At 47.3% G+C, this 57,061-nt stretch carries 57 protein-coding genes, 1 tRNA gene and 1 pseudogene (1 of these 59 running past the window's edge); 9 read left to right on the top strand and 50 right to left on the bottom strand.

Going from position 1 to position 57,061, the window contains the following annotated elements:
* Positions 1–190: 190 nt before the first annotated feature.
* Positions 191–337, bottom strand: a complete 147-nt coding sequence (locus Q0380_RS04840; RefSeq protein ID WP_297941722.1) for a hypothetical protein — start codon at positions 335–337, stop codon at positions 191–193.
* A 68-nt stretch (positions 338–405) separates the two neighbouring features.
* On the opposite strand from Q0380_RS04840, the gene Q0380_RS04835 reads away from it, so the two are divergent.
* Positions 406–807 carry a hypothetical protein gene (locus Q0380_RS04835; RefSeq protein WP_298960789.1) on the top strand — a complete coding sequence of 134 codons (402 nt, stop codon included), beginning with the start codon at positions 406–408 and terminating at the stop codon, positions 805–807.
* A 45-nt stretch (positions 808–852) separates the two neighbouring features.
* Here the strand turns inward: Q0380_RS04835 and Q0380_RS04830 are convergent, their stop codons facing one another.
* The 4 genes from Q0380_RS04830 to rplU all read right to left on the bottom strand — a co-directional run bounded on the left by Q0380_RS04830 (position 853) and on the right by rplU (position 2,171).
* The gene (locus Q0380_RS04830; RefSeq protein ID WP_298960786.1) at positions 853–1,161 is read right to left on the bottom strand and encodes a hypothetical protein; all 309 of its coding nucleotides are present in this window, start codon (positions 1,159–1,161) and stop codon (positions 853–855) included.
* Positions 1,162–1,199: 38 nt separating this feature from the next.
* Positions 1,200–1,322: a hypothetical protein gene (locus Q0380_RS04825; RefSeq protein WP_298960783.1), complete on the bottom strand. Its 123-nt coding sequence runs from the start codon at positions 1,320–1,322 to the stop codon at positions 1,200–1,202.
* Positions 1,323–1,594: 272 nt separating this feature from the next.
* On the bottom strand, positions 1,595–1,852 hold the full coding sequence (gene rpmA, locus Q0380_RS04820; protein ID WP_291938329.1) for a 50S ribosomal protein L27: 258 nt from the start codon (positions 1,850–1,852) through the stop codon (positions 1,595–1,597).
* A gap of 10 nt (positions 1,853–1,862) precedes the next feature.
* Positions 1,863–2,171, bottom strand: a complete 309-nt coding sequence (gene rplU / locus Q0380_RS04815; protein ID WP_040303368.1) for a 50S ribosomal protein L21 — start codon at positions 2,169–2,171, stop codon at positions 1,863–1,865.
* 219 nt (positions 2,172–2,390) lie between these two features.
* Here rplU and Q0380_RS04810 point away from each other — a divergent pair, with 219 nt between their 5' ends.
* Together Q0380_RS04810 and Q0380_RS04805 are read left to right on the top strand one after the other, a co-directional pair.
* The gene (locus tag Q0380_RS04810; RefSeq protein WP_040303372.1) at positions 2,391–2,819 is read left to right on the top strand and encodes a hypothetical protein; all 429 of its coding nucleotides are present in this window, start codon (positions 2,391–2,393) and stop codon (positions 2,817–2,819) included.
* A gap of 158 nt (positions 2,820–2,977) precedes the next feature.
* Complete coding sequence (locus Q0380_RS04805; RefSeq protein ID WP_297882701.1) at positions 2,978–3,439, top strand: DUF411 domain-containing protein; 462 nt, start codon at positions 2,978–2,980, stop codon at positions 3,437–3,439.
* Positions 3,440–3,601: 162 nt separating this feature from the next.
* Here Q0380_RS04805 and Q0380_RS04800 read toward each other — a convergent pair.
* The 8 genes from Q0380_RS04800 to Q0380_RS04765 all read right to left on the bottom strand — a co-directional run bounded on the left by Q0380_RS04800 (position 3,602) and on the right by Q0380_RS04765 (position 14,584).
* Positions 3,602–3,675: transfer RNA gene (locus Q0380_RS04800), tRNA-Gln, on the bottom strand.
* A 918-nt stretch (positions 3,676–4,593) separates the two neighbouring features.
* Positions 4,594–5,652 (bottom strand): HAD family hydrolase, encoded by a 1,059-nt coding sequence (locus Q0380_RS04795; protein ID WP_298960778.1) that lies wholly within the window; start codon positions 5,650–5,652, stop codon positions 4,594–4,596.
* A gap of 66 nt (positions 5,653–5,718) precedes the next feature.
* A complete protein-coding gene (locus Q0380_RS04790; RefSeq protein WP_298960776.1) occupies positions 5,719–6,735 on the bottom strand; it encodes an OmpA family protein in 1,017 nt (338 codons plus the stop codon).
* A 99-nt stretch (positions 6,736–6,834) separates the two neighbouring features.
* Entirely contained in the window at positions 6,835–7,224 is a 390-nt protein-coding gene (gene rpsI, locus Q0380_RS04785; protein WP_005869670.1) for a 30S ribosomal protein S9, read from the bottom strand.
* A gap of 2 nt (positions 7,225–7,226) precedes the next feature.
* The gene (gene rplM, locus Q0380_RS04780; protein WP_298960773.1) at positions 7,227–7,652 is read right to left on the bottom strand and encodes a 50S ribosomal protein L13; all 426 of its coding nucleotides are present in this window, start codon (positions 7,650–7,652) and stop codon (positions 7,227–7,229) included.
* A 115-nt stretch (positions 7,653–7,767) separates the two neighbouring features.
* Positions 7,768–10,686: a RecB-like helicase gene (locus tag Q0380_RS04775; RefSeq protein WP_298960771.1), complete on the bottom strand. Its 2,919-nt coding sequence runs from the start codon at positions 10,684–10,686 to the stop codon at positions 7,768–7,770.
* Positions 10,673–13,582, bottom strand: a complete 2,910-nt coding sequence (locus tag Q0380_RS04770) for a PD-(D/E)XK nuclease family protein (RefSeq protein WP_298960769.1) — start codon at positions 13,580–13,582, stop codon at positions 10,673–10,675. The genes Q0380_RS04775 and Q0380_RS04770 overlap by 14 nt, the downstream gene beginning before the upstream one ends.
* Positions 13,583–13,858: 276 nt before the next feature.
* Entirely contained in the window at positions 13,859–14,584 is a 726-nt protein-coding gene (locus tag Q0380_RS04765; RefSeq protein ID WP_298960766.1) for a response regulator transcription factor, read from the bottom strand.
* 150 nt (positions 14,585–14,734) lie between these two features.
* Between Q0380_RS04765 and Q0380_RS04760 the strand changes: the two genes are divergently transcribed.
* Positions 14,735–14,896 (top strand): hypothetical protein, encoded by a 162-nt coding sequence (locus Q0380_RS04760; RefSeq protein WP_298960764.1) that lies wholly within the window; start codon positions 14,735–14,737, stop codon positions 14,894–14,896.
* Between the two features lie 497 nt (positions 14,897–15,393).
* Here the strand turns inward: Q0380_RS04760 and carA are convergent, their stop codons facing one another.
* The 10 genes from carA to Q0380_RS04710 all read right to left on the bottom strand — a co-directional run bounded on the left by carA (position 15,394) and on the right by Q0380_RS04710 (position 27,919).
* Positions 15,394–16,512, bottom strand: coding sequence for a glutamine-hydrolyzing carbamoyl-phosphate synthase small subunit (gene carA / locus Q0380_RS04755; protein WP_298960762.1), 1,119 nt, complete (start codon positions 16,510–16,512; stop codon positions 15,394–15,396).
* On the bottom strand, positions 16,512–17,063 hold the full coding sequence (locus Q0380_RS04750; protein ID WP_298960760.1) for a DUF507 family protein: 552 nt from the start codon (positions 17,061–17,063) through the stop codon (positions 16,512–16,514). Before Q0380_RS04750 ends, carA begins: the two co-directional genes overlap by 1 nt.
* A gap of 75 nt (positions 17,064–17,138) precedes the next feature.
* Positions 17,139–18,389 (bottom strand): adenylosuccinate synthase, encoded by a 1,251-nt coding sequence (locus tag Q0380_RS04745; protein ID WP_298960758.1) that lies wholly within the window; start codon positions 18,387–18,389, stop codon positions 17,139–17,141.
* Positions 18,386–19,249 carry an ATP phosphoribosyltransferase regulatory subunit gene (locus tag Q0380_RS04740; protein ID WP_298960756.1) on the bottom strand — a complete coding sequence of 288 codons (864 nt, stop codon included), beginning with the start codon at positions 19,247–19,249 and terminating at the stop codon, positions 18,386–18,388. Before Q0380_RS04740 ends, Q0380_RS04745 begins: the two co-directional genes overlap by 4 nt.
* A complete protein-coding gene (locus tag Q0380_RS04735; protein WP_298960754.1) occupies positions 19,246–23,313 on the bottom strand; it encodes a sensor domain-containing diguanylate cyclase in 4,068 nt (1,355 codons plus the stop codon). The genes Q0380_RS04740 and Q0380_RS04735 overlap by 4 nt, the downstream gene beginning before the upstream one ends.
* Positions 23,314–23,364: 51 nt before the next feature.
* Positions 23,365–24,054 (bottom strand): molybdate ABC transporter permease subunit, encoded by a 690-nt coding sequence (gene modB, locus Q0380_RS04730; protein WP_298960753.1) that lies wholly within the window; start codon positions 24,052–24,054, stop codon positions 23,365–23,367.
* A gap of 980 nt (positions 24,055–25,034) precedes the next feature.
* Positions 25,035–25,883, bottom strand: coding sequence for an ATP-binding cassette domain-containing protein (locus tag Q0380_RS04725; protein WP_298960752.1), 849 nt, complete (start codon positions 25,881–25,883; stop codon positions 25,035–25,037).
* Positions 25,870–26,262 carry a hypothetical protein gene (locus Q0380_RS04720; RefSeq protein WP_298960750.1) on the bottom strand — a complete coding sequence of 131 codons (393 nt, stop codon included), beginning with the start codon at positions 26,260–26,262 and terminating at the stop codon, positions 25,870–25,872. Before Q0380_RS04720 ends, Q0380_RS04725 begins: the two co-directional genes overlap by 14 nt.
* The gene (gene modA, locus Q0380_RS04715; RefSeq protein WP_298960748.1) at positions 26,262–27,029 is read right to left on the bottom strand and encodes a molybdate ABC transporter substrate-binding protein; all 768 of its coding nucleotides are present in this window, start codon (positions 27,027–27,029) and stop codon (positions 26,262–26,264) included. The genes Q0380_RS04720 and modA overlap by 1 nt, the downstream gene beginning before the upstream one ends.
* A 101-nt stretch (positions 27,030–27,130) precedes the next feature.
* Positions 27,131–27,919, bottom strand: coding sequence for a TOBE domain-containing protein (locus tag Q0380_RS04710; RefSeq protein ID WP_298960746.1), 789 nt, complete (start codon positions 27,917–27,919; stop codon positions 27,131–27,133).
* Positions 27,920–28,103: 184 nt separating this feature from the next.
* Between Q0380_RS04710 and Q0380_RS04705 the strand changes: the two genes are divergently transcribed.
* The 4 genes from Q0380_RS04705 to Q0380_RS04690 all read left to right on the top strand — a co-directional run bounded on the left by Q0380_RS04705 (position 28,104) and on the right by Q0380_RS04690 (position 33,235).
* A complete protein-coding gene (locus Q0380_RS04705; RefSeq protein WP_297924655.1) occupies positions 28,104–28,823 on the top strand; it encodes a VacJ family lipoprotein in 720 nt (239 codons plus the stop codon).
* A gap of 2 nt (positions 28,824–28,825) precedes the next feature.
* Entirely contained in the window at positions 28,826–29,410 is a 585-nt protein-coding gene (locus Q0380_RS04700) for an ABC transporter substrate-binding protein (protein ID WP_298960744.1), read from the top strand.
* A 24-nt stretch (positions 29,411–29,434) separates the two neighbouring features.
* A complete protein-coding gene (locus Q0380_RS04695) occupies positions 29,435–32,233 on the top strand; it encodes an MMPL family transporter (protein WP_298960738.1) in 2,799 nt (932 codons plus the stop codon).
* A gap of 276 nt (positions 32,234–32,509) precedes the next feature.
* Entirely contained in the window at positions 32,510–33,235 is a 726-nt protein-coding gene (locus Q0380_RS04690) for a hypothetical protein (protein ID WP_298960736.1), read from the top strand.
* 159 nt (positions 33,236–33,394) lie between these two features.
* Here Q0380_RS04690 and trxB read toward each other — a convergent pair whose 3' ends face one another.
* From trxB to mqnP, 18 genes and pseudogenes are all read right to left on the bottom strand, one after another.
* Positions 33,395–34,339, bottom strand: coding sequence for a thioredoxin-disulfide reductase (gene trxB, locus Q0380_RS04685; protein ID WP_298960734.1), 945 nt, complete (start codon positions 34,337–34,339; stop codon positions 33,395–33,397).
* Positions 34,340–34,448: 109 nt separating this feature from the next.
* Positions 34,449–34,763 carry a thioredoxin gene (trxA, locus tag Q0380_RS04680; RefSeq protein WP_295151069.1) on the bottom strand — a complete coding sequence of 105 codons (315 nt, stop codon included), beginning with the start codon at positions 34,761–34,763 and terminating at the stop codon, positions 34,449–34,451.
* A 70-nt stretch (positions 34,764–34,833) separates the two neighbouring features.
* Positions 34,834–35,172, bottom strand: coding sequence for a YraN family protein (locus Q0380_RS04675; protein WP_298960732.1), 339 nt, complete (start codon positions 35,170–35,172; stop codon positions 34,834–34,836).
* 1 nt (position 35,173) lies between these two features.
* Complete coding sequence (locus Q0380_RS04670) at positions 35,174–36,442, bottom strand: homoserine dehydrogenase (protein WP_298960730.1); 1,269 nt, start codon at positions 36,440–36,442, stop codon at positions 35,174–35,176.
* Positions 36,442–37,647, bottom strand: a complete 1,206-nt coding sequence (locus Q0380_RS04665) for an LL-diaminopimelate aminotransferase (RefSeq protein WP_298960729.1) — start codon at positions 37,645–37,647, stop codon at positions 36,442–36,444. The genes Q0380_RS04670 and Q0380_RS04665 overlap by 1 nt, the downstream gene beginning before the upstream one ends.
* 515 nt (positions 37,648–38,162) lie before the next feature.
* Complete coding sequence (locus Q0380_RS04660; protein ID WP_298960728.1) at positions 38,163–39,182, bottom strand: hypothetical protein; 1,020 nt, start codon at positions 39,180–39,182, stop codon at positions 38,163–38,165.
* Positions 39,154–39,855, bottom strand: coding sequence for a 23S rRNA (guanosine(2251)-2'-O)-methyltransferase RlmB (rlmB, locus tag Q0380_RS04655; RefSeq protein WP_298960726.1), 702 nt, complete (start codon positions 39,853–39,855; stop codon positions 39,154–39,156). Before rlmB ends, Q0380_RS04660 begins: the two co-directional genes overlap by 29 nt.
* Positions 39,856–39,890: 35 nt before the next feature.
* Positions 39,891–40,706, bottom strand: coding sequence for a 16S rRNA (cytidine(1402)-2'-O)-methyltransferase (gene rsmI / locus Q0380_RS04650; RefSeq protein WP_298960724.1), 816 nt, complete (start codon positions 40,704–40,706; stop codon positions 39,891–39,893).
* A complete protein-coding gene (gene rpmE, locus Q0380_RS04645) occupies positions 40,707–40,907 on the bottom strand; it encodes a 50S ribosomal protein L31 (RefSeq protein WP_177387662.1) in 201 nt (66 codons plus the stop codon).
* A gap of 328 nt (positions 40,908–41,235) precedes the next feature.
* Positions 41,236–41,892, bottom strand: coding sequence for a 16S rRNA (uracil(1498)-N(3))-methyltransferase (locus tag Q0380_RS04640; protein ID WP_298960825.1), 657 nt, complete (start codon positions 41,890–41,892; stop codon positions 41,236–41,238).
* Positions 41,892–42,374, bottom strand: a complete 483-nt coding sequence (locus tag Q0380_RS04635; RefSeq protein WP_298960721.1) for a hypothetical protein — start codon at positions 42,372–42,374, stop codon at positions 41,892–41,894. Before Q0380_RS04635 ends, Q0380_RS04640 begins: the two co-directional genes overlap by 1 nt.
* 377 nt (positions 42,375–42,751) lie before the next feature.
* Positions 42,752–42,973 carry a hypothetical protein gene (locus Q0380_RS04630; protein WP_298960719.1) on the bottom strand — a complete coding sequence of 74 codons (222 nt, stop codon included), beginning with the start codon at positions 42,971–42,973 and terminating at the stop codon, positions 42,752–42,754.
* On the bottom strand, positions 42,973–43,554 hold the full coding sequence (locus Q0380_RS04625) for a 6-carboxytetrahydropterin synthase (RefSeq protein ID WP_297893577.1): 582 nt from the start codon (positions 43,552–43,554) through the stop codon (positions 42,973–42,975). The genes Q0380_RS04630 and Q0380_RS04625 overlap by 1 nt, the downstream gene beginning before the upstream one ends.
* Complete coding sequence (locus tag Q0380_RS04620; RefSeq protein ID WP_366806627.1) at positions 43,551–44,267, bottom strand: hypothetical protein; 717 nt, start codon at positions 44,265–44,267, stop codon at positions 43,551–43,553. Before Q0380_RS04620 ends, Q0380_RS04625 begins: the two co-directional genes overlap by 4 nt.
* 6 nt (positions 44,268–44,273) lie before the next feature.
* Positions 44,274–44,516, bottom strand: a pseudogene (locus Q0380_RS04615) (7-carboxy-7-deazaguanine synthase QueE); the annotation flags it as partial.
* Entirely contained in the window at positions 44,513–45,478 is a 966-nt protein-coding gene (gene moaA / locus Q0380_RS04610; RefSeq protein WP_298960717.1) for a GTP 3',8-cyclase MoaA, read from the bottom strand. The pseudogene Q0380_RS04615 and the gene moaA, both read right to left, overlap by 4 nt.
* A gap of 80 nt (positions 45,479–45,558) precedes the next feature.
* Positions 45,559–45,918, bottom strand: a complete 360-nt coding sequence (locus Q0380_RS04605) for a hypothetical protein (protein ID WP_005869739.1) — start codon at positions 45,916–45,918, stop codon at positions 45,559–45,561.
* Between the two features lie 9 nt (positions 45,919–45,927).
* Entirely contained in the window at positions 45,928–46,797 is an 870-nt protein-coding gene (gene mqnP / locus Q0380_RS04600; RefSeq protein ID WP_298960715.1) for a menaquinone biosynthesis prenyltransferase MqnP, read from the bottom strand.
* A gap of 96 nt (positions 46,798–46,893) precedes the next feature.
* On the opposite strand from mqnP, the gene miaA reads away from it, so the two are divergent.
* Positions 46,894–47,799 carry a tRNA (adenosine(37)-N6)-dimethylallyltransferase MiaA gene (miaA, locus tag Q0380_RS04595; RefSeq protein ID WP_298960713.1) on the top strand — a complete coding sequence of 302 codons (906 nt, stop codon included), beginning with the start codon at positions 46,894–46,896 and terminating at the stop codon, positions 47,797–47,799.
* A 148-nt stretch (positions 47,800–47,947) separates the two neighbouring features.
* Here miaA and Q0380_RS04590 read toward each other — a convergent pair whose 3' ends face one another.
* From Q0380_RS04590 to Q0380_RS04550, 9 genes are all read right to left on the bottom strand, one after another.
* Positions 47,948–48,364, bottom strand: a complete 417-nt coding sequence (locus Q0380_RS04590) for a hypothetical protein (RefSeq protein ID WP_298960711.1) — start codon at positions 48,362–48,364, stop codon at positions 47,948–47,950.
* 240 nt (positions 48,365–48,604) lie between these two features.
* Positions 48,605–50,392 (bottom strand): NADH-quinone oxidoreductase subunit N, encoded by a 1,788-nt coding sequence (locus Q0380_RS04585; RefSeq protein ID WP_298960709.1) that lies wholly within the window; start codon positions 50,390–50,392, stop codon positions 48,605–48,607.
* Entirely contained in the window at positions 50,382–51,911 is a 1,530-nt protein-coding gene (locus tag Q0380_RS04580) for an NADH-quinone oxidoreductase subunit M (RefSeq protein WP_298960706.1), read from the bottom strand. The genes Q0380_RS04585 and Q0380_RS04580 overlap by 11 nt, the downstream gene beginning before the upstream one ends.
* Before the next feature lie 7 nt (positions 51,912–51,918).
* On the bottom strand, positions 51,919–53,766 hold the full coding sequence (nuoL, locus tag Q0380_RS04575; protein WP_298960704.1) for an NADH-quinone oxidoreductase subunit L: 1,848 nt from the start codon (positions 53,764–53,766) through the stop codon (positions 51,919–51,921).
* Positions 53,759–54,082: an NADH-quinone oxidoreductase subunit NuoK gene (gene nuoK / locus Q0380_RS04570; protein ID WP_297996522.1), complete on the bottom strand. Its 324-nt coding sequence runs from the start codon at positions 54,080–54,082 to the stop codon at positions 53,759–53,761. Before nuoK ends, nuoL begins: the two co-directional genes overlap by 8 nt.
* 1 nt (position 54,083) lies before the next feature.
* Complete coding sequence (locus Q0380_RS04565; RefSeq protein ID WP_298960702.1) at positions 54,084–54,611, bottom strand: NADH-quinone oxidoreductase subunit J; 528 nt, start codon at positions 54,609–54,611, stop codon at positions 54,084–54,086.
* The gene (gene nuoI / locus Q0380_RS10485; RefSeq protein WP_366806623.1) at positions 54,608–55,852 is read right to left on the bottom strand and encodes an NADH-quinone oxidoreductase subunit NuoI; all 1,245 of its coding nucleotides are present in this window, start codon (positions 55,850–55,852) and stop codon (positions 54,608–54,610) included. Before nuoI ends, Q0380_RS04565 begins: the two co-directional genes overlap by 4 nt.
* 11 nt (positions 55,853–55,863) lie before the next feature.
* The gene (gene nuoH / locus Q0380_RS04555) at positions 55,864–56,859 is read right to left on the bottom strand and encodes an NADH-quinone oxidoreductase subunit NuoH (protein ID WP_297881368.1); all 996 of its coding nucleotides are present in this window, start codon (positions 56,857–56,859) and stop codon (positions 55,864–55,866) included.
* Positions 56,856–57,061, bottom strand: partial view of an NADH-quinone oxidoreductase subunit G gene (locus tag Q0380_RS04550; protein WP_298960698.1) — the final stretch only. 2,464 nt of this gene lie beyond the right edge of the window; the window shows 206 of its 2,670 coding nt (coding positions 2,465–2,670); its start codon lies off the right edge, out of view — the gene reads right to left on this strand; it ends in the stop codon at positions 56,856–56,858. Before Q0380_RS04550 ends, nuoH begins: the two co-directional genes overlap by 4 nt.

The following is a 57,061-nucleotide window of genomic DNA, read 5'->3' as shown; positions in this document are numbered from 1 at the left end:
CCGAAGGAGGAGAATATTTATTTTTTTGGCGGATTATTTCCGCGACCTTTACCACTAGGTTTACCGGTAGTGCTCGGACCATTTGGCGGTCTAACTTCTGATTTTGCCATCATTTCTCCTTTATAAGCCAATCTGGCTTTTGATGCAAATTTGGCGACCTATATAAATTTAACCGGTCACAACTATAAAATCACTCATTCTCGTCGTCATCACCCAAATAATCATCGTTATTTGGATTATGCGCATCCGCCCAATCGTCCATATCGGCATCATTGTTTGGATTATTTATATTCGACCACAAATCAAGCTCGTCCTGGCTCATATCTGACGTATTCATTTTAATCACCTCCTTTCCGTAAGATTTTGATATAATTAGCGTAATTTTACAGAAAGGTTCGGCGACAAATGGCGACAGAAAATTATGATAGAAAATGCAAAGAGCTAGTGGACGATATACGAAATGGAGTTAGTCAGATAAGGCTTGGATTGACGAATTTCTTAATAGAATTTGTAGAATTCGACGAAAATTCAGATGACGAAAGCTATTTAAAAAAACGAGCAAAATCATACGAAAAGCTCATGCAAAGAGTTAAAAACAAAAATTTAAGCTCGCAAAAAATGGCGGATAAATTAAAAGCAATTTATAAATTCCTGCTTGATAGCGATGAATACAAAAAGCTTAAACGCTATAAGACGCTTATAGACGATAGCTTCGAGAGAAAAATTTTAGGCGATGAAATTTGCGAAAATATACAAGAGGGCTCAAAAATAGCTTTTGGTGATATGAACGAGCCAAGCGATACATAGCCCGTTGAATATGGATATGGCGTGATCACAAATCGATCGCCGCTTCTAGCGACCCGACAATCCGCGAGAACATTCGCGAATCTTTTTATCGTCCTTTAAACACTTTTTTAGTTGCCTAACGCAATAGTCTTTTTTATACTCCTCACCCTGCTCGCCGACGCACTTAGAGATAAAAGAGTATTCTTCATCTATTGAATAACGCTCCAAAAATATATCGTATCCGCCATAAGCTATCGCTCCTGCTACGACAGCACCGAACCAAAATCCACCACCTGATTTGATGGATGCTTGGTTCTTTTTCGCGGCTTCACCTATCAAGCTTTTAAATTTATCGCTACTTTGTATATCTTTCACGATTTTTTCCGCGTCGCTCGGACTAATTTTATTACCGTCTATCTCGATTTTAATGACTTAATACTTTCGTCGATAAGGGCGTTTATGCCTCTTAATAGGTCTTTGTCTATTATGTTGTTTACGAGATATTTTAAAATTTCGCTTTTGTCTATTTTTATCATAGCCAATCCCTTTAGAATTTAAATAATTCCCCATGCGCCATTATTTACACAAATAATATTCGGTAAAATTTCAAAATTAGAGCTAAACTTTAAAGTCTGAGGAACGGCGCGCCTATCATTTCTAACTCGTGATTTTTTGATAAATTTTAAATCTCGTCGTAGCGAGTTTTTATAACGAAATTTTTTCACATAAGAAAATACTTTGGATTTCACAGCAATTTTTCGAATTTTATTTAAAAGAGGGGCTTGCGCCCCCAAAGATTTAGCGATGCTTATGCGGCCGGATAAACCGATACTTTTTTGCGATTTTTATCTTTTCGCTCAAATTTTACGACGCCGTCGATCAGCGCGAAAATCGTGTGATCGCTGCCCATGCCTACGTTGCAGCCCGGGTGCGTCGCAGTGCCGCGCTGGCGGATGATGATGTTGCCCGCGCGAACAAACTCGCCGCCGAATTTTTTAACGCCCAAGCGGCGTCCGATACTATCTCTATTATTTTGGGTCGAGCCCTGACCTTTTTTGTGTGCCATTTCCTATCCTTTATGCGTTAATCGAAACGACTTTGACGCGGGTGTATTGGCGTCTGAAGCCGCGTTTTACTTTTGAATCTTTGCGTCTGCGTTTTTTAAAGATAACGACTTTTTTATCCTTGCCTTCACAAACGACCTCCAAAACCACCTTGGCACCCTTTACGAACGGTGCTCCTACCTTTAACTCGCCGTCGTTTAGCGCTAAAACTTCGCTAAGCTCGAGCTTTGCTTTCGGCTCAGCATTAAAATGGTCTAAATTTAGGTAGTTGCCCTCTTCGACCTTATACTGCTTGCCGCCGTGTTTGATGATAGCATACATCAAAAATCCTTTAAAATTTGGTAGCCAAAAAGGCATTTGCCGTGCAAAATTTAAAAGCCCGTTTGGTATGAAACTTTGAATATTATCCGAAATTTTATAAATTCCTACTGAAACGCCTCGCCAAATTCCTACGAAATTTCAAATTTCAAGGGCTCGGATTTATTTTAAACTAAAGATAAATGTGCTACTATCGCAACGAAATTTTTGAAGGAGAATTTTATGAGAAATTTAATAGCTGCGCTCGTAGCAGCGGTATTTTTTATCGGTTGTTCCAACTGGAATATATCCAACGAACCAAGCGGAGTACGCAATCAAACAAAATCCCAAAGCAGCAAAACAAATATCGGCGGCGTAAATGATAAAGTCCAAGAGGTCTCCACCGCAGGCACCACTGATATGGTCGAAACGACCTTGCCCGACAGCACAGGTATGACTAATGCGCCGAAAGACCGCAGCGATGCATTTCATATCAATCAAGTAATTTCTGCATGGAATAAACAGCCAGACTCCATCAAAACAACCGAAGACAATGGCAACATCTACACCTGGAAAAACTATAAGCCAGGCTGCGACGTATCACTTACCAGCGACTCGGAAGGCTACGTATCAAAATCCGCTATCAAATCAGCACTGTCTCAGTGTCTATAACCAACTTATCCGCGACGCCGAAATTTTAAAATTTCTTAAAATTTCGGCTTACGAGCGGGTCTGCTTCGTCAAATTTAATCTTAGAGTTATATGGTTCGCTCTTAAAAATTTACTATTCGTATTGTATAATCGAGAACTTTTAATCACTGGAGTAAAATATGAAGAAAATTTTATTTGCAGGTGCGCTTTTAGCGGCATTAGGAAGCTATGTCTCGGCAAGCGAACATGTCAAGGTCTATCACGGCGAGAGTTGCGGCTGTTGTCACAACTGGGCAAAATACATGGAGCAAAATGGCTTTGAAGTCGAGATGATTTCGCTGGCTGACGAGCCGCTTATCCAGAAGAAGAATGAGCTCAAACTTCCGCTGGAGCTCGCTAGCTGCCACACCGCGATCATAGATGGGTATGTAGTCGAAGGGCATATGCCAGCAGGTGAGATCCGCACGCTACTAAAAAATAAGCCTAAAGACGTCATCGGCATAGCAGTGCCTGGCATGCCGCTAGAAGCGCCAGGTATGGAGCAAGGCTCACAGCCCGAGGTCTATGATGTGGTAGCGTTTAAAAAGGATGGCTCGTATCAAAGCATCGCCACTTACAAAGGCAAAGAAAAAATCAAATAATCCGCCGCTTTAAAGCGGCAACTTACTTATTGGCTCGATAAAATTTTGCCTATTTATGGCTTGGCGCAATTTGCTTTAGCCGGCGAATGCTGCCACTATATGCAAAAATGACGCGCAAATTAATTTCAAAAACTAGCATGATAAAGGAAATTAAAATTCGGATGGATGGGCTAATAGGGGTCGAACCTATATTCACAAATCCAGAGTTTGTTGTCCTGCCATTAGACGATAGCCCATTGCGGAAGCGGTATTTTATAGAATTTTGCTTTAAAAAAGCATAAGAGCGGGCGGAATTTTAAAATTTTGCAAAATTTTAGATTGAATTTAAAGTCTTGCTGCGCCTAAACGATAAAGTTAAAACGCAAAAGCTAACGCTGCTTTCATCGGCTCCGATAAAAGAATATGGCTGCTCGCCGCGGAGCTAAATTTTAAAATTTGGCTAGTTTATCCTATATTCGCGCCTTTGCGAGCTATTTGTCGCAGGATGGAATTTTAGCATATAAGCCTTCAAAACATATATGTTTAGTGCTCGCTGGGCGCGGGCGCGGCCTTAAATGCTATAAATCACACCGAAAATCCGTAGCGAGCATAATTGCGACAAAACCCAAATACGGCGCCTAAATAAGCGTCAAATAGGCTTGCGACAGGATCGCGCAATGAGCCTATCAAATACTTGCCTCAAGCGGGACATAGAATTTATCACGATAAGGTGGAGTATAAACTAAAATCAAAGCCAGAATTTGAGTGCGAAGCTTGCATTAAATTTCTTGCAAAATCCGTTCGCAAACTCAAAAGATATTGCGAAATTGAGTAAAATTTGACTGCGACGAAATTTTCCCATATACTGTGTTAATACCAAACATTCGACGAATCAAATCAAGCACGACGAACGGAGTGAAATCTCTCATATATCGTTAATACGGCACAGGCTATTTTGCTAGACCAGAGCAGAAATATGCGAAATTTAACCTCGCGTATCATTTGAACACCTAGAAAGCACCTTGCTCCCCAGCTAAATAGCACGAGCAAATTCATATCGCGTGCTGTTCAAAACTCAAAAATTAATTGGAAATTTTAAATTTCGGGCGCGGGTTCACTTCTAAGTATTCGCAAAAATAACGTATCAAAGCTAGAAAAAATTCGCTTTATTGCACCTAAAATTTTGATGAAATTTCACGTATCAGCTCAACCGCCTCTTTTGCGTCCGCGCATACGAACTCGAAATGCGCCCGTAGCTCCGAGGCACTGCCGTAACCGCAGCTTACGCCCACGCTTCGCACCGCTGCCGACTTTGCCGAAATGGCGTCAAGCGACGTATCGCCGATCATAAAGATATTTTGGCTAACAGAAGACAGGATTTCGTTGCTGCAAATTTTGTCATAACAAGGAGTGGAATTTAGCTCATGCGCATCATAAATTTTACTGCCGCGCGCACCGCTTTTATAGCTCTCGCCCTCGATGCCGATACCGCTCTTTTGGCTCTTATCGCCAGCCTCATGTCTATCGCTCTTTACTTCGCTTAAATCTTTAAATGAAATTCTATCAGAATTTTGACTCGCAATACTGCTTAAATTTTGCTCGTAAACTTTGCTAGGATCAGGATCAAGCGCAGGAAGACTCTTTAAATCAGGCGCTGAAATTTCACTCAAAATCGCGCTCCTGCTAGCAGCACTTGTATTTTCATCGGCAGTCGCATCGTGAGTTTTACCGCGAGCCGCATGCGGGCTTTGGCTAGCGTTCGCGCCGTAAATTCCTAAATTTTCAAGCGCCTTTAAGATCGGCTCGGCGCTTGGTTTGGGATCTTGCACGTCCTCTCGCCCGACGATGGTACCAAAAAAATCAGCGATACCGAGATGCTGCAATAAAATTTTAGAAAATTTCGACGTCTTGGTCGTCACGACGCCTAAATTTGCAAACTCGCTCGCCGCCCTTACAGCCTCATACGCACCGTTTAGCAAAACGGTCTGATCCAAAAATATCTGCGCGTATCGATGTTTGTAGGCGAGCACGAAATCCCGCACATCCCGTGCCGCGCCCAGGCGCTCAAACATCACCTCTAACGGATGGCCGATAAGCCTTTTGATCGCTTCGTCGCTAGGCTCCGCGGCGCCTAAGTGCGCAAACGCGTAGTGGAAGCCCTCCAGTATAGCGGGCGTGGAGTCGATGAGCGTGCCGTCGAGATCGAAAAGCAGGGTAGTTTGAAATTTTGGCATTTTAAAATTTAATTCGGATATAAAAAAAGCGGAGCCGAAGCCCCGCTTAAGTAGATCTAGAAAAGACTATTTTCTAAATTTAGCATCAACGCGTCTATTTTGAGCGCGACCCGCTTTAGTAGAGTTTGTAGCGATAGGCTTAGACTCGCCGTAGCCTACGGAGCTGATCCTGCTAGCATCTACGCCGAAGGTTTGAAGCGCGCCCGCAACCGCCGCAGCTCTGCGCAAGGAAAGCTTTTGGTTGTAAGCGTCTGAGCCCGTGCTGTCGGTGTGGCCCTCTAAGATTACCTTGTAATCAGGATGAGCTACTAGCACGTCACTTACGTTTTTGATCTCGTTCATAAACTCAGGAGAGATTTTCGAGCTGTCGGTAGCGAAATTTACGCCCAAATTTAATCTAATGACTTTCTCGCAGCCGTATTCATCGACTACTACGCCGGCAGGCGTGCCAGGGCATCTATCGACATTGTCGCATACGCCGTCGTTATCTGCATCGGTGCAAGCGGTAGGCGTAACGACCGGAGCTGCATCTGCATGTCTCTTGCCGAAATCGACCGCAAAGCCTAGAGTGTAGAACAATACGTGGTTGCCGTCATCAAATCTGATAGCATCGCGTGCTTCAAGCTTCGTAGCGAAGTTGTCGGTGATATAGTATTTTAGACCCACGCCGTATTGACCGAAGCCGCTGTCTAGATCGCCGTCATTATAAACGTCTCTAGAGTAATCCATATAACCCAAACCTAGCAAGCCGTATAATTTGAAATTATCGGTGAAATTTACCAAGTCTTTTACAGCATTGATGTGATAATATTTAGCGTCAGGCTTATCGTTGCCTACTCTGTGAGCTAAATCCTCTACGCCGATATTGCGAGAGTAATCAAAACCAACCTCTATTTGATCGATAAACGAATCTTGTAGATTTTTGGCAAGACGTAGACCGAACATAAAATTCGAATCCAAATCCATATTACCCTCATGAGTCATTCCGCCAATAGTAGGGGTGATCTCCCAGTGATAATCAGCATCGCTAGCGAACAATGCGCCGGATGCACACAAGCTTAATGCAAGTAGAACTTTCTTCATTAAACATCCTTTCAAATAAAGTTATAATTCGATATTACCATAAAATTTTTAAAGAATTTACAAATTTGCGACAATTTCGCCACAAATTTGTAAAAAACATTATCTCTTAGAGAACTGCGGACTTCTACGCGCTTTGCGGCGACCGAATTTCTTTCGCTCGACCACGCGACTATCACGAGTTAGCAGACCTTTTGGCTTAAGAGCCGCCCTAAAATCTTTGTCCATCGCGGCAAGCGCTTTTGAAATTCCGTGCTTTAGCGCATCCGCTTGAGCCGAATATCCGCCGCCCAAAGTCTGCGCGGTGATATCCATCGAGGTCTCTTGCTTGGTCGCCAAAAGCGGCTGAACGACTCTTAGCTTGATCGCCTCGTGACCGCCTAGCCAGGTGTTTAGATCCATACCGTTTACTACGATCTTGCCGCTTCCCGGTTTTACCCAAACCTTAGCTACGGCAGTTTTTCTCTTTCCGGTTGCATAAATTGTCGCCATGATTATTTTCCTTTTTTAGTTGTTTGCGCAGTATGAGGGTGCTCGCCGCCTTCATATACGAATAGCTTTTTGATCATCGCCTTGCCGAGCTTCGTCTTAGGAAGCATACCGCGAACCGCAAGTCTGTAGAGCTTTGCGGGATTGTTTTTAAGCAGGTCTTGAAATTTCACGCTCTTTACGCTTCCGAAATAGCCCGAGTAGCTGTGATAAAGTTTATCGTCGCCTTTGTTATTGCCGGTAAATACGGCTTTCGAAGCATTAACAATAACGACGTAGTCTCCGCAATCCACGTTTGGAGTATAGCTTGGTTTGTGTTTGCCGCGTAGTAATACCGCAACTTCGGTAAGCATCCTACCGAATCTTTTGTCGGTCGCGTCGATAACGACCCAGTCGCGCTTAACTTCGCTAGGCTTTGTAATTTCTGTCATGGTTTCCGCCTTATTAAAATTTGAGCTGTGATTATATAGAAATATCCTTACGTATAGCTTAATTTAAGCTATATTTAATCTATCTGTACTCAAATTTTATCTAAGTTTTAAAATTTTATCCCTCCTCATTTACTTCGATCAGCTTAGCGCCCGCAGTTTCGAGAACCAGCACGAAGGCGCGCACTCGCGCATGCGGATAAAACTCGCGGGTTACGCTTTTATACCGCGCTACTTGAGCTTTGTTTTGCGCGAGGTATTTTTCGGAGCTTTTGTAATCAAAAAGCAAAATTTCATCCTGCCTAAAGCACGCTAGATCGACGCGTAAAAGCTCACCCTCCGCGCTTTTGATCGGCATCTCTTTATAAGCTTGAGCGCCTCTTATCAGAGCTAAAAATTCCTCGTTTTTGCTTAGACCAAGCGCCCGCGCCGCGATATTTTCAAAATCCGCATCATTTAAAAATTTAGCGTAGCGACCTCTTGTCAGGCTTACTCCTCGTAAAATTTCATCCGCCGCAAATCCTTCGCTCATCTCCAGAGCATAGTGCAGCGCCTCTCCGAAATATATCGCGCTTAGCGCCTCCGTTTCGCCGCTGGCTGCTTTTTCTTGCACGCTTTGAGGCTCGCCCGCTACGAGCGCGATCTTTTTGCGCAGCGGCTGCTCTTCTGATTTTACGGAGCTTGGGATTAAGTAGCCGTATTGAAAATCCGGGATATTCAGCCACTCCACGACGCCCGCGCCCTTGGTCTTTTTAGCGTAAGGCGAAAAAAAGCTATAATTGTATTGATCTATTTTTTCCTCGGAGCGTTTTACGATGATGAGCGAGCGTTCGGCGCGGGTAAATGCCACATAGAGCTTATTTATATCCTCTTCATGCGCAGAGCGATCGTTTTCATCCATTAATGCTGCAAATTCCGTATCCAGGCTCTTTCTGCTCGCAAATTTATAAAAAATTCTCCACTTATGTGTGGCGAAATCATAGTCCGTCGCGAGCTTTGAGCTCTCGCCCCGGTCTTTTCCTCCGATGCGGTCGCAAACGATTACGTGCGGGAACTGAAGCCCCTTGGACTTATGCACGGTCATAATTTTAATGCCGCTTTGTTCCTTGGCAAATACCTCCGTTTCGTCGTTTGCAAACAGATACTCGCTAAAACTATTAAATTTTGCCAGCGTCTCGAAAAACAGTAGCAGATCTGGATCGACAAAATTTAATTTCAGCGCACTAGCTATAAATTCTGCCGTTTTTTGCGCGTTTTTATGTAGATCAACCGCTATCTTTTTAAGCTGCCTCCCTAAAATCGCTTCGGCGTTTCGCAGATAAATTTCATCGCCACCTACGCAGAATTTTGCATATTGGATTACGGCATTTACCTGCTCGCTGCAACGCAGGGCCTTATTTGAGCCGCTGCAAACCTCGCAGAATTCTGATAGCATCTCTTTTAGTGCGCTTACGTGCTCGTTTTTCCAACATAAAATCGCTATATCATCAGCTCTCACGCCGCACTCCTCAACAAGTCTGCGCGCTTGCTCCGTAGCCCCCTTTAGCACGTCGTCGTATGAAAACGCTGCTACGTAGCCGTAATCGTCGCTTTGCACCTCAAATAGCGGCATTTGCGGATAAGAAAGAGGATAGTCCTTGATTTTTTGCAGTACCGAAGCAGGCAGATCGCTATCTAGCTTATTTGCTGCGATTTGATCTTCATAAGACGCAAATTTATCGCGCAGGATCTCATTTACAAATTTTACTATGAGTTTTAAGCTGCGATAATTGCGCGGCAGGCTCTGCGTTTTGATTTGACTAAACTGCTCGCGCAAAATATCAAAAATTTTTCTCTCTGCGCCGCGAAATTTATAGATGCTCTGTTTTTTATCGCCTACGTAAAAAAAGCTACCGCAGCGCTCTTCCGCTCCTTTGCCAGCAAGCGCCTCAGAGATTAGCGGCAGCATGATTTCATACTGGCAAATGTCGGTATCTTGGAATTCGTCTATTAAAATATGCGTGATTTTAGAATCGAGCCTGAAATACAAAAGCTCGCGGTTGCCCTGTAACGCCTCTGCGCTTGGATTTAGCAGCGAGTGCACGGCCGCAGTGACATCACCGAACGTGAGCTTGCCGCTTTTGCGCTGCACCGATTTAAGCGCTTCGGCATAAATTTTAATTAGTCCTGCCAGCTTAACCGCATATGTCGCATCCATCCACGCTATTTCGCGAGCTATGGCGTCTTTCAGCCTTGCTAGCTCGCCGTCAAGATGCGAAATTTTTTTAAGCTGCGAACGCGAATAATCAAAACTACCGTTAGCAAGAGCCGAAAGAATGAAGCCCGAAGATAATTTTGACAAATCGCTAACAGGGCTTAGCCCATTTACGGCTCCAGCGCTTACGCCCGCATCTCTCGCCGCTTTTTGCAAGCGAGATAAAATTTCATTTATCTCTGCTAGCGCGGAGCTTGCAGGAAGCGTGGGCGGATTTATGCTTATATTGCCTCTCCAAATGCTTTGTAAACTATTTAAAAACTCGTTCTTTGTCATTCCTGAGTCGCTTACATAATCCACGACCTCTCTTAGTAGCGCTTCGTTTTTACAAATCGCGCCTAAAAACGCCGCCTGCTGCACACCCAAAATCCCTTCATCGTTTTCAAAGCTCGGATCAATGCCGCTGTTTAGCGCAAAGGAGCGCAGAGCCTTTGCAAAAAACGCATCAAAGGTAAAGACGTTTAGGCTCTCGTTTAAAAATTTAGGCAGTAAGCGCTGTTGCGCTGCCAAAACCTCATCCGCGCTCATATTTAGATCCTCGCAAATTTGCGCCAGCTCGGGGCTTGGCACAAGGGCGCCGTCGCGCACGACAAGCAAATTTTGAAATTTCTCTACGATACGCGTTTTCATCTCAGCAGCAGCTTTTTTGGTAAAGGTAAGAGCTAAAATTTCATTGATCGGCTCGCCTTTTAGCACCAGCTCGATGAACCTCACTGCGAGATTGAAGGTCTTGCCGCTGCCTGCGCTTGCTTCAAGCGCCAGATAATTTTCAAATTTTGCCATCGATCTGCCCCTTGCAAATGATTTTATAATCGCAATATTCACAGCTTTGCACCGCCTCCGTGCGCGTAAAAGCGACCTCGCTTGCAAATTCCTTGCCGATAGAGCTTAGCGTCTCGCGTAGGTTTTCTAAGCTAGGCGTTTTGTCGCCAGGAGCCGCAAACGCGCAATCTTTTAGCGACAGATAGGCGCATTCGCATTCCTGGGCTAAAAGCGCGCGGTAAAATGTAAGCTGGAATTTTTCCATATGTTTTTTAGCTGAACCACGTTTGTAATCGATGATAAACTTCCGCCCTGCCTTATCTTCGTCGATGCGGTCGATCCGCCCGCTCAGCCGCACTCCGTCAAGCTCGCCTTTTAGCGATACTTCACTACCGCTAAAGCTCCAAATTTGCTCATGCTCTTCTAAAAGCTTAGCTAGCTTTTCTACCGATTTTAGCTCAAGCTCCGCATCAAAGCGCGCAATCTCTGCTTCTCGCGCAAGCTGCGAATAAATAGGGCGAAATTTTTCCATGCTAAATTTCATCCCCGCTCGCTCGTATAAACGCTGAAAACTCGTATGTAAAATTTTGCCCAAAAGTGCATTATCCTCGCCAAATTTTAGCCCCTCTTTTAGCCCGAAAACGTAGCGGTAATAATACTTCCTCTTGCATTCTAAAAACGTATCCAGCCGCGAAAACGATAGCTCCTCGGCAAAAAAATCATGGCGAGCCACAGGATCTTCTTGTCCGCATAAGGCGGGCTTAAATTCCTCTCGCCCAAAAAGCCGCAAATAATCCTCCTGCGAAAATTCCGCGTCTTGTTGCACTTCAAAGCTTTTCAAAAACCGCGAAGGCAATTTCTCGACGCTTTGCAGATAGCAAATCGCGCTTTTTTTAGCGCCTCTTAGCAAGCCGTCGTAGTAAAATCTTTGTAAATTTTCGCGGTCTGCATGGCTGATGAGCCCTGCTCTAGCGCGCAAAGCAGAGTTTAAAAACATCTCTCCGCTACTGCGCTTTGGCACCAGATCATCGTTAAAATCGGGGATTATCACGCCGTCAAATTGCAGTCCGCGGCTCTCTAAAAGCCCCATTACCGTGACCTTTCCGCCACTAACATCATCAAGCTTAATGCGCGAAATTTCTAACAAAAAAAGATCGATTAGATTGCCCAAGCTTAAGTTTTCATCCTTAAATTTTCGAAGTAAAATTTTAATTAGATATAGCGGCTCTTTTAGCTTTTCTTGCAGCAGCGCGTCGCTAATTTTAGGTAAGCAGGCGAGCTTGGCAATTAGTGCCTCGAAATGCTCGAAGCTTACTTGCTTTGCAAAATCGCGTGCGAACTCGCCAAAAAGCGCCTCATCCACACCCACACTCGCAAAAAACAGATCAAGCTCCTGCGGGTTTGGGCGCTGCGGATACTCATCTGCGCCCTCGCGTATTTTAGAGTGCCTAAAACGATCGCGCTGCTCAGGGCTTTTTGAATACCCATCTTCTTCCTCAAGCTCTATATGCTCCAGTTGCATAGAGTGTCGTAGGCTCTCTTGCTGCTTTAAAAGCTCTTGCCGTTTTGCGCTAACCGAATAATCGCGCTGCTGCGAACACTCCAAAGGCTCTTGCAACTCCGCAAAATCCAAAGAAAAGCTTTGCTCCTCCGCGCTGTCCGCGCGTTCCGCCGAAATTTCGCGCATAATTTCAAAATTTTCCGTATTTTCAAACTCTCGCGCAGACATAAAATTTAAATCAGTTTTGGAATTTGAAAAAATTTCGCAATCAAGCTCGAAATTTTGCTGTGCGAAATTTTGCGAAATAGAATTCTCCGAAGCGAAATTCCCTAGCGCTAAATTTTGCTGTACCGCGGAATCCTCCGTATCTAAAGATCCTCCATCCGGACTTTTGAATGCGCGGTAATCTACGCCAAATTTCGGCGTGCGCGCTTCTTTTAAGCACTGCGAAATTTTCTCTAGCGTTACGTAAAATAGGCTATCTTTAAGCTTCTCGCCCATCGCGAAATTTAGCATGCGGTGCGAGCCGCGAGCCTTTGCGATGCGCTCGTCATAAAGCCGCAGCGTGCCGGCAAAACTCTCGTCGGGCAAAATCACCGCGATGCGCTCCGGCGCGATGCCCGCGCGCACAAAGGATGAAATTTTTTCAAAAACATAGCTCGCCTGCAAGCTTCGCAGCTCAAAGCCTCTACACATAACCGCTCCGCCCACGCCTAGCGGCTCGCGGCTTAAAATTTCACCCGTACTAAGATTTACGCGGTAGGTAAAACCTGGCTCTAGGCTTATGCCGCAAAGCTCCTCCACCGCGCGCACGGGCTTGGAATTTAAAGTCGTGGCTCTAAAGCTCAACACAACCTCGCTAAGCTCTGCAGCACGCTTAAAAACCTCAAACTCAAATGCGCTAGGATTGCCGTCGATGTTGATTTCTATCCGCTCAAATCCGCGCAGATAGGATTCGTTTAGCTTATAAAGCGCAGGCAGCGTGATCTCGTCGTAAAATCCATGCTCGCGCAAAATCCGCGCATACGCCCCCACTAGCTCTCGCAGAATTTCAAAATGCTCGGCATACCACGCGTAGGTGTCGCTAAGATCGAGCGCATCGATACTCACGCGCTCCGTCGCAAGCTCCTTGAAAAAGCCGAAAAGATACTCGCGGTTGCGCATAAACTCGTAAAGCTCGTTAGGGAATTTAAGCCTCTCGCCTGCGCGCTTGCTCTCGTTTACCGCCTGCTTCATAAAAAGCGCGCGGTCTATCTCACCGCAAGCGACAAGATCCGGTACAAAAAGCGCCTTTTCGTAGAATTCCGCCAAAGTAATCCTAGGCGCCAGCACGCCGCCGCTCTCGCTTTGCAACGCCGCGCGTAGCGCACGCGAGCTGGTGTAGACAAAGAGATTTTTAGAGGGCAAATTTTTCAAAACAAATCCTTTAGAGCGATTCGCAGAACGCGGAATTTTGCGATATTTTAGCAAGAAATTTTTAGTTTGGGCTTTTAAGCAAAGAAGTTTTTGAAAAGCTTGAGAGGTTAAATTTTATCAAGTCAAATTTAGTAAGTTGGATGAGCGTAAAATTTTAATTTGCGGCGCTTTGAGCGCGGAAATATGCCTCGCTCCGCATTAATCGCGGCATATTTAAACGCAAAATTTTACGAGTGCAATTCCGTAAATTACAAAGCGGCAAAAACGCGATCAAATTTAAGCGGGCCCAAGATCGATCTTGTATCCCAGGCTCGGGACGTTTTTTATGATTTCACCACCCACTTTATCGCGGATACGCTTGACGAAGGTACGAAGCGCCGTATCGCTTACGGCTCCTTCAGTCCAAACATAACGCTTGATCTCCTCGTAAAGTACCAGCTCGCCCACGCGACTGGCTAGCAGCGAAACAAAAGAAAGCTCCTTTTTAGTAAGCACGATCTGCTCGCCATCCTTCAGTAAAATACGACGAAGCCCATCAAATACGTAGCCCGCACCCATATTTACGACTCGTACAGAGTCCAGCTTAGACTTCATCAGCGCACTTATCTCTAGCACAAATGCGGCGATATCTACCGGCTTAAAGTAATACCGCTCGACGCCAATCTCCATAACGCCTTTTAGCTGCTCCTCCCTACTGAAGCCGCTAAGCACCGCGATAGGGGCATGCGGAAAGATCTGCTTGATCTGACGTATCATCTCAAGCCCATCCTCGATCGGCATTAAAATGTCGGTAATGACGAGATTAGGGCTAAATTTTTTGAATTTTTTCACACCTTCAAGCCCGTTTTGGGCATTGTAAACGTTGTTAAAAATACCCTCAAACGCCTTATGCAGCGAGGCCAGTAATTTAGTATCATCCTCGACTAGCAAGACGTCCAGCTCTTTTAAAGCGCAGCTCATAGCAGACCCCTCAAGGCGAAATTTCAAACGAAATTCTTTCAAATTTTCTCTTTTATTGAGCTTAAAATAATGTTAAGTTAAAAATTTAATTTCATAAAGTAACACAACTCTTATTTTAGGTACAAATATGGGCGGGATTAAAAAACAAGCATGGATAAAAACCGCAGCCTAGGAATGGAGTAAAAATTTAAAATGACGCAAGCTAAATCTTATCGGTGCGAAAGAGATTTAAAAGGGGCTGAAAGTAAAATTCCAAAGCTGGCGCAGGTAAAATTTCACTACGCAGCGGAGCGGAATTTTATTTTAGGCAAATGGCTTTTAGAGGGAAATGAAACGGCGCCGATAAGGTTTTAGTAGGTAAACGGCGTTAGATAAAATTTTACGGACGGCAGGGCAGCTTACTAGCGAAACTTTTGACGACAACAAAACGGTTCGTCAAATTTAAAGGGCTTGAAGCTATGAGAAATGTGCCGCAGGATCTGCTTTGAAAGGGCTAAGCGTGCCAAGCCTGATCTTTAAAGTGCGTAAAATTTAGCCGCAAGCACTCTTATAAGCTAAGCGGATGCAAAAATCACACGAATGAAAAGCATGCGGCGCGCAGCCAGTTTAAATTTAAAACCGCGACTAGCACAGATCTGTTTCATCCAAAAAGCTTCTTAATCCAAAATCACCGCGGTAATCCTCAGCCCGCAAAAGTGCGCTTTGTGTACCTCTCCAGCCTGCAATTATCCAGGCTGCGACAGGCTTTAAATTTACGACGCAAAGACTGCGTTAGAATTTAAAGCCTTCCGCAAATTTAAAATTTTACCGCACGACCGCGGTAAAATTTAATGCAGGCAAAATTTCAAAAATCATAAAATTTCAAGAAATTCTTTGAAGATATATTTGCTCTCCGTAGGCCCTGCGCTGGCTTCCGGGTGGTGCTGCACCGAAAATACGGGGTACTCCCTGTAGCGCACGCCCTCGATCGTGCCGTCGAAAAGATTGCGGTGTGTGATCTCGCAGATCTGCGCTATCGTCTCGGGGACGTTGTAGTTGTGGTTTTGCGCGGTGATCTCGATCGATTTGGTGCGCAGGTTTTGCACGGGGTGGTTTGCGCCGTGCTGGCCGAATTTCAGCTTGTAAGTCTCATATCCCATCGCGTTGCTTAGCAGCTGATGACCCAGGCAAATTCCAAAAATCGGCACGCGCGCTTCGACCATCTTTTTGATCTGCGCGATCTCCTCTTTAAGCATGCGAGGCTCGCCCGGGCCGTTTGATAAAAACACGCCGTCGATCTGCCCCTCTTTAAATTTGGCAATCAGGCTCTCCGCTTTAACGTCGTGCGGGAAAACCTCGACGCCGAGCCCCAGATCGCAAAGCTCATTTAGGATGTTTCGCTTGACGCCGTAATCGATCACGGCTATCTTTTTGCCGCAGCTTGCGGGCTGGACGTAGCTTCCGCGCGCGGCGTTCCAGCGACCCGATGTGTGCTTATACGGCGCCTTCGTGCTTACGATGCTTACGTAGTTGATCTCCTCTATGCGCGCAGACTCGCTAAGCGCCTTTTTAAGAGCCGCCTTATCACTGATCTCGGTCGAAACGAAGGCGCGCAGGCTGCCCTGATCGCGCAGCATCTTGGTTAAAAATCTAGTGTCGATGTCGTAAACACCGAATTTTCCGTTTTGCAGAAAATAATCCTCCAAGCTCATCTGCGAGCGGAAATTTGAAGGCTCGTTGTTAAAATTTCTTACGAAAATTCCGCTGGCGTGGATTTTAGAGCTTTCCTTGTCGTTTTCGTTGATGCCTACGATGCCGATTTCAGGCATCGTAAAAATGATAAACTGCCCCGCATAGCTAGGATCGGAGATGATCTCCTCGTAGCCGGTGGCGGAGGTGTTAAACACGAGCTCGCCGAATGCGCTACCGCCCTTGCCGAACGCCTTGGCTTGTAGATAGATGCCGTTTTCTATGTAGATATACGCGTTCATCACAGCATGCCCCGTTTTCTTAGCTCCTCTTCGTAGAGCTTTTCAAACACGAGCTCGTATTCTTCGGTCCCGGGGATCAATTTTTGCTTGTAGCCCTCGATTTTTTCATAGACCGCATCCTCAATCTTTTGATAATTTTTAAGATATTCGTCGATCGCGTTATAAATTATCGTCTTTAGCCTGTTTTCCGAGACTTTGTAATCGATCAAATTTTTCTTCCAAACGGTTTCTAAAATTTTATGCGATATGGTGCCGTAGCGATCCTCGAAATTTAGCTCGAAATTCTCGTCGTTTGCGATGTGGCGTTTGATGAGCCAAAACATATCTTTTTTATTCACACTCATCTCATCTAGCTCGCTTATGCGCTCATCTATCAGATCGTTTGCGCGCTCGTCTATCGCTCTTTCTTTTTGCAGATCGCCCCTTATGATCTCGTCTGCTTCCTTGGCGACGGGCTCTATGCCCGCACTAAGCGTAACGCAGCCCGAGTTTAGCAGATCCAGCGCTATTTTATGCGCGATATATGGCACGTGTGGTAGTCGTATTCGCATGATCGTTCCTTTAAATTCAGTTCTACGAGCGGTTGCGCCGCCCGCAACGGGTGAAATTTTAAAATTTCACCGGGTTCATAAAATTATCGTGTCGCTTCTTTCGGGACTGGTAGAGATGAAACCCACCTTCGCGCCGCTTAGCTCCTCTATTTTGCGGATATAATTTTGCGCGTTTTGCGGTAGATCCTCAAATTTTGAAATTCCCTTGACGCTGTCCCAGCCAGGCATCTGCTCATAAACCGGCTCGGCAGCTTCCAAATCGATCGGGAAATAATCGGTCTCCTCCCCCTTGTATCGATATGCGCGGCAAATTTTAATGCTCTCAAAGCCGTCCAGAACGTCAAGCTTCATAAGTGCGAGCTTGTCGATGCCGCTAAGGCGCACGGCGTATTTCGTAGCCACTCCGTCGAACCAGCCGCAGCGACGCGCCCTACCCGTCGTAGTGCCGTACTCCTTGCCGATCTCGCGCATCGCCTCGCCCTGCGGGCCCTTATCCTCGGTAGGAAACGCACCGTTGCCCACGCGGGTGGTGTAGGCCTTTAAAATTCCCATCACCGTACCGATATCTTTCGGCGCGAGCCCGAGCCCGCTGCAAGCCCCGCCCGCGATAGTCGTCGAGCTCGTGACGTAAGGATAGGTGCCGTGATCGATATCAAGCAGGCTTCCTTGCGCGCCCTCTACAAGCACGCGCTTGTCGTAATCAAGCGCCTTCCACAGCATGTGCGTGGTATCGGCGATGTATGGCTCGAGCGCGCTTTTATAGCGCTTTAGCTCCTCGTAAATTTCAAGCTTGCTAGGAATTTTAACCCCAGCTTTTTCAAAAACGCTCTCATGCGAAGCAAAATCGCGCGATAGCGCCTCGGCAAGCCTTTCAGGCTCTAAAAGCTCCACTACGCGGTGTCCCGTGCGCGCGATCTTATCGGCATACGCAGGCCCTATACCCTTGCCGGTAGTGCCGATCGCGAGCTCGCCCTTGCTCTTTTCGCGCGCCTGATCGATCAGCGAGTGGTGCTGTAAATTTAAAAACGCCTTCTCGCTTATGAAAAATCTGCCCTTTAAATTTTCAAACTGCGCCATCTCAGTAATCAGCACATCGGGGTTGATCACGACGCCGTTTCCGATGATGTTGATGATATTTTTATGAAGCACGCCGCTGGGCACCAGATGCAGCGCAAATTTCTCGCCGTTTATAACGATGGTGTGGCCCGCGTTGTGCCCGCCGCTGCTGCGACATACGAAATCGTAATTCGCGCTTATCATATCTACGATCTTGCCCTTGCCCTCATCGCCCCACTGGGCGCCGATGACTACGTCAACTTTGCTCATTTCTCATCCTTTTGCATAATTTTTTCTATCAAAGCATCCACTAGCAGCGCAAAGCCGCTGGATTTTAGCCCGTCAATCTCGTAATTTCCGCCGTTACAATACACTGCGCCCGCGTCTAAAAATCTAAAAAATAGCGCGTCGTAATAACGCATTTTAGAGTAATACAGCAGCGAAATGCGGATATGTTCATAATCCACGCCTAGGTTTAAAATTTCATCTAAGCAGGGCTTTAGCTCTTCAGGTACCTGCGTGCGCAGAGCCTGCACGTCCTTTAGCGACGTAGCGCGAGCCGTAGCATCCAGCCAAGGCAAATTTTGCTCAAGCAGAGTCTCAATCTTGCCCTTTTCAAAAATTTCAAGCGGCAGGTTTAAAATTTCGCAGATTTTTTTCGGAATTTCGATATTGCTTAGCTGAAGCGCTGGCATAAGATCAAATTCTTTAAAAAATTCCTGCGCGATTTTGATCGCAAGGGGCAAATTTTTCTCCCCGATCAGCTCCGCGCCGATCTGATAAAACTCGTCGCTTGGGTATTTGAAGGTCGGCTGGACGTAAAATAGCCGCCTTAGCTTATCGTCTTTCAGCCGCTTGCGCACGATACGCACGACGTCCACGGTGCTGTCTGCGCGAAGCGCAAGCTCGTGGTTCGTGGGATCGGAGAGCTTAAGAAGCTTCTGCGGCGCGACGCTTAGGTGCTGATGATATGAAAAATATGGCGTTAAAATTTCGCTAAAGCCGTTTTTAACGAGGATTTCGCTCGCTTTATTTTCCAGCTTGCGCTTGAGCTGCGCGCTCTTTCCGAAATAAAGCCTCGAGCCGTTAGGTATCTCGTGATCGAAATCGGCGCTAACGCTATCTATCATGCTGCCTCCAAATCGCTTATGAACTGATTTAGCCGCGTTTTAAAGCTCTGAATGAAGCTTGCCAAAGCGCGATAATCAAGCGAAAGAATATCTAAAATTTGCTTACGTATTTCTGTAGTTAGCGCAAATTTCTCGCTGCCCGCGCTTTGAGTTTTATTTAAAATTTCGCCGAATTTTGCTCTAAAGCCTTCAAACTCTCCGGGGCTCAGATCGCCTGTTTGACCGCGCGCGATGAAGTTTAGCGCCAGATCCTTATAATCAAGCGCGTTTAAGAAGCTGATAAACTCATCTTTGTCGATGGCTGCGAGCTTGGGCGTATCTTTAAAGCGCGCGATGAAAGCGTCTATCTCTCTGCGATCAAGCGCTTTTGCGATAAAATTTCCCTGCAGATAGTTAAATTTCAAATTATTTAAAAGCCGCAGCGATAGCGCATTTTCGACGCCTTGAGCACCGAGAGCAAAACCAAACTCCCGCTTTAGCTTGCCTGTGATCTCCACCATCGTTCGGATAGCATTTTTTTTCTTGCCTATGTCAAGGCAGAGCTCGCGGTCGATTTTAACGATATCGAAAGGCTGGGCATTCAGGAATGGGATATTATTTTTATTTGCGCTATTAAGAGCAAATTTAACCCCAAGATCTGCATAACGCCCACGCGCAGGGGCGAATTCCTTAAAATTTCGCTCGCTAAAATCGGTTATCTCAAACATCAACTCGCCTTTTGCATTAGCCCTGTCTCGCAAGCTGTGAGCTACGAAATCGTAAAATTCGTCGTTTGCAAGCACGGCTAGACTTACGTTTATAGAGCAGTTTGCGCCCGTTTGAGCATTAAATTCCATCATCTTTGAAAACGCAAATTTTGAGATCGGCAACTCAAATCGCGGCTCGCCTAATATCTGCGCAAAATCCTGCGGGGCAAGAATTCCGCGCTTTCCGCGATCCCAGCGTAAAAGCAGCTCATATCCATAAATCTGTGCGCCGCTAATGATCGGCTGATAAAGCACAAAAAACTCCCCTTCTTCGATCGCCGCAGCAATCCCTTCCTCGCTAGGCCCGTCTGCTTCGGCGCGCTCAAAGATGCAGTAGCGGTTTTTACCACTCGTTTTAGCGCGATACATCGCCCTATCTGCGCGCGATAAAAGTCCTGGAAAATCGATCTTTTCGCTGCCGTCGTAAAACGCCGCGCCTACGCTGATGCTCGCGCTAATCTCATTGCCTTTGAGGTTAAATTTCATCTTTGAAATTCCAAGCAGACGATCTAATAGCACATGCGCGGCATCCTTACTTTGCAGATCACCAATGATAGCGCCAAACTCATCACCGCCGAGACGCGCCAAGATATCGCCCTTGCGCAACAGCCCGCTCATCGCCTTTGAGATAGCCTGCAAAAACATATCGCCGACCTCGTGCCCGTAGGTGTCGTTGATCGCCTTAAAGCCGTCAAAATCGATGAAAAGCACCGCCATAAGCTTAAAATTTTCGCCCGAGTTTGCGGTAAATCTCTGCGCAGCCTTCATAAAATACACTCTATTTGGAAGCCCGGTAAGCGCGTCGTGATGGGCGATCTTAGCTAGCTCGCTCTCTTTTTGCTTGATCTGCGAAATTTCGGTAAACATCAAAATGAAATTTGAAGTAAGCGAAAAATCATCCTTTATCGCAATTGCCGTAAATAGCGCAGGAAAGGTGCCACCACCTCTTTTTAGTCCGTAAATTTCATCTTTATAGGAGGTCTGTTTGCCAACGAGATTTTTTCTAATCCTCTCCATCACGTCTGCCCCGCCCTCCGTAGGAGCGAAGAAATTTGGAATTTTGCCGATAGTTTGGCTTTCGCTATAGCCGGTGATTTCATAAAAGGCGTTATTAGCGCGCAGCACTCGACCGCTCTCATCTGTGATTAAGATCGCCTCTAGCGAGCGCGAAAAGACGTTGGCGTTTAAATTTAACTCCAGCTCCGTCTGCTTGCGCGAGCTAATATCTTCGAGCGTAGTTTTTACAAGGCGAGAGCGAGAGCCGTGCTTTTCGGTGACGTAGCCTTGCATACTGATCCAAGTATAGGCATTAGCGGCGTTTCGCAGACGGAATTCGCAGCTAAAATCGCTCCTAAGCCCGGCGGTGCATTCGCGGATCATTTTATTGAAATTCTCTAAATCCGCGAAGTAAATTTCATAACTGAACTCCCCGAAGCTCATCGCAGTATTTAGCCTTTTGCCGCGATATTTTAAAATTTTAAAGTAATTTTTATCAAACGACAGCGTCTGCGCATCAAGATCGATTAAGCAAGTGCAAAAATTCCTAGTCTCGATTACGGTGCGGTAAAAGTCCAAATCCTCCTGCAAGCCGCGGATCGCCTTAACATCGTCATCGATATTTTGAAAATAAAATGCAGCCCTGGCGGCGGACTTTTTGACATAGATGCTCACTTCGTAGCTATAGCGGATATTGTCATTGTGGCGAATTTTATAGCTTTGAGAAAAGCTTAGCTCTTCTGAAGGCATATCGGCTAAGCGGTTTAAAATTTCATTTTTAGCCTCATTCGCATCCTTTTCATCCAGCAAATCCCATAGCCTTATCTCGCCGCTTAAAAACTGCGCCCCTTCGTAGCCCCAAAGCTCTTTTATATTTTTGCTCGCATCTACGATCTTGCCCGAAGTGTAGTCAAACACGAGCGTAACGATAGGCGCGTGATTTAAATACTCATATTTTTGCTTAGTTTCATCGTAAAATCTGCGATATTTTGACGCATCCAGTACCACAAAAAGGGTTGAAATTTTACTTCCGTCGCGGATATAAGATTTTTTAACATAAAGATCTTTGACGCCATTTTTGGTCTCTTGGCGGGTTACGACATAGTTTTCTTTGACATAGTTTGCGCGCTGGGTTTGATAGGCGTGATCGTAAAACGAGCCTGCTTGCAGCGCGAAGATATTCCGTCCTACGACGTCATCGCCGTAAAGCTCGCGTGCGCCGTTGCTAGCGCTTTCGATCGTGCCTGCTACGTTATCGATGCTAAGTACCGAAAGGGAGCTATATTTTAGCGCATCTTTAAAGCTGAGGCTAAAATCTCCGTGGCGCAAATTAGACTTCAAGACCTCGTCTATGGATTTAGAAATTTCTAAGACGGAGCTTAGCGGATTTAGCGCTTCTATACCGCGGATTTTGGAGCGATAATCCCCTTGGCGCAGCGCGTTTTGAACTGCCGCTAGCGGGATGAAAACGCGCTTTTTTAAAAACGTAAAATTTGAAATTAGAAGGATTAAATAAGCTAAAATAGCCGCTGCTAGCGCTACGACGATAAAATCGTCCACGCCCAAAAAATAGCCGGCTCGTTCGCGAGCCATTACGAAATTATCCCCAAATTTCGCAAGATATGCAAAGCTTAGTCCAGATTCGTCTTCAAAGCTTACCACTTCGCCTAGACGCGAAAAATCAAAATCCTGCCCTAATATATCGGTTGCGCTGCCAGGAGCGTTAAAAAATTTGCCTTCGGTATTAAAGACCAAAATATCTCCCAGCGAAGAGAGCCTGGCAATCGGCCTAGCGGTGTTGGCAAAGCCTAGCAGATATGAATCAGCGTTTACGCGCTTGATCAAAAAATACCGCCACGCCCTGTCCATCATCATATAGCGCGATACCCATTCATCCTTTTTTAGCTCGCTTGTGATATCCGCAAGCCGTATCTCGCCAAGATCCGAAATGCGCGCATCCGATGAAAAATGTGCTAAGCTCTCCTGCTCCGCGCCGCGGGCGCGCAGATAAAAAATAGCGTCAAATCTATGAGAAGATTTTACGACGTTGCGGATCAAATCCGCGTAAAGCTCGCTTTGCGCAGCCTCATGCCTTGCGTCCAAAGAAATGATATTTTCTTTTAGAATTTCAAGCTCGCTAAAAAGCGACTCGTCGGTATTTTTAAGTAAAGTAATCGCCGTACGCGTCCGCAAATCAAGCTGCGTAGCGATCCTAGTGCGCAAAAAGCTAATCTCGCAAACTACTACAAGCGTAAGCAGCGCAGCGCCTAGAATCAAGGCGGCGTTAAATCTTTCGGTAACGAAGTCTTTTTTGTTTTTCATGCCAAATTCCAAATTTTGAAGGATTTTAGCAAATTTCGTTTTAAAGCCTATTTAAGCTTCGATTTTTGCACCGCGCGCGCCCAAAAAATGCATCATTAAAAGTACCGCGAAGCTAAAGAGTAGCATCAGCGCCGAATACGCGTGAGCCTGCGCAAAATCGAGCGTCTCAGTCGCTTCATAAATCGCAATGGAGGCAACCTTGGTCTGCTCGCTCACGCTGCCGCCGATCATCAGCACGACGCCGAACTCGCCCATCGTATGCGCAAAGCAAATTACCAAGGCGCTAAGCAGGGAGTGGCGTATCGCAGGCAACGCGACTCGAAAAAGCTTGGAAAAATAGCCCTTGCCGAGTGAGTCGCACGCCCAAAAAAGCGAGCGCGGAAGCGAGCGAAAGCCCGAAACCAGCGGCGAAAACATAAACGGTAGCGAGTAGATACAGCTCGCGATCACGAGCCCGCCGAAATTAAATACGAGCCTAAGCCCAAAATGTTTGTCGAAAAACTCGCCCAGCACCGAATAGGGCGATAGAAAAACGAGCAGGTAAAACCCTAACACCGATGGCGGAAGCACGAGCGGAAGCGAGATGATCGATTCGATCACGCTTTTGCCGCGGAAATTTTTTCTCGCCATAAAAAACGCGAGCGGCATGCAGATGATAAACAACGCGAGCGTCGTCAAGCTGGCAAGCTTTAATGAAACGAGAAACGGCGTGTAATCGAGCCCCTTTAGAATTTCAAACATTTATCCTCCGAGCCGAGCCGCTGGGCCCAAACTATAAAATCTTAAAAGCCTAACCCTACTTTAAAATTTAGAGGCAAAGCTAGATAGAATTTGCGCAAACCTCATAGTCATAAGGCTTTGCAAAATGAAATTTTAAAAATTTCACGCAAGCTAAAGCGAGCGGAATTTTATAAAATTGCTTGGCTAATAAATTCCTTCAAGCGTGCAAATTCCGTCAGGCATTTAAACTCTACTAAGCTGGCAAATTTTTAAGACCGCGAATTTTGCCTAGCCAAATTTCAAAAAGCTTCAATAGGCTTGAAAACTTGAGCGGGCAGGATTTATCTGAGCGCAAATTTCACGAAAGATAGGCTAAACGACGCCCTCTGAACGACCTAGCGAAATTTCATTGAGCCCGACAAGACGAAATTAAAATTTCGCATAAACCCAAAAGACCCGGTTAATGAAATTTTGCCGCAGCTCTTATTAAGCGAGTTTAGCACGCAAGCTTCAAGCCGTTAGAGCTTTTAAAATTTCAAAGCCACAAAATCCAGGTAAAATTCTAAATCTGAAAATTTTAAGTTTCTGCGAAGCTTCACATTAAATTTTTTACCAAAATCGCATGATAGAATTCGCGCAACTCCTGCCAAAAAAGTAAGCTAAAAGTCGCTAAATTTAAAAATAAACCCACCACGCCAATTAATAAATTCAAAGAAGGAATTTAACGGCACCTGTCTGCGCAAAATCTAAAATTTAAGCTTACTTTCCACACGCTATCTAGTCTTGCATTGCGGTTTTACTCTAGCCTACGTTTAAATTTTGTGTTTCATGAAAATCTAAGCGCGATGCGAATGAAATTTTAAAATCTCACCGTATTTTGCGGGCAAATCTAGCTAAAATTTCGCAAAATCCCTCGTCTAAATTCCATAAAAGCCTGTATTTAAATCTCTAATCTAGTTGAAGTTTCCTACTTAGGCGCACCTAAAAGCTTATCTGCAAGTTTAAATTTTACGCAGAGTGATATTAAAAGCTTTGGCACCCGCTTTGACCTCGTCGCCTACTTGCAAACCCTCGGCTTCTGCATTGCTTAGCACCACTTCGCACAGCTGGCTGCCGATCGCTACGACAGCCACTTTGACCCCGTCGCGTGCTTGCAAATCGACGATCTTGCCCGCGAAAGAAAACTTCTGCGAGCCGCTAGTTTTAAGAAAAATTTCCTCCGGCGTACCGGAGCGGACGATTCTGCCGTCCTTCATCTCATAAACTCGCTTGCAAAGCCTATAGATCTCGCTTACGTCGTGGCTTACCAAAATCACGGTCTGATGAAACTGCTCGTGGATCTTTAGCAAATACTCTTGGATTTTTTCGCGCATCGTAAAATCAAGCGCCGAAAGCGGCTCGTCAAGTAGCAAAATTTCAGGCTCTTGCATCAGTGCGCGGGCAAGTGCCACGCGCTGTTTCTGCCCGCCACTAAGACCCTCGACGCCGGATTTCGCAAACTCGCTAAGCTCTAAAATTTCAAGCAGCATCGCAGCTTTTTGCGGATCGTTTCTGGCAAAAAGTAGATTGCCCGTCACGCTCATATTCTCAAAAAGTGCGTAGTCTTGAAACAAAAAGCCGATCCTGCGCTTGCCTGCACTTAAGAACTCATTGCCTTCTTGAAGAACGCGATCGCCGTCTTTTATGCTACCGCTATCTGCGCGCAAAAATCCCGCTAAAATGCGCAACAGTGTAGTCTTACCGCTGCCACTGCGCCCATATAGGCATACAAACGAGCCTTTGTTAATCTCTAAGCGAGCATCAATCGAGAAATCATCACTGATTTTTTTCTTACAATCAATCGTTATCATATTTTTCTATATATATCGCAGTGGCGCTAATGTATGCGAAAACCTCGTCGCCCTCGCGTAAAGCAAGCTCCTGCGCGCAATGCGCGCTAATGAGCACATCAAAGCTTATCTTGCCTTCAAACCTGAGCGTGCATAGAATTTCACCCAAGCTTAGGCTCGTAATCTTGCCGTGAATTTCATTTTCGCTAGATACACCACTTAGGGCTTCGCGAGATAAAAGCACATCGGTGCTTTTAAAGCCCACGTAAACTTCGCTGCCCACCTTAAGCTCGCTACTTAGCTGCAGAAATACGCCACGTAGCTTGATGCCGCCTGCGATAAATCCTACAGAATGGATGCCGTCTTTTTGTAAAATTTCGTTGATTCTCGCTCTAATCATTAAAACTCGTATCCGTATTTAGCAAAGATCGCCCTACCCTTATCGCTTAGAATAAAATCATAAAACGCCTTGGCTTCGGCATTGTCTTTGGCGCGATTTAGCACGACCATGCCCTGGGCTATCGGCTCGTAGAGGCTGGTGTCGACCAAGACGAAATTTTCGCCCTGCTTGCAAGGCTTGCCGTTGCAGCCGTCCTTTGCCATCTTAGGCGCATACATCGCGCTAGCTGCGATAAAGCCGACGTCGGACGCTTTAAGCGCTTGCGAAAGAGCCTCGCCGATCGATTTTGCTTCTACGATTTTGCCTTTAATCTCATCGTAAACTCCCGCTTTTTGGAAGGCCTCCACGCTTGCGGTGCCGTAAGGAGCGGTCTTTGGATTTGCTATCGAAATCGTTTTGACGCTAGGGGCTTTTAAAGCTTCAAGCCCTTTGCTAAGATCTACGCCGCGCACGCTAAACATCGCGACCTTGCCCTTTGCGTAGGTTTTGGCAGGCGCCGTCGCAAAGCCCTCTTTATGCAGATCGTCTGCAAATTTCATATCCGCCGCCATAAAAATATCAAACGGCGCACCGTTTTTGATCTGCGTGCTAAGCGCTCCGCTTGCGCCCAAGCTCACGTTTAGCGTGGTTTGCGGATGCAGCTTGGCAAATTCTGCCTTGATCTCGTCAAACGCATACGTCGTGTTCGCAGCGGCTGCTACGCTGACCTCTCCAGCGCTTAGCGCGCCTGCCGTTAAAATTCCTAAAAGCACCGCTTTCAACTTCATTTTATGCCTTTCGTTTCGGCTCTCACCGAGAATTGAATTGTATCTAAAATTTTAAATTTACGCCTTAAATTTTAAAATTTTGCGCACCCAATTTCACCCTATTACGCGCCAATAATGATCTCGCTAGGCTCGATGATCGCCGTTACTTCATCTCCTACTCCTAGAGCCATCGCGGTGGCAGATTCTCGCGTGATGATCGCGGTGATGTTTTGATGCGAGCTTGTGCCTAGACAGATCTCTGCGTTTACCGCGCCGATTTTGACCTCGCTAATCGTGCCCTTGATTTGATTCGCCGTACTAAGTTTTAGCTTCTCCAAGCTTCCTTTAGCGATGATGACGCTTGGAGCTTTGAATAAAAACAGCACATCCTTGCCAGCCTTCAGCCCTAAATTCTTTTCGCTCTCTACGGTTACCGTCGCGCATAAAATTTCGCCACCTGCGAGCTTAGCCGTGATTTGAGAATTTACAGCGCCTATTTGAACATCCGTAATCTCAACGCTTAGCTGATTGCGTGCAGAAAGCTTCATACCGATCTTCTCCAGGCTTAAAAGACTCTCTTCTGTAATCTCGTCAAGCTTTAAAATTTCACTCAAAAACGTCTCGCCCGCGTGGCTGATAGCATCATAAGCGCGAATCAGCTTGTGAGCGTATGGAGTGAGCTCCGAGCCGCTATTTTTCTTTGTGCCTTGAGTGCGGACGATGAGGGGTTTTTTGCTCGCATTGTTGATTAAATTTAGCGCGTCCCAGCCGTTTTTATACGACACTCCTACGATCTCTGCGGCCTTTGTAATGCTTTTAGTCTCATCTACGGCCTTAAGCAGCTTAATGTGTTTGGCTAAAAGCGATGCTTTGTTGCCAAGCAGGAATTCCAAAGCAAATTTTGCGTCCATTTTCATCCTTTCTTATTTACTTTCACGTGATTTTATAATATATCCTCTGATATATTTCTTAAAGAGCTGCAGGCTTTATTCTGCGATATAAAGAGGGAAATTCTATATGAAATTTTACCTTTATTGACAAAATTTCTTTAAACTTGTAAAATCGCCACTTTGATTTATAAAGAAGGGTCACATTTTGAAATTTATAAAAATTATATTCTTAGCCGCGGCATTGGCACTCTGCGGTTGCTCGCAAAAGCAAGACGTAGCGCCTAGCGATACGGATGGTTTTGATGAGGAGTTCGCGCAGCGCGAGGTTTTCGATCCGCTTAGCGGCTATAACCGCGTAATGACGAGCTTTAACGACGTATTTTACTCATACATATTAACCCCCGTAGCCAGCGGCTACGATTACGTAATGCCCGATCCGATCCAGGGCGCGTTTTCAAATTTTTTCTATAATATTTTATATCCGATGAGGCTCGTAAACAACCTGCTGCAGGGTAAATTTGAAAATTCTTGGGACGAGACGAAGCGGTTTTTGATCAATTCGACCGTCGGCTTCGGCGGGCTTAACGATATGGCGGGCAAATACTACGGAATTCCACGCCACGACGAGGATTTCGGGCAGACACTCGGGTATTGGGGCGTGCCGGCAGGTCCTCACATCGTCTGGCCGATCTTAGGACAAAGCAATCTACGCGATACAGCGGGACTTGTCGGAGATTATTTTTCAAACCCGATAAATTATATTAAAGATGGCACGGTGCGAAACTCCGTCAATGGATTTAGAATATTTAACGACTACTCGCGCGATCCTAAATTTTATGAAAAAATGACCAAAGATGCGGTGGATCTGTATCCATTTTTACGCGATGCTTACGAGCAAAATCGCGAGAAACTAATAAAGGAATAACAATGAAAATTTTAAAAGTTCTAGCGCTTTGCGGAGCGCTTTTGATTTCGGCGCACGCTATTAGCGATGCGGATATCGAGCCGGTGATGAGCCAAAAGGTCGCCGAAGCCGTAAACATTATGCGAAGCAGCACCCCCAAAGACGCAAAGCCAGCGAAAATTTTTGCACTTTTTGACGGCTATTTTGATTATAAGATGATGGCAAAGCTATCCCTTGCCAAGCATTACGCGAGCCTTAGCCCCGCGCAGATCGCGGAATTTAATAAGGCCTTCGAGGCGCATCTAAAGCGCTCCTTTATCGAAAAGCTTTCGCTTTATACCGATCAGGATATGAAGGTGCTTAGCAAACAAAGCCCGAGCGATAAGCGCCGCGTGCTAAAAACACAGGTCATCGGCGAGCAGAAAAACTACGACATAGATTTTAAATTTTATCCTACCGGCTCTGATTGGCGTATCTACGATGTCGATATAGTGGGCGTTAGCTTAATCCAAACCTACCGCTCGCAGCTAGGCGACGTAACGCAAAGCTTGGGCTTTGACGAGCTCATAAAGCGGCTAAATTCCACCGTCATCAATAGCGGCGAATAGCGGCGCACTCAAAAAGAGCGGTATTTGAAAAAAATTTTTCGCTTAATCGTCGCGTTTCCGAAAATCACGCTCGCGCTGTTTACGGTGCTGGCGCTCTTTTTCGGATATTACTCCACAAAGCTCGAGATCGACGCTTCGAGCCAGACACTTCTGCTAGATAATGACAAAGACCTTCAAATTTGGCGCGAAGTATCCAAGCGCTACGAAACGCCGAATTTCTTGGTGCTTGCATACACTCCCGCAGGCGATCTTTTAGCGCCCGAGACGATCCGCAAAATAGAGCAGATGGATGTGGCTTTTTCCAAGCTTGATTTCGTCGCTAGCGTCACGGACATCACGAATGTGCCGCTTTTGCTAAACAAAGGTGGCGGCATGAGCGAGCTGCTTAAGCACATACCCACTCTTACCGACGCGGACGTAAATTTAACCGCGGCTAGGCGCGAGTTTGCCACAAGCCCCTTTTACGCATCAAATTTAGTAAGCGCCGATTTTCGCACTACTGCAATTTTGATAAATTTAAAGCCGCAGACCCGCTACGAGGAGCTTTTGCGCCTAAGAGACGGAGCCAAAAGCGCTCTAGAGCAAGCAGAGCACGAGGCCAACCACTCTAAAACTCAAATTTCACAGCTCAAAGACGCACTTAAAGTTGCGGAGCAAAATTTTAAATCCTACCGCGACGAGCTACGTGAAAAGGATCATCGCGATATCATGGCTTTGCGCACGCTGATCGCAGGCTTTGAGAAGGAATTTGCGGGCGACCGATTGTTTCTAGGCGGACTGAATATGATCGCAGACGATATGGTGGGCTACGTCCGCTCGGATCTGGCGACCTACGGACTCGGCGCCTTGGTGCTTCTGCTAGCTTGCTTTTGGCTCTTTTTTAGACAGGCGAAATTTATCCTGCTGCCGCTTATCATCTGCGCGTATTCGGTCGTGCTCGCAGCGGGATTATTCGGCTTTTTGAGCTTTGAGGTCACGGTGATTAGCTCAAATTTCATAGCGCTTCAGCTCATCATCACGGTTTCGGTCTGTATCCACCTAATCGTCGCCTACCGCGAGTTTAGCGCGCGCTTTCACGCCTTTTCGCAGCGCCAGCTCGTTTATGCGGTGCTGCGCGAGCGCGCAAGACCCTGCTTTTTCGCGATCTTTACGACCGTTATCGGCTTTATGTCGCTAATTTTTTGCGATATAAAACCCGTAATTTCTCTGGGAATTATGATGAGTGTAGGCATCAGTATCTCGCTAGTTACGGCGTTTGGAGTATTCGGCGCGGTTATGTCGCTTCTGCCGCGCACGCACAATAACCGCAGCTTCGAGCAGCATTTTAAATTTACCCTTTTGTGCGCCGAAACGGCGCTGCGTAGCAGAGGCGCGGTCTATGGAGTGTGTGCTGCGGCGGTGATCTTTGGGCTGTACGGTATCTCGCAGCTGCGCGTCGAAAACAGCTTCATCGGCTACTTCAAAAAAAGCACCGATATCCGCGCAGGTATGGAGGTTATCGATACAAATCTCGGCGGAACGATCCCGCTTGATATCGTCGTTAAATTTAAAAGCACAGGCGGCGCAGATACTGCTAGCGGGAGTGAAAATTCCGCAAGCGGCAGCGCAAATTTTAAGAGTGGCGAAAATTCCAATCCCGCAGGGCGAAATTTTGCGGCAAATTCTACTCAGCAAAATTCTATCGCGCAAAATTCTATTGCAGGAAATTCCGCACCTCAAAGTTCTCTTGCCGCGGCGCAAAATTTAAATGATCAAAATTTTATCGCGCAAAGCTTCGTCGCGGCAGCACAGCCAAGCGGCGCCGTAAATTTAGATCAAACCCATGCCACAAATTTAGAGCAAAATTCCACTGCGAGCGACGATTTTGGCGATTTCGAAGCCGAATACGCCGCCAACGAAAACAAGCCGCAGTATTGGTTCACCTCCGAAAAGATGCGTATCATCAGCAAAATAGATAATTTTTTGAAGGATAAAAATGTCACGGGGCACGAGTTTATCGGCAACGTAAGCTCGCTTGCGTCGCTTTTGAAGCTCGGCAATCAGATTAATCAAGGGCGCGATCTGGATGATCTAAGCCTTGCTCTAATCTACTCTGAAATGCCGGCAAACTACCGCGAGATGGTGCTTTCACCTTTTGTAAATATCAAGGCGAACGAAGCGCACTTTAGCGTCCGCACGATAGACAGCGATCCGCGCTTACGCAGAGCGAAATTCCTAAAGGATCTGCAAAGCGGGCTAAATTCTTTGCTCGAGGGCGAGCAGGCAAGCGCACAGATCAGCGGCATAATGGTGCTTTACAACAATATGCTTCAAAGCCTGATGAGCTCGCAGATAGACACCCTGGGTATCACCGTGCTCGTGCTTTTCGTGCTTTTCGTGATCATCTTTCGCTCGTTTTCATACGCACTTATCGCGATCGTCGTAAATTTGATCCCGCTTTGCGCTTGCTTCGGCATCATGGGGGTTGCGGGCATTCCGCTGGATATCATGAGTATTACGATAGCGGCGATTAGCATCGGTATCGGCGTGGACGATGTCATCCACTATATCTATCGCTACAAGCGCGAGTTTGCGCGCCTTGGCGACGAGGCCGCGGCGATCCGAGCGAGCCACGCAAGCATCGGATACGCGATGTATTATACGTCGTTTGCGATCATTTTGGGCTTTAGCGTGATGATGATGAGTAATTTCTGGCCTACGATCTACTTCGGGCTACTGATATGTCTGGTGATGAGCCTGCTGCTTTTGGGCGCGCTCATAATCTTGCCGTCGCTAATAATGAGCCGAAAGGGCTTAAAATTTAGCCTCTTTAAAGCTAAATAAATTTTATCTCGCTATAATTCCCGCATTTGGAGAGGATGGCGACCTGGCGGCGTCTGCGGACTTCAAATCCGATAGGAGGGCGGTTGACCGTTTTCCGGGGGGTTCGATTCCCTCCCTCTCTCGCCGAATTCTTTTAAAAATTCCATCTTTAAATTTTATCTTTCGCGCTTTTAGCCACGTGCTTCGCGAATTTATCTCAAATTTCGGCTCTAAATTTATCCGTTATTAAACAGAGATGGGTAGCATTGCTCGTTAACTTTTCTTGAAGGAGCGAGTATGAAATACGCATTAGGTGCTGTGCTTGCGGCATTTATTTTTGCAGGATGCGGCGATAACGATGTGGAGCTTGTCAAAAACTACACCTTGTCAGATTTTAAATCTATGAGTATCGGCGCGGCGATTGAGGGCTCGAAAATCTGCAAAAATATCACCTGGAGCAAAGAGGAAAACGGCGGATTAAAGACGGTTAAGATGGTCTGCGACGTGGATGTAGAGCATAGGCTTAAATCATATAAACAAGAGATGTTAGACTCATCTTTAAAAAGGGTTATGACTTTTTATGAGGGCAAGGCTTACGACGCGCAGGGTTTGTTTAAGCTGGCAAAAGAATACTGCAAATTAAACGAAGCTAAATTTCAAGAAACACTTAAAAATCAAAGGCAAAATAGAATTTTTGAGGAGGAATGGAAGTCGGTCGATTGCGACGACAAATTAAAAGGGGAGATACTAAAAGAAAGCAATACCGAAATCTACATAGACTTTATTATGGAGTGCTTAAAAGCAGCCGTTTATTACTCGCAAATAACGACAGAGCAGTTGGACGCGAGCTTCGGACATAAAGAAGGTGGATCATCAAAGCTTGCTATCGAGCTAAATTTTATCGTAAATGAGGGTAAAAGCGTAAGTCTGTCTGATAAATTTAAACTTATCACGAACGGTAAAGAAGATCCCGTAAATAAAATGAAGTCAAAAGATGTCATAGCAGGCTTCTACGAAAGATAGTAAGCGCCCTATCTCGCGGCTAAATTTTATGAAATTTTAAAATTTAGCCGCTTTTTTATATCAAAATTTCATTCAAAATTTTATGTGAAGTTTTAAATTTAAAGCGCGGCGGAAGCAATTTCGCCTGCCGCGCCGTGAAATTTTACGCCGAAGATAGGTTTATTTATCGTGTCCTTGTAGATACGCGATCGCGCTAAGTGCGGCAACCGCGCCGTCGCCTGCCGCGCAAACGACCTGTTTAGGCGCATCCTGTCTCATATCGCCCGCCGCAAATAGCCCGTGTACGCTTGTTTGCATCTTTAAATTTACCGCGACCTGTCCGCCCGGCGTGATGTCGCAGATAAACTTGCCGCTTTCGTCTTTTAACACCTCGTTTCGCACGTCAAGCCCCACGAATACGAAGATCCCCGGCAGCTGCAGCTCGCGCGCGGCGCCGCTTGTTTTATTCTTGACGACTATGCCCGTCACGCCGCTTGCATCGCCCTTGATCTGCTCTACGAGCGCATTTGTGATGAGCTCGATATTCCCCTTTTCGCGCACCTTTTGCACGGTCGAGGGCGCGGCGCGAAACTCGTCGCGGCGGTGGATCAGATAGACTTTAGAGCAAATTTTAGCTAGATACAGCGCCTCCTCTAGCGCCGTGTCGCCGCCGCCGAGGACGGCAACCTCTTTGCCCTTGTAAAAAAACCCGTCGCAGGTCGCGCAGGTACTGACGCCGCGACCGAAGAACTCATCCTCGCCCTCGATCCCTGCGCGGCGCGGAGTAGAGCCGGTAGCGACGATAACGGCGCGTGCGCGGCGCGTTTGATCACCCTCGAGATAGATCGTAAAATTTCCATCGCCGTCTTTTGAGATGCGTAGCACGCGCACCATCTCATGCTTCAGCCCGAAGCGGAAGCACTGCTCCTGCCAAGGCGCCATAAAGCTCATCCCATCAGTCACCGCGGCGACGCCCGGGTAGTTTTCCATCTCGGAGCTTGAGGTGATCTGCCCGCCGGGCATCCCCATCTCAAACATCACGACGTCCTTTAAACCGCCTCTTGTAGCATAAAGCCCCGCCGCTAGCCCCGCAGGACCGCCGCCGATAATTGCTAAATCTAACATTTTTTCTCCTTAATTATTTTATTAAGTAAAGTCGCGGGCGCTAAATTTACGAATTTAATTAATATAACGATGAGTGGGAAAAAAAGGGCGAAAGCCGCCCTTTTAAAATTTACAGAAGCGAGTTTAGTTTGTCGGCTATAATCTGTTTGGATTGCGCGCCGATAAGCTGAGCTTTTAGCTCGCCGTCTTTGAAAAATAGAATCGTAGGGATCGAGCGGACGCCGAACTGCACCGCGAGATCCTGCGCTTCGTCGGTATTTACTTTGCAAATTTTAGCCTTGCCCTCGTAATCGTTCGCAAGCTCCTCGATGATCGGGGCGATCATACGGCACGGTCCGCACCAAGGCGCCCAGAAATCGACTAGCGCGACACCCTCTTTAGTAACGTCGAAATTCTCCGAAGTAAGCTCTATATACTTTCCCATAATGTTCTCCTTGTGTTAAAATTCTGCGGATTATAGTTCATTATCTTAAATAAATAATAAAAATTCTAATTTAAAAAGATATGTTGGCGATAAATTTTATCTGCTTTGTATAAACTTCCACGACGTCGATCTGCCACGGCTCGTCCGTATCGCAGCTCATCAGATAAAATTCCGCCGCCTTTAAAATTTTAGCCATCTTGGCGCCCGTTACGCGCTCTGCGGCGTCGTAATCGCCGCTCGTGGCCTTTACTTCTACGAAGTGCAAAATCCCGTCTTTGCGCGCGACGATGTCGATCTCGCCGAAGCGGCAGCGGAAATTTCGCTTTAAAATTTCAAACCCTTCGCCGCGTAAAAATTCTGCCGCACGGTCCTCGCAAGCAAAGCCGAAAAGATATTCTTTTAAGCCCAAGCTAGCTTTCTATCCTGATCATAAACGGCTCTTGCGTGATGAAATTTTCGCCGCTAATTACGCTTATTGCGCGTTTGATATCCTTCTCGCAGCACGTATGCGTCGTGAAAAACAGCGTTACCTCCTCATCCGTTTTGAGCTTAGGCTTTTGCAAAAAGCTGTCGATCGAAAGATCGTTTAAGCTCATAATATTCGTAAGCTTCGCCAGCACGCCCTTCTCGTCGCGCACGCGCAGTCTGAAATAATACTTCGTGCGGATCTGCTCGCTCGGCAAAATTTGCATAAAATTTTCACTCGGCAAAATTTTATATCCAAGCATCGGATTTTTATTATCGCGCGCGATGTCGATGAGATCGCTTATAACCGCACTTGCCGTAGCGCTTCCGCCCGCGCCGGGGCCGTAATACATACTCTCGCCCACACAGTCTCCGTAGATACTCACGCCGTTCATCACGCCGTCTACTTTTGAAAGCATTTGATCCTTCGAAATAAGCGCAGGATGGACGCGCAGCTCGACTTTGTTGTCGCACGCGCGCTTGGCTACCGCAAGCAGCTTGATTATGAAGTCGAATTCGCGCGCAAAATAGATATCCTCCTGCGTGATCTCCTCGATCCCCTCTATTAGGATATCTTCGGGGTCGCCGTGCACGCCGTATGCGATGCTGGCTAATATCAAAAGCTTATGCGCCGCGTCGAACCCGCCGATATCAAAGCTAGGATCGGCTTCGGCGTAACCAAGTTCTTGAGCTCGCTTTAGCGCGTCTTCAAATTTCTCGTTTTTTTGCATCATATTCGTAAGGATAAAGTTGCTCGTGCCGTTTACGATGCCGATTATTTTTTCGATACGATTGGCGCTTAGCCCTTCGCGCAGGGTTTTGATGATCGGAATTCCGCCCGCTACGCTCGCTTCAAAGCCAAAAGGAGTATCGCCCGCTAGAGCTTGGAGCTTGTAGCGATGATAAGCCAAAAGCGCCTTATTTGCGGTAACAACCGCCTTTTTGCGCTTTAAAATTTCACTTACGATCTCGTAGGGCTTTTCTACCCCGCCCATAAGCTCTATAAAAACGTCGATGTCGTCGCGCTCGATGATACTCCCCGCGTCGCTGCTAAGCGGAATTTGCACGTCGCGCTTTTTATTCGTATCGCGCACGAGCCCGATTACGGGCTCTATGCTAACGCCTGCGCGCGCAAGGATGATATCTTTATTTTTGATCAAAATGTTTGCAACTTCGCTACCTACGGTGCCGACGCCTAAAATCGCTACCTTCATCAGATCTCTTTCAAATATTTTTTTATATTTCTAACTGCCTGGCGGATCCTGTTTTCGTTTTCGATAAAGGCGATCCGCACGTAATCGTCTCCCGCCGCGCCAAAGCCCACGCCCGGGCTTACGGCGACGCGCGCCTTGGTAAGAAGCTGTTTGGAAAACTCCATACTCCTTAGATGAGCTGCAGCCGGCGGCAATTTCGCCCACGCAAACATCGACGCGCTAGGTTTTGCGATCTGCCAGCCCGCATCCGCAAAAGCGTCAATCAAAAAATTTCTACGCTTCTCATAGCTCGCGCGGATCTCCTCTACGCACTCCTGCGGCCCATCCAGTGCGATCGTGGCAGCTACTTGGATCGGCGTAAACATGCCGTAATCAAACCACGACTTGATCTTTTTAAGCGCGGCTACGAGCTTTTTGTTGCCGCTAACAAAACCCACGCGCCAGCCCGCCATATTGTAGGTTTTAGAGAGAGTGTACGCCTCAACCGCGACGTCCTTTGCGCCCTGGACCTCAAAGATCGACGGCGTTTTGTAATCGTCAAAAGCGATCTCCGCGTAAGCGATATCGCTGATGATATAAAATCGCTCCTGCCGCGCCATCGCCACGAGCCGCTCGTAGAAGCTCTTTTGCACGACGACGGTGGTGGGGTTGTGCGGGAAATTTACGACGACGTATTTTGGGCGCGGAATGCTCTCGTCGAAGGTTTTTTGCAGATCGATGAAAAATTTATTCTCATTAAAATTTAAATTTTCATCATAGGCAAGCGGGATTTTAACGACGTTACCGCCCGCGATAATGAAGGCTTGGGTGTGGATCGGATAGGCAGGATCGGGCACCACCGCGACATCGCCCGGATTTACGATCGCGCTAGTTAAATGCACGAAGCCCTCTTTAGAGCCCATCACCGCGACGATCTCGCTTTCCGGATCTAAGATCACGCCGTATTTGCGCTTATACCAATTCGCGCACGCAAGTCGTAGCTTGTAGATGCCCTGGCTTACGGAGTAGCCGTGCGTTTTGTCCTTTTGCGCGCTTTCGCAAAGCTTGTCGATTATATGCTGCGGCGTCCTGCCGTCGGGATTGCCCATCGAAAAATCGATTATATCTTCGCCGGCTCTGCGCGCCGCCATTTTTATGGCATTGACCTCGGCAAAAACGTAATTGGGCAAACGCTCGATTTTTGAAAAACGAATTTCGTCAAACATCTCAAACCTCTTATCTTAAAGTAATTTTCAAGCTTTATTTAAAATTTTGCGCCTTAACGTCGCGATCTGTTCGCGCCGCTCGGAAGCTAAAATTTCAAGCCTTAGCGGCGATGTGGTGGCGTTTTTGCAACACTTGAGCGGTTTAAACCCTTACCTCGCTAAAATTTTAAAACCGCGGAGGCGTTGATCATTTAAATTTATCGCGTCGCGACACTTTGCGCGACATTTAAATTTACATCCGATCGAAACGACCGAGACCTCCGTTTTGCAGGGCACCATGGACGGCGCCTCTTAAATTTAGCGCGCTACCGCAAGCGCCCGCAACGTTTGAAATTTTATCCGCACCGTTAAATTTTATCTACGCCACTTGGAATTTTATCCAAGGCGGCGTAGTTCAACCCCTTTAAATTTACACTCGCGAATTTAAATTTAAACTGACCGCCGCAGCAAGCCGAAATTTTGCTCTCAGCGGAGGCGAAGTCCTACGAGTGAAAAACCGCGCGAGAGCGAGAGCTTTACCACTTTTTGCCCTTGTTTAGGCGCAGAAACTCGTCGGCTGAAATTTTAGTGATATTGCCATCTTTGACGTGGAATTTTTGAGTGTTTCTTTCGCTGAAAGTTACGTTGCCATCGGCTTTGCCGAGCTCAAACATCCCGTGACCGGTAGAGATTAGCAGCTCCTCATCTCCTTGCGAAGCGACGACGTAAGGGGTATTGATGACCATCTCGCGCTTCTTGCCACTTTTTAGATCGATGATACCGATCCACATTTTGCCGCGTGGATTAAGCACGATATCTTTGCTGGGCGCAGGTGCGCTTTGCGTGGCGTTTTCGTCGGTGGAATTTTCCTCCGTTTTGGCACTCGCGCGCTCGATCCTGATAGAGCGGTCCAATGCATTTAGAGAGCTTAAATTTTCATCCGCCGCCAAAGCCGCATTTACGTCCGTTTTAGTGGCGAATTTATCCTCCGTAACATTATGCGAAACTACGTCGATACCGATGTTTTCAAGCTTTTTTTGAGTATTATTTACAATCGGAGCGTCAGAATAGGTGGTTTTGTTTTGCTCCCATAAAAGCGAGCCCAAAAATTCGCCAAAACTTTTATAAAGTCCAAAATAAAAGATCGCACCTATAATTAACACCATCACAAGCAGCCATAAAAGCCAACCGCTGCCGCTTTTATTAGGGCTAACTCTTTGACCATAGACCTGCTCGACTTTGGCCTTTTTAACCGGCGCAAAGCCCTCTTTCGCGCTCTCGAACTCGCTAAGCCAGTCCGATAGATCCAGTCCGAACTCGCGCTCTAAAATTTTAATGTAGCCCCTAACGTTAAAATTTGCAAGTTTTTCGAAGTCTTTGTTGATGATGTATTCTAAATTTTGCGCGTCGATGCGCGTCGTACGCGCTATCTCTATCAGATCCATAGATTTTAATTTATCTAGATCGCTATTTTTTGGCTGCTGTGTTTGCTCCGGCTTCTCGGTTTGTTCCGCCTGCTCGTCCGTATTATTTAACTTCTCTTCTATTTCTTCCATTTAAAATTCCATCGCATAGTATCGCAAATGCCGCGCTTACGTTAAGCGAGTCCCAGCCTTCGCGCATCTTTATCGATACCGCGCAGTCGCATTTTTTAAGCGCCCTAGCAGGTATCCCCTCTTCTTCGTTCCCCATTACGAGTGCGTTTTTCGCGCCGAGCTTTAACTCCTTAAAGTTCGTCCCGTACGCACTCGCGGCATAAATTTCAAAGCCGCTTTGTTTAAGCTCGTTTATCACGCTAAGCCCGTCTGCGGCCTTAACGACATTTAGCTCATACGCCGCGCCCGAGCTAGCGCGCACTACGCCCGCCATATTTAGATTATTTGCGACGACGATCACGCTATTTGCACCCAAAGCATAGGCGCTGCGCATTATCGCGCCGATGTTCCCGACGTCGGTAAGCCCATAAAGGATCGGCACGAATTTATCGTCTTTGACGCTAGCAAGATCGCCGAAGCTAAACTCCTCCACCTCGGCCAAGAAGCCTTGATGGTTGCCGCCGCGAGCGAGGGCTTGAGCTTTTTTCGCATCGGCGCGCTCGATTTTTACGCCGGTCGCGGCGATCTTTTTAAAAATTTCTTTCTCGCACTCCTTAGCAAGGATGATGCGGATAAATTTCTGCGGATGCCGGTTTAAAAGGTGTAAAAACAGCTGCTTGCCGTAAATAATCATTTTGGGATTTTAGCGAAAAACGGTTAAAATATGACTTAGCGTATCAAATTTTTATATATTTCTTTGGCGGGTTCGCCGCTGATTTTTGAGAGTAGTTTCGCTTTTATTTTCGGCGCGATCTCAAGCGACAGAATATCTTCTGGCGTGATTTTTTCAAAGCTTTTCTCGCCTGCGCCGCCCACCACGACGCACCATTCGCCGTTTAAATTTGCGCCGTTTAGGCTGGATAGAACCTCTGCGGCGCTACCGAAAAATTTGGTTTCAAATTTTTTCGTGGCTTCCTTAATCGCAAAAATTTTGCGCTGCGCATCGATCCCCGCGATCTGCTCAATTAGCTTTATCACGCGCTTTGGGGATTCGTAAAGTACGCATGGATAGGGGCTTTGCATTAAATTTAGAATCTGAGCTTTGCGCTGCGCGCCGTCATTGTTCAAAAAGCCTAAAAAGCTAAATTCTTTCTCCACTAGTCCGCTTGCGGCGGCTGCGAGCAGTAGAGCGTTTGCGCCGCTAAGCACCTCGTAAGCTACGCCGCTTCGCTGCGCAAATTTTACGAGCGCAATTCCCGGATCGCTGATGCAGGGCATGCCGGCATCGCTTACGTATGCGCAAGCTTTTTCGCGCAGAAGTGCCGCATCAAAGCTCGCGAAAAACTCCGCTTCGTTGTGCGTGTGCAGCGAGTAAAATTGTGAAATTTTAAATGAAATTTGAAATTTATCGGATAGTAAGTTTAGAAGTTTTTTTGAAACCCTCGTATCCTCGCAGATTAGGATTTCGCAGCTTTGCAATACCTCAAGCGCGCGGCTCGAGATATCGCTTAGATTTCCTATCGGCGTAGGAATGAGATATAGCAACTATTTCATTCCGTATTTTTGCTTAAATTTCTCGACGCGGCCCGCGCTATCTACGATCTTCTCGCTGCCTGTGAAAAACGGATGGCAGTTGGAGCAGATATCGACGCGGATCTCAGGCTTGTTCGAGCGCGTTTTAAAAGTGTTTCCGCAAGCGCAGGTAACGGTCGTTTCGACAAAGTTCGGATGGATATCTTTTTTCATTTTTGATCCTTTTTGATGATTTTAAAAGGCAGCGATTATACAACTTTTTTATCTAAAAAGCAAATTTAAAGGGTTTTAAAAAACTCTCGGCGAAGCGGCGGATTTTCTTTCGAGCAAGCTTTTTGGACGCGAAATTTTAAAATTTAGCGCATTTTGAGAATAAAATTTTTGATTTACTGCGGCGTGCAAAATACGGCGCGCAAAGATACGCCGCAGCAATACGCGCCGCGCGTTAAGCCGCAGATAACATAACGGGTCGCGCAGGCAAAATTTTAAATTTTAAAATTTAAAGCGCATGGCTTTTTAAATTTTAAAATTTGCCGAGCGTTTAAAACATCAACTTCGCGCAAGTTGCGATCAGCGCGGTGTTTGAGCGCAAAATATAGGGGCTATTAAGCGCATAGGCGTTTTTAAATTTCTCCCTTTCGCGCGGCGAAAACCCGCCCTCGGGGCCTACGAACGCAATCTCGTCACCGCCGAAAATGTCGATGTTCTTACCGCCAAAATCGATCAGGCTTACGTTTTCATACTTTTGCGCTAGCTCGTCCGAGCTGCTCAAAACCTCGATCTGCATGATGGAATTTCGCCCGCACTGTTGAGATGAGTTGATCAAAATCCGCTCCATCCTCTGCAGATCGAGCCGCACGTTTTTCTGCGACAGATCGGCATATACCAAAATAAGCCGCCCGACGCCCATCTCGTTTAGCGCAGGCAGGCTCTTTTCGATCACGGCGCTCTCGACGACCGCCCAAGCGACGCAAAAATCGTGGCTCGGCGTAAAAACGGAGCTTTTAAAAACCAAATTTAGAGCCGCGCCCTTGCGCGAAATTTCGGCGATCTCATATAGATAACTCGCCCCGTCCTTTAGATTTCGCACGTCTATGCGCTCGCCCGCCCTTGCTCGCCTAGCCTTTAGGTGCAAAAACTGATCATTCTGCAAAACTAGGCTCTGTTCGCCTGCAAGCTTATCGTAAAAATATACCATCAAATAACACTCGCTATCAAAATTATCGCTAAGTTTAGCCCCAAAATCACTCGCATTTTGCGCTGATACGGCGCAAAATTTTGGCTCAGATACGCGATTTTTAGCCGCTTGTACGACGCCGCGCTAAGCATGATCATCGCTAGCGCTGCGACCGCCATAAAGTAAATTTTAAAGCTCAAATCAAAGCCCAGCACCGCTAGCATCACGCTTCCGCTAATTATCAGCGCCGCGATGCACGAATAATAGATCGGCAAAAACAGCCTGATGCGCCTAAGAAATCTAAGTCCCGATCTGCTTTTTTGCTTTAAACTTTCAGCTTGCGGCGCGGAGGCGGCAAAATTTAAAGCTTCACTGCGCGGGCAAAATTCCGCCGCCGCATCGATCTTAAGCTGGGTAAAGATCAGATAAATTATCGTTAAAATCGCCGCAGCTAGCGCGAAAAATTTATGAAACCCCAGCGCGCTTTGATACAGATAATCCATCACTTCCGCCGCAAAGTTAAATTTGCGGGATAAAATTTTGCGCGGCTAGAGCCGAAACGATTAAATTTCAACGCAAATTTTTTTGGCGCGAGATAAAGCAGACCTGCTCCGCGCCTTTGAAATTTTAAAAACCTTTCAAAGCGGTCGCGGCTATTTATTGCGCCAAAATTTACCGCGCGTTCTCTCAACTCCGGTTTCGCGCCGTATCTCTTGCGCCAAGAATGAAATTTTGCGGATAGAGCTTTATAAAATTTAAAATTTCTTTGCGCAGATCGCACGGGCAAAAATAACGCTAAAATCGCGCTTGCGTGCTGCATACGAATCACGTAAATTTTAAAAATTTTCAAATTTAGACGCGGATTTTTCAACGCTCCGCCTTATTCGGTCACCGGAAGCGGCGGCATATCGGCGTTTATATCGACTTTGGGCTCGCTAGATGCGATGGGTACGTCCTTCGGCACCTCGCTATCTACCGGCGGCTTTTGCAAGGCGTTCTTTTTCTCATCGTCGCAACCGCCCAAAGCAAGCGCGCAGGCAAAGATCGCGCACGCGGCAAAAACGCGCACAAAACCCGCGCCAAATTTAAATAAATTTCTCATCAGCAGTCCTTCGGATAGATGATTTTTTCGCCGCGCAGTAGCTTTTGCCAAAGCTCCGGCTGCCTCCACTCCTCGCGCACGGCGGGCGAGAATTCTATCTCATCTAGCGCGATCTCGCCCATCTGCGCGTTATAGGCATCCTCGCGGAAGCACTGCGCGTAGCCGGTGGCCGTTTCGTGCACGATGACGCTGTGAAGCTTTACTTCGCGCTCGCCGTTTTGCATCTGAGTTAGGCTCAAAAGTCGGTCAATTAGAACGAAAAAAATTCTACAAAACTGCTCCGCGCTCGGATTTAGCGGTATCTGCACCCAGCGCGCGCTGTGTTTTTTAAGATCCGCGATGTAGCTGGCATCATCGCGCGCGTAGATCGTCGTGGCGTGGTCGAAACTATCGATAAGCTCGCGGATACCGAGCTTCATGTAGCCGAAGTCATAAACCATCCCCGCTTCATCCAAAAAATTTGAGCTGAGCAAAATTTCGCATCTGTAGGAGTGGCCGTGAATGCTCGTGCGACACCGCTTCGAGCCGCACAGGCGCACGATGTGAGCGTTTTCGAATTCGTATAATTTCCTGATTATCATACCCCGTCCTTCTCGCCCCAAATTCTAATGTGCAGGCGATCGGAGTAATTATAGCCGTTTTTTAGGCAAAAATCCACGCAAAATTGCGCGCCGCTTTCCAGCTCGCGACGATCTGCGCCGCGCGGCATACAATAAACCTCGCCGCCGCACACCGCTAAAATTTCTCTAATCTCGGGCTGCGCGTCAAACTCGGGCGAGATGACGAACTTGTAAAAACTATCTTTTGCGTTTTGTTTTAAGCTTCGCAGCGCGGCGAAGTTTAACCTGCGTTCGCGCGGCTCGGCGGAGTTTGAAAGCTTAGGCGAGACCGCAAAGACGCAGCTTTTGTAGGCGGGGAATTTTTCAAAATCCACGAAAATCGTACCGTTGGTTTCAAAGTGCACCACGTGTCCGCGCGCGAGCAGCTCGCAGACGAACTCGTAAAATAGCGCCTCTTTGTGATGCAACATCGGCTCGCCGCCAGTGATAACGACGATCGGCTTTTGATAAAGCTTAGCGCTATGCGGCGAGGCGGAGCTTTGCGGATTTAAATTTAAAGAATTCTGCGCCGCGGAATTTAAAGAATTTTCGCTCGTCAAATTTAAAGATTTTTCTGCGCTACCGTTTGAGCGAGGAGGCGTTTGTGCGGCGGCGGAATTCAATGTATCGCTTTTAGAAAAAGCTTCGGCGGCGCAAAAACCCGGCGCAGAGCATGCGGGTGCGGAACAGGACAAACCTGATAAATTTGGAATTTTATTCAAAAGTTGCGCTAAATTTAAAATTTCTTCGTGCTCGAAGTGGTTCGTAAAGACTGCACGGATCGTATCGCAACCGCGCAAGATCTCGCCGGTCTTTGGCGAAATGCGCGCGCCGCCGAAGCCCTCGCAGCGCAGATTACAGCCTGCAAAACGAAAGAAAAACGCGAGCCTGCCCGCAAATTTACCCTCGCCTTGGATACTTAAAAAGCTCTCTACGAGCCTCATCCGCCCGTCTCGTAAAATGCGCGGCTTGAAATTTCATTCGAAGCGTCCGTCTGCCAGCGATTTTTTTCAGGCTTATTCGCTAAAATTTTAGCCAAAATTTCGGCGGCTGCGGCGATGTCGCCCTCTTTGACCGCCTTTTTGATACTTAGTGCGTCCTCGAAGTAAAGGCACGGGATCAAAAGCCCCTCGGCACTTAGTCTGATACGGTTGCAACTCTCGCAAAAATCGTGCTTGTGCGGATCGATGATGCCGAAGGTGTAGCCGTCCCCGAGAGCGTAAAGCGACGCAGGCGAGCTCTGCGATTTCGGCAGAGCGGTAAAGATAAATTTACGCCTTAAAATATCTAAAATTTCACTCGATTTTAAGCCTGTAAGATCGCCGGCATGGGTGTTTTCCATAAATTCTATAAAGCGGATCTGGCAATCCTTTTCGCGGGCAAATTCCAGCAAATAAATAAGCTCGTCGTCGTTGATCCCTTTTAGCGCGACGGTGTTTAGCTTGACCTTTAGCCCCGCTTCAAGAGCAGCGTCAAGACCCTCTAATACGTTATAAAGCACGCCGCGCTGAGCTATAAATTTAGCTCGCTCTGGACGCAGTGAGTCAAGCGACATATTGATGCGCTTTAGCCCGGCGTCTTTCAAGGCGCGCGCGTAGTTTTTGAGATAATATCCGTTGGTGGTAAGCGCAAGATCGATACCCGGAGCGTAATCCGCGATCATCTTTATAAAATCCTCGATCCCCTTTCGCACCAGCGGTTCGCCGCCGGTAATACGGATCTTTTTTACGCCGCCGTCGATCGCAACTTTGACGAATAAAAACATCTCCTCAAAGCTTAAAATATTCTCTCGCGGCACCCAATTAAACGGCGTAGTAGGCATGCAATATCTGCATCTGAAATTACACCGCTGCGTAACCGAAATGCGCAAATAATCGATCGTTCGTCCAAATTTATCAATTAGCATATTTTGCCTTAATATCAATTTGCGGCGATTATATAAAAAACAAAGCGATTTTGCAAAATTTTATTTTTATATTGCTCTCGTTATTTTCTTACCGAGCCGATGAGCTCTTTAAGCTGGTCCAGAAGCGGTCTGATCTGCTTTTCTACCCGCTCGTCGATCATCGTAGGCACTACATCTAGTCTTTGTTCTATCGTCTCGTCGATTACGTCGGCAATCGCGTTTATATCGATATTAGGAGCGACTTTACCGCCCGAATCGATCATCTCTTTTAGCTCCTCGACCTTCTTTTTAAGCAGATAATTTTCCTGCATAGCGTCAGTCAGGACCTGATCGAAGCGTTCGAATTTTTTATCCGCTTGCTTATCCTTAAAATATATGACGAAAAACATCAAAAATATAACGACGCAGAGTCCTAAAATGATGATAGTATTAAGATCCATAGGGGTTCCTTAAAATAAATTTACAAAAACAAAAGCAAAAAAGGCGATGCCCAAGTAGCCATTCAGCGTGAAAAACGCGCGATCAATCTTGCTAAAATCTTTCTGCACGATCCTATGCTCGAAGTACAGGATCGTCGCGCACGCAGCCACGCCCAGATAGGCAAAAAAGCCTAAATTTGCCGCCGCACAAAACAGCAGCCAAAAAAGCACCGCCACGGCGTGAAAAATTTTGGAGATAAACATCGAAGCTTCCTTGCCGTAAAGCGCGGGGATGCTGTAAAGCCCAGCCGTGCGGTCAAATTCCATATCTTGAAGCGAATACAGCACGTCAAAGCCGCCTACCCAAAATACTACTCCAAAGCATAGCAGCACCGACCAGAGCGGAATTCCTCCGCTAACGGCGATCGCCCCCGCAATCGGCGCAAGCCCTAGGCAAAAGCCGAGCATCAAATGCGCAGTCTCGCTAAAGCGCTTAAAATATGAATACCCGCCCAGTGCCGCTAAAATCGGCACCGAAAGCTTAAGCGCCAAAGGATTTATAAGCGCCGAAACCGCTATGAAAACCACTGCATTTGCGATGATGAAAAGCAGCAAATTCCCGCGTCCGATCCGCCCATCCACGCTAGGGCGTGAAGCGCAGCGCGGATTGGCGCGGTCGATGTCCTCGTCCAAGTAACGATTTAGCGCCATTGCAAAGCTTCTCGCGCTTACCGCGCATAAAATCCCCAAAAAAAGCAATTTCCAGCCGAACCATACCGAGCCGCTTTGCAGCTTGCTAGCGGTGATCATCGCCGTAAAGATAAACGGCAGCGCGAAAACCGAATGTTTAAAAACTATTAATTCGTTGATATCGGATAAAATTTCTTTAAATTTAGCCATTTTGCCCCTTATTTTGGGCACCATTGTATCAAAAAAAAGTAAGAATAGCTCTAAATTTGATATAATTTGAACGAAAAATTTACGAAAGGAAACGCCTTGAGCCAAAATCAAAACCCGCACGCAAGCCCGCAGATCGCGATCATCGGCACCACCGCAAGCGGCAAAAGCGATCTTGCGCTAAGCATAGCGCGCGAAATGGACGCCGTGATTTTAAGCCTGGATTCGCTCTGCATTTACCGGCAAATCGACATCGCAAGCGCTAAGCCAAGCGAGGAGCAGCTGCGCGAGATCAAGCACTTCGGCGTAAATTTAATCTATCCAAACGAATACTTTAGCGTCGGCGAGTTTATCAAAGAATACGCAGCCGCGCGGGCTTTCGCGGAGCGTAAGGGTGCGCCTTTGATAATCACTGGGGGCAGCGGGTTTTATCTAAAGGCGATGCTAAGCGGACTAGCGCCGAAGGTTCCCGATTTTAAAAGTGGAATTTCAAACGATGAAATTTACGCCCTAGCGCGGCGGATCGATCCGGAATTTGCCGCAAAGCTTAGCGCGGCGGACAGCTTTCGGTTAAGAAAATGGCTAAGCATCTATAAATTTTGCGGCGAGGCGCCGAGTAAATTTTTGCGCGAAAACACCGCCGCGCCCGTCATTTCGGATATTAAAATTTTTGAGATCGACGCGCCTAAGCAGTGGCTTGCGCAGCGTATCGAAGCGCGCACGAAGGCGATGTTTGAGCGCGGGCTTTTAGAGGAGGCGGAGTTTTTATTCGCCCGCTACGGCGCGGAGTGCAGGGCGCTAGGCTGTATTGGGCTAAAGGAGTGCGGGCAGCTTTTGCGCGGACAGATCTCGCGGGCGCAGTGCGAGCAGCTCGTAAGCCTGCACACGGTACAGCTCGCAAAGCGCCAGCGCACCTTCAACCGCTCGCAATTCGCGGATAAAATTTCAGCGCCACCGCAAGAGCTGGAGCGTGAAATTTTAAAGCTCCTCCGCCGCGAGATTTAAAATCAAAATTTATCAAAATTTGTACTCTTGCTAGAAAGCAGCGGGACAAGGAAGTAAAATTTAGATTTAAATTTTACCGCACCGGTCGCATCTTTAAAATTTTGCGGGTCGCACCAAGGTCTCGTGCGGTGCAGAATTTCGATTAAATTTAACTGCCTTTGCAAATATCAAAGCTAAATTTATCGTTATCAAGCCTACTGAAATTTTGATTTTCCGCGCTTGCATTGCGCTTGAAAATAAAGGTGTAGCCGTATTTCTCTAAGTGCTGCGAGCTGTTTTTTAGCCCAACGACGCAAAGCTCGTAAGTGCCGCTTTGCAAGCCGAGCTTGAGCGTGGAATTAAATTTTCGTATCTTGCCCGCAGCGCCGCTTTGGCACTCATAGCCTAGCTCGAGTTCGCCGCTTTTTAGCTTATCGAAACGATACTGCAAAGCATCGAAGCTCGCTAGGATCGCGGAGCCGCTTTGCGGGGCGAAATACAGCTTATCGCGCTTGAAAGCCACTTCGTAGCCCGCAGGCAGCGCAAAATCCTCGTCCATGCAAACGAAGATCTCATAGCTGCGCACCGTAAGCGGGTAGAAGGGTAAAGCTTTAGCGCCCCTTTACGGCGTCATAAAACAGCTGCTTGTGCGCGTCCTAGTAGCTTAGAAGCTTTTTTGCTCTGCATTTTCGCTCCTTTAAAAACTCACTCAAATCGCGCACATCAAGCAGCGCAAAACCGTAGCCGTCAGCACTTAGCTCGCCCAAAAACATATCTCTCCTTGTTGGCAAAGCGCGATAGGTTCAGCTCGCGCTTAAATTTTAGCTCAATACCCGCTTAAAAAGACGGAATTATTTACCGCGCCGGTTAGGAATTTTACCAAAAACGGCGCCAGTACGCATGCCGCGCTAGCTAGCACGACGGCAAATTTTATCTGCACCGAGACCGCGCTCAGCGAGCCGTCAAGCTCCGCGTCCTTTCGCGGCTCGTGCAAAAACATACGTACGATGAGGCGCAGGTAGTAATACAGCGCGAGCGCGCTATTTACCGCCATGATGACGGCGAGGGCGAAGTAGCCCGAATTGACCGCGGCGCTTAGTAGATACATCTTGCCCCAAAACACGCTAAACGGCGGAATGCCCGCAAGCGAGAGCATAAAAATCGCTGCGCATAGCGCAAAGAGCGGATGGGTGCGGATCAGCCCGTCAAATTTCTCAAACGGATGCTCGAAGCGAGCCGCGAACTCGGAGCTTTGCTCGCAAATTTTGGCGCCTGGCTCACAAGTTTCAGTACCGAAAAAGCTCGCTTCCGCGCTGGGCTCGCTCTCTTTAAAATTTTGCTCGTTTTCTTTGGAATTTTGCTCGCTTGCTTTAGAGCTCCGCTCGCCGCAAGCTAAATTTTCTCCGTTCTCGCCCAAATTTAACTCGCCGGTAGCGCCTGCTAACTCGTGATTTTGCGAAAAAGAAAGCTTTGCTTTTGAGATAAAATTCCTCTCCTCGTCGCCGTTTGCATTTAAATTTAAAGCGACGCTTTGGGTTTTAAATTTTAAATTTAACGAGCGGGCGCGCCTTTGCCGCACGCACCAGATGAACGCAAACGCACCGAGGTTCGCCACGGCATATAGGATCCAGTAGGTGAAAAGTGCGGCGTTTGCCTGCGTCGAGCCGATCACGATCGCGCAGAGCACGAAGCCCGCGTGCGAAACGGAGCTGAAAGCGAGCATCCGCTTGACGTCGCGCTGCACGAGCGCCATAAGGTTCGCTAAGCTCATCGTAAGCACCGCTACGGCGTAGAGCACGATGTTTAGCCACTGCACGCCGATGCTTTGCAGCGCTTCAAATAGCCTGATCGCCACGACAAAGCCCGCGATCTTGGGCACGACGGACAAAAAGCCCGCCATAGCGGAGCTCGCACCCTCGTAAACGTCGGGCGTCCAGGTGTGAAACGGGATCAGCGAGAGCTTAAATCCTATCGAGACGATCATAAATGAGCAGGCGGCGAAAAGCAGGACGTTGGTTTGTAAATTTGAACTCTTGGCGATCTGCGCGATGTTTGAAATTTCCATAGAGCCAGTCGATAGAAAAAACATCGCCGCGCCGAATGCGAAAAAGCCCGATCCCATCGCACCCATGATGAAATATTTTAGCGCAGCCTCGATCGATATGGCGCGATTGTGAAGCGCGATTAGCGTATAAAGCGCTAGCGAACCCGTCTCAAGCCCCACGAAGATCATCATTAAATTTTCGCTCGCGACCATAAACTCATACCCCACGAGCACGAATAAAAACAGTACGAAAAACTCCGCCGTGTGGTACTCGTGCGCGCTTCTTGCGCCCAAAGATAGAAAGATGAAAAATATCGAGCCTGCGAGCATAATAAGCATCGATAGCGTCGCGATTCCGTCCACCAGCATCACGTCGAAAAGCCCGCGTATGCCGCTGTTGTATCCAAAAACGAGCCCGAAGCCGAGAGCCAGTGCTAGTATCGTGATGACGGCGTAAAATTTATACGATAGCGTGCGCGCAAAAAGCGAAACCGCGAGCATCAGTAGGGCAAATCCTCCGAGTATCGCCATAGGCGCGATCGAGGCTAAATTTAAAAGATTATTTTGCATCGCTTCTTACCTTAAAATTTGCTTTTTCCATATAGGCGCGGGTTGCGGTTTGTGAGGCTTTGTTAAACATCAGCTCAAGGCTTTGCGTCACGCTAGGCTCGATACTCTTTAACATCAGATTCGGCGCGACGCCAAGCACTACCACCAGCACGCAGATAGGGATGATAGAGCAAAGCTCGGTTCTGTTTAGATCGCTTAGCTTTTTATTCTCCTCATGCACGAGGGCGCCGAAGAAGGTCTTTTTATAAAGATTCATTGAATAGATCGCGCCCATTATGATGCCGAGTCCGCCCAAAAGCGCATAGCTAAAGCTTATTTTAAAAATCCCTACAAGACTTAGGAATTCTCCCACGAAGCCGATCGTAAGCGGAAGTCCTATCGAGCCTAGCAGCACGACGCAAAAACAAAACGCATAAAGCGGCATCACCCGCGCAAGTCCGCCGAACTCGCTGAAAAGCTTCGTATGCCTGCGGTCGTACAAAAAGCCCACGAGCATAAAGAGCCCTCCGCTTACGATACCGTGGCTTATCATCAAAAATACCGCGCCGCTCATTCCTTCGCGGCTCATTGAAAAAATTCCAAGCATTATTACGCCCATATGCGCGATCGAGCTATACGCGATAACCTGTTTGATATCCTTCTGCGCAAAGGCGATGAAGCTTGCATAGATGATCATAACGATCGCCACGGCGCACATCATCCCGCTAAAATGCACGCTCGCGTCGGGAAATAGCGGCAGCGAAAATCGCACAAAGCCGTAGGTGCCCATCTTAAGAAGCACCGCGGCAAGCAGAACCGAGCCTATCGTAGGGGCCTGCCCGTGCGCGTACGGAAGCCAGGTATGAAAAGGAAAGCAAGGCGTCTTGATCGCAAAAGCGACCGAAAATGCCAAAAATAGAGGAATTTGCGTGCTAAGCGGCAGCGATAGGCTCTGCCAGTCTAGGATATTAAAGCTGTACTCGCCCGTAGCCTCGTGATAGAAATAGCTCATCGCTACGAGCCCTACGAGTAGAAACATCGAGCCTAGGAAGGTATAGATGAAAAATTTCACCGCGGCGTAAATTCTCTTGCCGCTGCCCCACGCGCCGATAATATAGAGCATCGGAATAAGCGAAAGCTCCCAAAATATGTAAAACAAAATCGCATCCAGCGCCACAAAAACGCCCACCATCGTCATCTCTAAAAACAAAATGCAGATGATTAAATTTTTGGCGCGCTCTTTGATACTTAGGCTAAGCAGCGCCAAAAATGTAACCAGCGTGCTTAGGATCACCAAAAACAGCGAAATTCCGTCCACGCCGATGAAGTAGTTGATGCCGTATTCGCTTATGAAAGGGTGCAGCACGCTAAACGCGATGCCGTCCACCGGCTCGTAGAATATCCACAAAACGAGCGAAAGCACGAACTCTATAAAGCTCATCGTAACGGCATAGGTCTTGATGCTCGCTTCGTCGATCAAAAAACCTAAAACCGCAGCTACCGCCGGAAAAAATATAACCAAACTTAAAAAGTATTCCATGCCCACCTCACAGCGCAAACGCCAAAATCAGCAAAATGAAAGATCCCAAAACCATCCACCTTAAATTTGCGCTCAAATCTCCGCTATTGCTTGAGCGATCCGCTCCTTCGCCGCTTTTTACCGCGATGCGAGCGATCAGATCGACGCTGGCGTCTATGATCGCGCCGTCACATTTAGCGCAGATCTCGCTAAGCCTTTCGTATCCGCGCACGATCACGCGCTCGTAAATTTGCGGGATAAAATACTGCGCGATCAAAATTTTATAAAATTTGCAGTTCTTTAAATTTTGGCTAAATTTACCCTTGCCGTATGTCCAAATCGTGCCGATCGCCACCGCGCTTATCATCGCTAGCGTTATGGCGATCAAAATTACCTCCACGCCGTGCGGGATTGAAATTTTAAAGCCCGGCAGTATGTTAAGCACGAACTCCGCAAAATCGTGCTCGAAAAAGCCTGCGATCACCGCAGGCACGGCTAACACGCCCATCGCGATAAGGGCGAAGCCTTTCGCCTCGTGCGGATGGTGGGTAAAATTTTGCTTGCCGAAAAACACGAGCATTATCAGACGCACGCTGTAAAATGTCGTCATCGCAGCGCCCGCAAACAGCAGCGCCCAGATAAAATACGCGTCCGCGCTCCACGCCGCTTCTAAAATTTTATCTTTTGAGAAAAAACCAGCGAACGGATAAAATCCGCAAAGCGCGAGCGAGCCTATGCACATCAAAATCGCCGTAGGCCGCATAAACTTATATAATCCGCCCATATTTTGGATATTTAGATCATCCTTCATCGCGTGCATTACGTTGCCCGCGCCCAAAAATAGAAGCGCTTTGAAAAACGCATGCGTCGCCAGATGAAATAGCGCGATCCAATACGCCCCGAGCCCCGCGGCTACGAACATATAGCCAAGCTGCGAAAGCGTGGAGTAGGCGATGATCTTTTTAAGATCGTTATGAACCAGCGCCATAGAAGCCGCAAAGACCGCCACGAAAGCGCCCAAGCAGACGATAAAGCCGCTTACTTCGGGCGCGAGCGCGAAAATTGCGTTTGCGCGGATCACCAGATAAACGCCCGCCGTAACCATCGTCGCTGCGTGAATAAGCGCGGACACGGGCGTCGGACCCGCCATCGCGTCTGCCAGCCAGGTATGGAACGGAAACTGCGCGCTCTTGCCCATCGCACCGATAAATAAAAGTGCGGCGATCAGGGTTAAAATTTCAGGCTCCAAGCCCGCTGCGTTCGCAAATACCACCTCGTACCGCAACGAGCCGAAATTTAAATAGATCAGAAAAATTCCAAGCAACATCCCAAGGTCTGCGATGCGGTTCATTATGAAAGCTTCGTTGGCGCACCAGCTGTAATTGCTCCTATCGTACCAAAAGCCTATTAACAGCCACGAGCAGAGTCCAACCCCCTCCCAGCCGATGAAAAGTCCTAAAAAATTATCGCTCGTTACCAAAACCAGCATCGAAAAAACGAAAAGCCCCAGGAAGCTGAAAAATTTAGAGAAGTTTTGATCATCCCACATATAGTAGATCGAATACACGTGCACTACGCTGGAAACGATGCCTACGACCACCATCATCACCGCACTTACGCTATCTATGAGAAAGCTAAATTTTGCGTCCAAAAATCCCGTGCTTATGAAATCGGCTAAATTTACGCTGATTAGGCGGTTATCGGAAACGAGCTCCATCAAAGCAAGCGACGTGATAGTGCTTAAAATCACCAGCGCCGAGCAGATTACGCCAATAAACATCTTATCTTTGGCGCGAATGAAAACGCCTGCGAAGATCGCCGAGGCAAGCGGTGCGAAAAGGGCGATTAAGAGCCATACAAAAACGGTATCAAGCATCAGGCCCGTCCTTGGAAGGATTTTTAAAATTTACGAAGCTGTCAAGTTCGATGCTGCCCGTTTTCTTATACCACAAGATGAGCAGCCCAAGCCCCACGGCCATCTCGCTCGCGGCGATCGCTACGATGAAAAGCGCAAAAATTTCGCCGTTTATATTGTCATAAAATTTCGCCACGGCGACGAGGGCTAAATTTGCGGCGTTTAATAAAATTTCGCTCGAAAAAAAGAGCATTATCAAATTTCTTCGCTTCATCATACCCGCAAGCCCGAGCCCAAACATCATCACAGCAACGATCAGATAGTGATTTAGACCCATTTTACCCCTCGCTTTCTTCGTAGCTCAGGCTCGCGTCCATCTGCTTATGCGCAAGCACGATAGCGCAGATCATCGCCACAAGCAGCATCACGGCTGCAAGCTCGAAAATCGCCAGATATTTCGTAAAAATAATCATCCCAAGCGCCTCGGTATCGTCGGTGTTTAAAATTTTAAGCGTTTCTACGTTGTTTGCGACCACCGCACCGAGCACGATAATCACGAGCAAAAATGCGATCACGCCGCTAAGCGCGAAAAATAGCCTTGCCCCCTTTTTCGGCTCGCTTATGTTTTTATCCGCGCCCAAAAACATCAGCGCGAAGCCGTAAAGCACGATCACGGCGCCAGTGTAGACTATGATCTGCACTACGCCCAAAAACTCCGCATCCAGCAAAAAGAAAAATCCGCTCATAAAGACCATGCCGCCGGCCAGCGCGCTAAGGGCGTAAAGGACGTTTTTGCTAAAAACGCTGATGCCGAAAAGCGCCAGGCAAACCGCACTGAAAAAATAAAATGCAAGCGTTTGTATCATTGCTCCTCCCCCTGCGCGGCGGAATCTTCTGCGCATTGCGAGGCAGAATTTTCTTTGGAATTTCGCACCGAATCAAACGTAGAATTTTCAGCGTCCGCGGCGGAATTCTTTTTGAAATTTGCCTTAGATTTTTTACCTCGCATCGCAGAATTCCCCGCGTCTTGCATGGCGGAATTTTCTTTAGAATTTTCCGCAGAATCGTCGTTCGTAGCAAGACCGCCCGTGGAATTCTCGACGTGCGGCGCAACCGAATTATCTTTAAAATTTTTACTTTGAGTGGCGGAATCTTCGGCGCTCTGCGGAGCGAAATTTTCTTTAAAATTCTCCGCCAAATTTTTACTATTCGTAGCGGAATCTTTTGCATTTTGTGAGGCGGAATTTTCTTTAGAATTTCGCTGCAAATCAAGCGTAGAATTTTTAGCGACAGCGGAATTTTCTTTAGAATTTTCAGCGTTTGCGGCGGAGCTTTCCTTTAAACTTGCCCGCCCGACGTCTTGTCGCTCGGCTAAAATTTCGCCGCTTAAGCCAGCGCCCTTTGAAAATAGAATTTTATCGCTAACGGCACCCTCTTTTTTAGAGCTTTCCGCGGCGCTATTTTTCAAATTTGAATCCGCGCTCTTTAAGCTTGGCTCGTCGCTTGCGGCATCGCTTTTTATATAGGCGTTCGGCGTCATCTTGATCCGCGCGCCCGCGTTTTCATCCAGGCTGCCATAGCCCGCAAACTCCTGCGCCGCGCCGTTTAAGCATAAATTTTCGCCGCGAATCAAAAGATCCTCTTTGAAGCCGTAGTATGCCCGCTGTTCGCTCGCAAGCTCGTATTCGCAGCCGTGTACGATAGCGATCTCGGGGCAGACGTCCGCGCACAGCCCGCAGTAGACGCAGCGCCCTAAATTTATCGAGTAGTTATCTACTTTTTTGCGGCCGTCGGCGCCGAGGCTTGTCTCCATCGCGATGCAGTTCGCCACGCAGATCTTCTCGCACAGACCGCATCCGATGCAGCGCTCGCTGCCGCTTTCAAGCAGGCGCATTAGCTTATGCACGCCGCGGTATCTAGGCGGCATAACAAATTTTTCCATAGGATATCGAAGCGTGTGCGAGCCGCCGCGCTTAAACATATTTTTGAGCACCACCCACAGCCCCACGAAAAGCTCGCCGTTAAAGGTGCGGGAGAGGAATCTACGAAGCTTATCGCCGCCGGATTTAATAGGGGCTCGTTTATCGATCTGGACGTATCTTGCCATCGCACCCCTCCTTAAACGATCGCTAGCGCGGTAATTAGCACGCAAGCAAGAGCTAACGGCATGCAGACTTTCCAGCAAAGCCCCATCAGCTGATCGGGGCGCAGATGCGGCCACGCCGCGCGAGCCCATAGGAAGCAGAAAAACACGAGGCTTGATTTTAACACCATCATAACGCCGCCAGGGATAAACCAAAACGCGTTAAATCCGCCCAAAAACAGCAGCGTCGTAACGACGGAGTAGGTTATGATATTGGCGTATTCGCCGATAAAAAACATACCCCAGCGCATACCCGAATATGCCGTACCGGCGCCCGCTACGATCTCGGTTTCGTTTTCGGTAAGGCATAGCGGCGTGCGGTTGCACTCTACAAAGGCTGCGATGAGAAAGAGCGCGAAGCAAACGGGCTCTTTCCAGATAAACCACTTATCTATGCCGCCGCTTTGCGCGCTTACGATGTCGATGAGCGAGAGCGAGCCAGTGATCATCACGATAGGGATCAGGCTAAGGCCATTTATCACCTCAAAGCAGGTGATCTGCAAAAACGCGCGAAACGCGCCTATCGTGCCCCATTTATTGTAGCTCGCAAGCCCTCCGATCAGTAGACCATAAACGCAGGTGCCGCTAGCTCCGAGCAAAAATAAAATTCCCACATTTATATCGCTTAAAATCGGCTGGATGGTTCGCCCGCCGATCGTAAACTCCGGCAGCAGCGGCACTACCGAAAGCGCCACGAAAGCTCCCGTAGCCGATATTATCGGCGCGATTTTAAAAAGAAGCTTATTCGCCCGCGCAGGGATCGCGTCCTCTTTTGTAAAAAGCTTTATCATATCCGCGCCCACCTGCAAAAGTCCTGCAGGCCCGACCATAGAAGGCCCGATCCTGCGCTGCATAAAGGCAAGCACCTTGCGCTCGGCATAGGTCGCAAGCCCCGAGAGCAGCGCGATGACGGCTAAAATCACGAGCGCCTTTAAGACGGTAGCTACGAAATAAAATGCACTATCGCTCATCTGCCCTCTCCTTTGGAATTTGAAATTTTCTCGATTTTTACGCTTGCATAGCGTGAGGTTTTGAAAAATATCTCGCTGCGCAGCTTCTCGTCAAAATACGGCAGATACGCCCCGCTAAAGCCTAGATCGATCTTTACGCTAGCGACGATTTCGCGCTTTAAGCTTACGAACTCAGTCGCGCCGCTTTCGCTGTTTTCATCAC

The organism is uncultured Campylobacter sp. (assembly GCF_937959485.1).
Classification (GTDB): Bacteria; Campylobacterota; Campylobacteria; order Campylobacterales; family Campylobacteraceae; genus Campylobacter_B.
This window is presented reverse-complemented; position numbering and strand designations above follow the sequence as displayed.

What these genes read in the sequence shown, in the direction of transcription:
- Q0380_RS04605 (WP_005869739.1), bottom strand. Translation starts at nt 45,918, where the DNA reads ATGGATCTTAATACTATCATCATTTTAGGACTCTGCGTCGTTATATTT.
- rpmE (WP_177387662.1), bottom strand. Translation starts at nt 40,907, where the DNA reads ATGAAAAAAGATATCCATCCGAACTTTGTCGAAACGACCGTTACCTGC.
- Q0380_RS04840 (WP_297941722.1), bottom strand. Translation starts at nt 337, where the DNA reads ATGAATACGTCAGATATGAGCCAGGACGAGCTTGATTTGTGGTCGAAT.
- Q0380_RS04835 (WP_298960789.1), top strand. Translation starts at nt 406, where the DNA reads ATGGCGACAGAAAATTATGATAGAAAATGCAAAGAGCTAGTGGACGAT.
- nuoH (WP_297881368.1), bottom strand. Translation starts at nt 56,859, where the DNA reads ATGAGCGATAGTGCATTTTATTTCGTAGCTACCGTCTTAAAGGCGCTC.
- carA (WP_298960762.1), bottom strand. Translation starts at nt 16,512, where the DNA reads ATGAACGCGTATATCTACATAGAAAACGGCATCTATCTACAAGCCAAG.
- Q0380_RS04690 (WP_298960736.1), top strand. Translation starts at nt 32,510, where the DNA reads ATGAAATACGCATTAGGTGCTGTGCTTGCGGCATTTATTTTTGCAGGA.
- Q0380_RS04735 (WP_298960754.1), bottom strand. Translation starts at nt 23,313, where the DNA reads ATGAAAAACAAAAAAGACTTCGTTACCGAAAGATTTAACGCCGCCTTG.
- Q0380_RS04760 (WP_298960764.1), top strand. Translation starts at nt 14,735, where the DNA reads ATGACGCAAGCTAAATCTTATCGGTGCGAAAGAGATTTAAAAGGGGCT.
- rpmA (WP_291938329.1), bottom strand. Translation starts at nt 1,852, where the DNA reads ATGGCACACAAAAAAGGTCAGGGCTCGACCCAAAATAATAGAGATAGT.
- Q0380_RS04775 (WP_298960771.1), bottom strand. Translation starts at nt 10,686, where the DNA reads ATGGCAAAATTTGAAAATTATCTGGCGCTTGAAGCAAGCGCAGGCAGC.
- Q0380_RS04585 (WP_298960709.1), bottom strand. Translation starts at nt 50,392, where the DNA reads ATGCAAAATAATCTTTTAAATTTAGCCTCGATCGCGCCTATGGCGATA.
- Q0380_RS04720 (WP_298960750.1), bottom strand. Translation starts at nt 26,262, where the DNA reads ATGATTAGAGCGAGAATCAACGAAATTTTACAAAAAGACGGCATCCAT.
- Q0380_RS04565 (WP_298960702.1), bottom strand. Translation starts at nt 54,611, where the DNA reads ATGATACAAACGCTTGCATTTTATTTTTTCAGTGCGGTTTGCCTGGCG.
- Q0380_RS04805 (WP_297882701.1), top strand. Translation starts at nt 2,978, where the DNA reads ATGAAGAAAATTTTATTTGCAGGTGCGCTTTTAGCGGCATTAGGAAGC.
- Q0380_RS04670 (WP_298960730.1), bottom strand. Translation starts at nt 36,442, where the DNA reads ATGAAGGTAGCGATTTTAGGCGTCGGCACCGTAGGTAGCGAAGTTGCA.
- nuoK (WP_297996522.1), bottom strand. Translation starts at nt 54,082, where the DNA reads ATGGGTCTAAATCACTATCTGATCGTTGCTGTGATGATGTTTGGGCTC.
- Q0380_RS04795 (WP_298960778.1), bottom strand. Translation starts at nt 5,652, where the DNA reads ATGCCAAAATTTCAAACTACCCTGCTTTTCGATCTCGACGGCACGCTC.
- Q0380_RS04660 (WP_298960728.1), bottom strand. Translation starts at nt 39,182, where the DNA reads ATGGAAGAAATAGAAGAGAAGTTAAATAATACGGACGAGCAGGCGGAA.
- Q0380_RS04810 (WP_040303372.1), top strand. Translation starts at nt 2,391, where the DNA reads ATGAGAAATTTAATAGCTGCGCTCGTAGCAGCGGTATTTTTTATCGGT.
- Q0380_RS04665 (WP_298960729.1), bottom strand. Translation starts at nt 37,647, where the DNA reads ATGTTTGACGAAATTCGTTTTTCAAAAATCGAGCGTTTGCCCAATTAC.
- Q0380_RS04790 (WP_298960776.1), bottom strand. Translation starts at nt 6,735, where the DNA reads ATGAAGAAAGTTCTACTTGCATTAAGCTTGTGTGCATCCGGCGCATTG.
- Q0380_RS04700 (WP_298960744.1), top strand. Translation starts at nt 28,826, where the DNA reads ATGAAAATTTTAAAAGTTCTAGCGCTTTGCGGAGCGCTTTTGATTTCG.
- Q0380_RS04825 (WP_298960783.1), bottom strand. Translation starts at nt 1,322, where the DNA reads ATGATAAAAATAGACAAAAGCGAAATTTTAAAATATCTCGTAAACAAC.
- trxB (WP_298960734.1), bottom strand. Translation starts at nt 34,339, where the DNA reads ATGTTAGATTTAGCAATTATCGGCGGCGGTCCTGCGGGGCTAGCGGCG.
- Q0380_RS04580 (WP_298960706.1), bottom strand. Translation starts at nt 51,911, where the DNA reads ATGGAATACTTTTTAAGTTTGGTTATATTTTTTCCGGCGGTAGCTGCG.
- Q0380_RS04745 (WP_298960758.1), bottom strand. Translation starts at nt 18,389, where the DNA reads ATGAGCAAAGTTGACGTAGTCATCGGCGCCCAGTGGGGCGATGAGGGC.
- rlmB (WP_298960726.1), bottom strand. Translation starts at nt 39,855, where the DNA reads ATGATTATTTACGGCAAGCAGCTGTTTTTACACCTTTTAAACCGGCAT.
- Q0380_RS04740 (WP_298960756.1), bottom strand. Translation starts at nt 19,249, where the DNA reads ATGATAGATAGCGTTAGCGCCGATTTCGATCACGAGATACCTAACGGC.
- Q0380_RS04725 (WP_298960752.1), bottom strand. Translation starts at nt 25,883, where the DNA reads ATGATAACGATTGATTGTAAGAAAAAAATCAGTGATGATTTCTCGATT.
- rplM (WP_298960773.1), bottom strand. Translation starts at nt 7,652, where the DNA reads ATGACAGAAATTACAAAGCCTAGCGAAGTTAAGCGCGACTGGGTCGTT.
- Q0380_RS04630 (WP_298960719.1), bottom strand. Translation starts at nt 42,973, where the DNA reads ATGAGAAATTTATTTAAATTTGGCGCGGGTTTTGTGCGCGTTTTTGCC.
- modA (WP_298960748.1), bottom strand. Translation starts at nt 27,029, where the DNA reads ATGAAGTTGAAAGCGGTGCTTTTAGGAATTTTAACGGCAGGCGCGCTA.
- nuoI (WP_366806623.1), bottom strand. Translation starts at nt 55,852, where the DNA reads ATGGCAAGATACGTCCAGATCGATAAACGAGCCCCTATTAAATCCGGC.
- rplU (WP_040303368.1), bottom strand. Translation starts at nt 2,171, where the DNA reads ATGTATGCTATCATCAAACACGGCGGCAAGCAGTATAAGGTCGAAGAG.
- Q0380_RS04625 (WP_297893577.1), bottom strand. Translation starts at nt 43,554, where the DNA reads ATGATAATCAGGAAATTATACGAATTCGAAAACGCTCACATCGTGCGC.
- nuoL (WP_298960704.1), bottom strand. Translation starts at nt 53,766, where the DNA reads ATGCTTGATACCGTTTTTGTATGGCTCTTAATCGCCCTTTTCGCACCG.
- trxA (WP_295151069.1), bottom strand. Translation starts at nt 34,763, where the DNA reads ATGGGAAAGTATATAGAGCTTACTTCGGAGAATTTCGACGTTACTAAA.
- rpsI (WP_005869670.1), bottom strand. Translation starts at nt 7,224, where the DNA reads ATGGCGACAATTTATGCAACCGGAAAGAGAAAAACTGCCGTAGCTAAG.
- Q0380_RS04750 (WP_298960760.1), bottom strand. Translation starts at nt 17,063, where the DNA reads ATGCGAATACGACTACCACACGTGCCATATATCGCGCATAAAATAGCG.
- Q0380_RS04635 (WP_298960721.1), bottom strand. Translation starts at nt 42,374, where the DNA reads ATGGATTATCTGTATCAAAGCGCGCTGGGGTTTCATAAATTTTTCGCG.
- modB (WP_298960753.1), bottom strand. Translation starts at nt 24,054, where the DNA reads ATGTTTGAAATTCTAAAGGGGCTCGATTACACGCCGTTTCTCGTTTCA.
- mqnP (WP_298960715.1), bottom strand. Translation starts at nt 46,797, where the DNA reads ATGGCTAAATTTAAAGAAATTTTATCCGATATCAACGAATTAATAGTT.
- moaA (WP_298960717.1), bottom strand. Translation starts at nt 45,478, where the DNA reads ATGCTAATTGATAAATTTGGACGAACGATCGATTATTTGCGCATTTCG.
- Q0380_RS04640 (WP_298960825.1), bottom strand. Translation starts at nt 41,892, where the DNA reads ATGGTATATTTTTACGATAAGCTTGCAGGCGAACAGAGCCTAGTTTTG.
- Q0380_RS04710 (WP_298960746.1), bottom strand. Translation starts at nt 27,919, where the DNA reads ATGGACGCAAAATTTGCTTTGGAATTCCTGCTTGGCAACAAAGCATCG.